Raw genomic sequence first — 54,938 nt, forward strand, 5'->3', positions numbered from 1 at the left:
ACAGCAGATCTTCTTCAACGAGGCATCCCGGGCCGATGTCCCGCTGCCGCTGGTCACTCTGCTGACCGTCGGTCCGACGCTGCAGCAGTTCGGCACGCGGGAGCAGAAGGAGAAGTTCCTGCCCGGCATCCTCGCCGGGGATATCCATTTCGCCATCGGATACTCCGAACCGGAGGCCGGTACCGATCTCGCGGCATTGCGCACCAGCGCCTCCCGCGACGAGGCGGGCGACTGGATCGTCAACGGTCAGAAGATCTTCACCACCGGCGCGCACGAGGCCGACTACATCTGGCTGGCCTGCCGCACCGGCCCGGTGGCCGACCGGCACCGCGCGATCACCATCCTGATCGCGGATACGAAGGATCCGGGCTATTCCTGGACCCCGATCATCACCGCCGATGGTGCCCATCACACCAACGCCACCTACTTCGACGGCGTCAAGGTTCCGGCGAACATGCTGGTCGGCGAGGAGAACAAGGGCTGGCGCCTGATCACCACCCAGCTCAATCACGAGCGGGTGAGTCTGGGGCCGTCGGGCAAGATCGAGCAGCTCTACGACCGGGTCCGCGATTGGGCGCGGCCGCGCGGCGTACTCGACGATCCCGACGCGCGCGCGTCGCTCGGGCGCATCCACGCCATGACCCGGCTCAACGAGCTGCTGAACTGGCAGGTCGCGGCCACCGCCGACGATCCGAACATCGATCCGTCGCAGGTCATCGCGGACGCGTCGGCGACCAAGATCTTCTCGACCGAATCGCTGCAGGAGGCGGGTCGGCTGGCCGAGGAGCTCATCGGCCGGTTCGGCGACCCGGCCGACCCCGCGACCGCCGAGCTGATGAACTGGCTCGACCGGCGGACGAAGCAGAACCTGGTGGTGACCTTCGGCGGCGGCGTCAACGAGGTGATGCGCGAACTCGTCGCCTCCGCCGGCCTGAAACTGCCGCGCGTACCCCGCTGATTCGATGAGCCCGGCCGCGGCCGGCCGGCGGAGGCACCCTCTCGAACCACCCGACCCTAAGGAGCAGCGTGCCGGACACAAGTACTCCGGAAGCGATCATCGCCGCCGCGGAGCGGATCAAGGCGGCCGGGGCCAGCGCGCCGCGGCCCGGCCGCGACCCGGTGAACCAGCCGATGATCAACAACTGGGTGGAGGCGCTGGGCGACAGCAACCCCGTCTATGTCGACGAGGCGGCCGCGAAGGCCGCCGGTTTCGACGGGATCGTGGCCCCGCCCGCCATGGCCCAGGTCTGGACCATGCTGGGGCTGGGTGGTCGCCGCCCGTCCGATGATCCGATGGAGGCAACCAACGCGCTGCTCGACTCCGCCGGGTACACCTCGGTGGTCGGTACCAACTGTGAGCAGATCTACCACCGCTACCTGCGGCCCGGCGAAGAGGTGAGCATCACCAGCGCGCTGGACAGCATCAAGGGCCCGAAACGTACCGGGCTGGGCGAGGGGTTCTTCCTGACCTACCGCACCGGCTGGTATGTCGGGGACGAACTCGTCACCGAGATGCTGTTCCGCATCCTGAAGTTCGCCCCGGGTGCGGCCGCCGCCCCGGAACCGGCGCCGGCCGAACGGGTGCGGCCGCTGGTCTCCCACGACACCGAATTCTTCTGGGAGGGTACGAAGGCCGGCGAGCTGCGGATCCAGAAGCTTCCCGACGGGAGCCTGCGGCACCCTCCGATCCCGGCCATCTGGCAGGACAAGACCGAACCGGTCGATTACGTGGTGTCCTCCGGTAAGGGCACGGTGTTCAGCTACGTCGTACATCACGCGCCCAAGGTGCCGGGGCGGGAGCTGCCGTTCGTGGTCGCGCTGGTGGAACTCGACGAGGGGGTGCGGATGCTGGGTGAACTGCGCGGTGTCGAACCCGATCAGGTCGAGGTCGGGCTGGCGGTCGTGGCCGGTTTCGAGAAGCTCGACGACGATACGGTGCTGCCGTTCTGGAAGGTGACCGCATGACCGCCACATTCGATCCGGCCACGGTCCGGGTCGGCACCGAACTGCCCGAACTGTCGATCCACGCCGATCCGACCTTCGTCATCAGCACCGCGCTGGCCACCCGCGACTTCCAGGACGTGCACCACGATCGGGACAAGGCGATCGAACGCGGCTCGAAGGATATCTTCGTCAATATCCTCACCGATACCGGCCTGGTGCAGCGGTTCGTGACCGACTGGTCGGGGCCGAGCACGGTCGTGAAATCCATCGCGCTGCGGCTCGGGGTGCCGCTGTACGCGTACGACACCCTGACCCTCACCGGCAAGGTCGTCGAACTCGACGGCGAGGACGTCCGGCTGGAGGTCGTCGGCAAGGACAGTCTGGGCGATCACATCGTCGCGACGGTGGTCGCGACCGTACCGGGTGCCGGAGGCGGGGCGTGAGCGCAGCCACCACGCACAGTCCCATCCAGCCCGCGGAATGAGGAACGCATGAGTACTTCGCAACACCCCCTGTCCGGCCGGGCCGCCATCGCCGGGATCGGCGCCACCGATTTCTCCAAGGAATCCGGCCGCAGCGAACTGCGGCTGGCCGCCGAGGCGGTGACCGCGGCCCTGGCCGACGCCGGGCTCACCCCGGCCGACGTCGACGGTCTGACCACCTTCACGATGGATACCAACCTGCAGGTCGCGGTCGCGCGGGCGGTCGGCATTCCGCAGTTGACGTTCTTCAGCCATATCGGGTACGGCGGCGGCGCGGCCTGTGCGACCGTTCAGCAGGCGGCGATGGCCGTGGCGACCGGAGTCGCCGATGTGGTCGTGGCGTACCGGGCGTTCAACGAACGGTCGGTGTCCCGGTTCGGGCAGTTCTCCACCTCGCTGGCGGCGGCGCCCACCTCCTCCGGTATCGACGCCGGCTGGTCCTATCCGCACGGTCTCGGCACGCCCGCCGCGCAGGTGGCGATGGTCGCCCGGCGGTACATGCACGTCTACGGCGCGACCTCGGCCGATTTCGGCCGGGTCGCGGTAGCCGACCGCAGACACGCGGCGGTGAACCCGAACGCGTTCTTCTACAACAAGCCGATAACCCTGGAAGATCACCAGAATTCGCGCTGGATCGCCGAACCGCTGCATCTGCTGGACTGCTGTCAGGAATCCGACGGCGGCGTGGCGATCGTGGTGACCAGTGTGGAGCGGGCGCGGGACCTGCCGAATCCGGCCGCCGTGATCACCGCCGCGGCGCAGGGCAGCGGCGCCGACCAGTACGTGATGACGAGCTACTACCGCGACGCCTTGACCGGGCTACCGGAGATGGGCCTGGTCGGCGACCAGTTGTGGGAGCAGAGCGGTTTGCGGCCCGCCGATATGCAGGCCGCAATTCTGTACGACCACTTCACCCCGTTCGTCCTCATGCAGTTGGAGGAACTCGGTTTCTGCCCGCGCGGTGAAGCCAAGGATTTCATTGCCGACGGGGCTATCGAAATCGGCGGAAAACTCCCGATCAATACCCACGGTGGGCAGTTGGGGGAGGCGTATATCCACGGCATGAACGGCATCGCCGAGGGCGTGCGCCAGTTGCGGGGGACCTCGGTGAATCAGGTCGACGAGGTGGAGAACGTCTTGGTCACCGCGGGGACCGGGGTGCCGACCTCGGGTTTGGTGCTGAGCGCGGACCGGGCTGCCTGACCGGCCCGGCGCCGGTTTGCGCTGTCTACCGCGATAGACAACCACCGCGCCGTGTCCGGTACGCCGGGCGCGGCGCGGCGTCCGTTCGACGTTCGAGCTCGGCGGCGGATTCGGACATCGGAATCGGCCACCGAGCCTTTGCCGAGGTTGTGAGTATTCACAGCGGGGAACAAGATATAACTGTCGATCCCGCAATGGGCAGTACGTTTGCCGGCAAGGGGCTGATAAACGTGAAAAACTCGTCATTTCATATTGTCGATTCGCTCCCGGGCCGGCCCCCCGGCATGTAAGCATGTGGCTGTTCTTGGCAGTAAGCAGGTTCGAGGTATCGGGTTGGCCGGGTCGCGAGCGCTGATCGCGCGCATTGTGGCGGTGTTCGCGCTGTTGTTCTGCGCTGTCATCGCGCTGCGCGGTCATATCCCGGGCATCCCGGACAGCAGCGGTTCGGCGGGCGGCCCGCCCTCGGCTCTCACCGTGGCGCTGATGCCGGTACTACTCACCGTCTCGATCGTGGTGCTGCTGGCCGGGGTGATCGCCTCCCAGCATCGGCTTCCGCTGGCTCTGCCCGACTTCGATTCCGATACCGAGTCGCACTGGCGGCTGGGCCGCGTCGGCCTGGCCGTGCTGTTCCTATTGGCCCTCGTCGGTGTCCTCGCGGCGATCGTGTTCGCCGTCTACTTCATCGGGTTCCAGCGCGTCGCCGAACCGGTTCCGGCCGCCCCGCCGGGTGCCCCCGCCCCGCAGCATCCCGCGACGCCGCCCGGGACCGAGGCGGACCAGCCGATCCTGACCGGCACCGGATTGTTCCTGGCCACGGCGGCCGCGAGCACCCTGGTGGCGGTGGCCGTGACCGGTCTGGTCGTCGTCACCGTGAACACCCAGCGGCCCGAACATGCCGACGAACCCGACGACGAGTCGCCGGCCGCCGGGGACCTGCCCACCACCGATACCGAGACCCTGGTCAAAGCCGCCGAGATGGGGTTGGCCGCCATGAACGCGGCCGGTCAGGACCCGCGCGCCGCGATCATCGCCTGCTATCTGGCGATGGAACGCGGCCTGGTCTACGCGCGCGGTCTTACCCCGCTGGCCTCCGACACACCCATGGAAGTGCTGGCGCGCGCATTCGAGCACGGGGCCCTGCACGAGGCATCGGCCCGGGAACTGGTCGCGCTGTTCGAAGAGGCACGGTTCAGCCCCCATTCCATGCTGTCCTGGCAGCGGATGCGGGCCGAACAGCTGTTGCGCGTAGCGCTCTCCGACCTGCAGAGCACCCCGGATCCGGCCGTATCGGCCGCCCCGGATCCCGGCGGCTATCCGCCCGCCCTACCACCGCATACCGGTGTGCCGAGCGGGGTGGGACCGAGATGAGCAGACCCTGGATCGTGACAGCCGCGATCGTCGCGGTCGTGGGTCTCGAGGTGGCCGTGTGCCTGCGGGCCCGGGAATTCGTACTGATCGCGGCCGGGGTGCCGGTCGCGATCGCGCTGTGCTGCTTCGTCTGGGTGCTGCTGCGCCCGGAGAAGAAGGAAAAGGAACTGGCCGACGAGATGGAGAACGGGCCCGCCGAAATGCTGCGCCACTGGCATGCCCGCGCCGAAATGCTCGTCGACCGCGCCGACGGCAGCCGCGCCGACTGGGATCGGCATCTGCGGCCGCTGCTGGCCAAGGAGTTCCAACTGTCCGCCGGTCTGCGGGTCAGCAAGAACCGGCGGGCGCTGGAAAGTGCCGGGATCCATCTCTTCGGCGCCGAACTGTGGCGCTGGGTGGACCCGGCCGATTCGGCGCTGCGTGACCAGAACACGCCCGCGCCGGGCCGCGCGGCTCTGGACGAGATCCTGAGCCGCCTTCAGAGAATGTGAAACGGGTCGACCCATTGCGAGAAAACACATGACGATGCCCTTGGACGCGACCGTCCAACGCACCGAGGCCGTGCTCCGGGAGGTTTCCCGGGTGGTGGTCGGCAAACGCGAGGAGCTCCAGCTCATCATGATCGCGATCCTGTCCGGCGGGCATGTGCTCATCGAGGATCTGCCCGGACTGGGCAAAACACTGATCGCGCGATCGTTCGCGGCCGCCCTCGGCCTGGACTTCACCCGGGTGCAGTTCACCCCCGACCTGCTGCCCGCGGACCTGCTCGGCTCCACGATCTACGACATGTCCACCGGCCGTTTCACGTTCCGCCGCGGCCCGGTGTTCACGCATATGCTGCTCGCCGACGAGGTGAACCGCACCCCGCCGAAAACCCAGGCGGCGCTGCTGGAGGCGATGGCCGAGGGACAGGTCAGCATCGACGGGGAGACCTTCCCGCTGCCCCAACCGTTCATCGTGCTCGCCACCGACAACCCCATCGAATACGAGGGCACCTACCCGCTACCCGAAGCACAGCTGGACCGGTTCGCCATCCAGTTGCGTCTGGGCTACCTGTCCGAGCAGGACGAGACCCAGATGATCCGCCGCCGGCTCGAACGCGGCGCGGTGCCGCCGCAGGTGGGCCAGGTGGTCGACGCCAAAGGCCTGCTGGAGATGCGGCACTCGGTGGAGTTCGTCTCGGTGCACCCGGACGTGGTGGGCTATGTGGTCGCGCTGGCGAGCGCTACCCGGGCCCACGCGCAGGTCGAGGTCGGCGCGAGTCCGCGCTCGGAACTGGATCTCGTGCAGATGGCCCGCGCCCGGGCCTTGCTGAACGGTCGTGACTTCGTGGTCCCCGAAGATGTGAAGGCCCTGGCGATCCCGGCCATGGCGCACCGGATCACCCTGCGGCCGGAGATGTGGGTGCGGCGCATCCGAGGCGAGGATGTGATCAGCGAACTGTTGCGCCGCCTGCCCGTTCCTCGCGCCGCCACGCCATGAGACATCGCGACGCCGGTGCCACGGTGGAGGCCCGCCTGCGCTGGCGTCCCGCCCCGCTCACCTACCTGCTCGCCATCGCCTCGGCCGTCGCGCTGCTGGTCGCGGTAGTGGCGGGCAGCTGGCAGCTGGTGGTGTTCGCCTCGCCCATGCTCGGTGTGCTGGCCAGTGCGCCCTGGCAGGTGTCGCGTACCCGGATCCAGGTGGACGGCGGCGGTACCCAACGATGTTTCGAGAACGAGGAGGTCACGGTCACCATCGCCGCCTTCGTCGATCAGGGGCAGGCGTTGCTGCGCTGTAAACCGGTCTCGGTCGACGGGATGACGGTGACGGTCGAGGAGTCCGCGGATTCCGGGGTGGCGCCGGCCGGGCTCCGGTTGACCGTATCGGCGTCGCGCTGGGGTCGGTATCCGATAAAAGTACGGGTCAAGGCGTTGAGCCCGGCCGGGATGGCATTGGCCACGGCGACTCTGCCGGCCGGGGAGATCTACGTCTACCCGATCACCGATCCGCAGCGGATGCGATTGCCGCGTACCGAACTCCCCGAACGGCTCGGTGTTCACCTCACCCGCCGGCACGGTCCGGGCGTGGAATACGCCGATATCCGCGCCTACGCCCCCGGTGACCAATTGCGCATCGTGAACTGGGCGGTGAGCGCCCGCCGCGGCCGTCTGTACGTGACCGAACGCCTGACCAACCGTTCCGCCGATGTGGTCGTCCTGGTGGACACCTCCCAGCAGGCACCCGGGCCCGCCAGCGACGCGCTGGAACTGTCGGTACGCGGGGCGGCACAGGTGGTGCAGTCCACACTGCAGGCCGGCGACCGCACCGCTGTGGTCTGCCTGGGGCAGTCGCCGCGCTGGCTGCGTCCCGATATCGGCCGCCGGCAGTTCTATCGCATCGTCGACACCGTGCTCGACGTCGGCGACGAGTACATCTCCACCACCGGCACGCTGGCGCCCTACGCCGCGGTCCCGCTCGGCGCGATCATCGTCGCCTTCACCACCCTGCTGGACACCCAGTTCGCTCTCGCGCTGATCGACCTACGCAAACGCGGGCATGTGGTGGTGGCGGTGGATGTGTTGCGCGGCAGCCCGTTCGCCGGCGATCTGGATCCCACCATGGAGAAGATGTGGCAGCTCGAACGGATGTCGATGTACCGCGATATGAGCACGGTCGGCGTGGATATCGTCCCGTGGGCCGCTGACACCCGCCTCGACCAGACCATGCGCCTGCTGCCGCGGCACCGCCGGATGACCAGGCTGCGCCGGTGATCAAATTCCTGGCGCATCTGTCCGGCACGCTGCTGGTGCTGCTGGTCGCCCTGATCCAGCCGTGGGCGGCCCCGGCCGCGATCGTGCTGGTGGTGGTCGGCTGGTGGTGGCGCTGGGCGGCGGTCGGCGCGGTCCTGCTGGTGATCGGGGTGCTCGCATTTTCCGATACCGGCCTGGTCGCGGCGGCCGCGGCCGGGCTGGTGGCGACCGCCTATCTGCTGAACATCGCGACCGTCACCGCACCGCGCGGTGTCGTCCCGACCACCCTCCCGTCGGTGATGGGCGCGGTCCTGTGGACCGCGGCGGCGGGCGGAGCGGCCCTGCTGCCGGTCGAACTGGAATGGGCGCCGGTGGTCGCTCCCGTGCTGGTGATCCTGCTGTCGTCGATCCTCACGTACAGCATCACCGCGACGCGTCGGCGGCCGCCGACGGCGCAGCCCGGGGCGAACGCCAAGAATACGTCGACTACGCACGCGGATTCGTGAAGTGGACTCGACCCCCGCTCCTTTCAAGATATAGCCGACCCGGGGGCTTGCGGCAAGGCCCGGGTGGTGCCGCATACTCGCTGGCCGAGCCCACAAGCGTGGGACAGGAAGGGTTTGCGAGGTGCGAGTGCAGTCGTCGGCGAACGGGCACGGGGAGCCAACCACGGGGCGGCGGCCGGAGGTGGAGGCCGAGGTCGGCATCGTGGGCGCGGGCCCGACCGGCCTGCTGCTGGCCGCCGAACTGAGTCTGGCGGGGGTGCGGCCGCTGCTCCTGGAGAAGTACCCACAGCCCCGGACCACGCAGAAGGCCCAGGGCCTGGGTGGGCAGATCCTGCAGATGCTGCACTATCGCGGGCTGCTGGAGCGGGTCGAAGCGGCCGTGACCGCCCCCGCCCCGCCGCCGCGCTACCCCTTCGGGGGTGTGCACGTGGATCTCACCGGCATGGCGGATCCGCCGTTGCGGGGGCTGCCCCTGCCGCAAACGCGGCTGGAGGAATTGCTCACCGAGCGGGTGGGCGAGCTCGGTGCGGATATCCGCCGCGGCCACGAGGTGGTCGGGGTGCGTCAGGACGACACCTCGGTGACGGCGGAGGTGTCCGGGCCGGATGGTCCGTACCGGATCACCGCGCGCTACCTCGTCGGCTGCGACGGCGGGCGCAGCCGTATCCGGGAGATGGCCGGTATCGCTTTCACCGGCACCACCTACCCCGAGGTGAACCGAGTGTGCCAGGTCACCGTGCCGGATTCGGTGACCCGCCTCGACAACGGCGACCTCGACGTTCCGGGCATGGGCCGGATCACCACCGGTTTCACCCGCACCGCACATGGTGCCTTCGGATACGGGTCACCGACCCCGGACATGCTGATGTTCTCGACCACCGAGGACGAGTCCACCGATATCACCGACGACGAGCCGATGACCCTCGCCGAATTCCGGGACAGTGTGCGCCGGGTGCTCGGCACGGAGATCCCATTGGGCGAACCGCTGCGGTTGGCGCGCTTCACCTTCAAGGATCGCCACGCCGAGATCTACCGCGCCGGCCGGATCCTGGTGGCGGGCGACGCCGCCCACCTGCTGCCCGCGACCGGGTCGGGGCTCAACACCGGCCTGCTCGACGCGGTGAACCTCGGCTGGAAACTCGCCGCCGATATCCACGGCTGGGCCCCACCCGGACTGATCGACAGCTACCACGCGGAACGTCATTACGCGGGGGCTCGTGCCCTGCGGCAGACCCGCGCCCAGGTGGCGTTGCGGCGCGGACTCGATCCGGCTGCGGACGCGCTGCGGGAAGTGGTCCAGGAACTGCTCGGTGACGAGCAGTCCGCCCGACGGATCGCCGGTTTCATCGCGGGTACCGATGTGCGTTACGACCTACCCAACCCGAACAACCATCCGTTGACCGGAACGTTCGCCCCGGACCTCGCCTTGTCCAGTGATACCGGGGAGACCACCGTCGCCGCCCTCCTGCACTCCGCACGACCGCTCCTGCTGGATCTCGCCGACCGAGCCGAGATACGCGAAGTCGCCCGGCAGTGGCAGAACCGCGTCGATATCCGGACAGTCACCACCGACGAGCGTCCGGCCGACGCGCTACTGGTCCGCCCGGACGCCCACATCGCCTGGGCCGCGGCCGTCGGCGAACCGGCCGATATCGCGGCGGACGGGCTTCATGCGGCGCTGACCGGCTGGTTCGGTGCGCCGAGTCGGTCGCCCGCACTCGCCGCGGAGCACGGCGCCTGATAGGTAGGGGGTCTACCGCCCACCGATCGCATACCGGCGGGCGGAGAAAGTGACCCACCACTCGATATCACTCCACCGAGTGCGGTTTCGGGCCAGGAGAACGTCGATGTCGGATCACTGGCTTCCGGGGTCGATGGTGAGGATCTTGACGACGGGGTGCGGATCACCCCGGTCGCCTTCCATGGCCACCCATCGGTCGGCCGGCGCGCTGTGCTTCCAGTCCAACAGGCCGGCAGTGATTCACCTCCCTGGGGCCTGGTCACCGCATGGTGGCATGTCAGGCGGCGAATACCGCGGATCGACCGGTACCTGTCGGACCTCTGCTGTTCAATGCGTGGTGTGGACACTGTGGACTTCGCGCGGGTCGTAGCGGAATTCGGTGCCGGCTCCGCGCTGCTCGTCGAACCGGGGACCACCGCCGCCGCGCACGTCCCCGCCCATTGGGCCCAGATCGCCGGCGCCCGCGACCCGCGCGTCCGGAGCGCCGCGGCAGTGGCACTGTGGAATCTCGACATGTTCGAGCTGGTGCCCCGGTTCGGAGCCGTGCTGGCCGAATGCCTCGACGATGTGCGGGTCTGTCTGCTGCGTGGCGACTGGGTGTTGCTGTACGCGCTGCGGAAACCGTTCCAGCCGCACGAGTTCCGTATCGGCTGGGATCCGGCGACTTTCGGCGCCGATGTGCCGCGTTACTGGGACGTGCTGCCGGAACCGCTGCGGGTTTTCCTCGGTATGGTCCATGCCGGATTCACCGACCTCGACGGCATCTCCTTCGGCCCCACCCGCCCGCGCGATATGCAGACCTATGACGAGCTCGGCCTGGCCGAATCGGTGCGGAACTGGGATACCGGCGAACGGATCCCGGGCGATCGGGCGATGTTGATCGCCGGAGGTCTGGGCGATACCAAATACTTCGCCTCCCCGGATCTGCCCGGTGACACGGTCGGCTGGGAGTACGGCGGCGATATGGAACGGCCCATGGACTTCGGCCGCACCCTCGACGACCTGATGGGCTACGGTTTCGACCTGGAACGCGACCTCCCACCCGAACCTGCCGAGCCCGTCACTCCGGACGAACTGCGGCAGCGGGTCGCCGCCCTGTCGACCGTGCGAGCGGCACGAGCGGTCGTTTGGAACCGCGAACTCACCGAGGACGCCGCCCGCGCCCGCATCCGCGCGATCCTCGCGGAACTGCTCGACGCGCTCGGCGGCGAGCTCGGCGCCCGCCCCCAGGACGGCCCGGACGGGGAGACGATCCTGCCGTGCGACGACGACGCCGGAAACGTCTATCAGCTCGATCGGCTCGAAGCCCGCTATTTCCTCGATCCGCCGCCACCGGACCGGCCGCAGGCCTATCTGCCGTTGATCCTGCGGATCTGGGAGCGGCTGGGCTGGGAGGTCACCACCTCCGCGGGGGTCGACGGTATCTCCGGCGAGGCGCGGACTCCGGACCGGTATGAGCTCACGCTTTCCTGTCGCGACGACGACACGCTACGTCTGGCGGTGGCGTCGCCGGGCTTCCACCGGCCTTTCTGACCTAGGGAACCAGGCGTTGTCGGCTGCCCGCCTGTAGCGTCTGCGGGTTCACCGTCGCACGATGACGTACTCGCGGAAATTGTCTTGGACCCGATCGCGGCAGTGATGGCCATATCGTCGAGATCCGCGCTTTCCGGCGGGACGACCACCGGTCGGTCCCGTCGCGCCTCCCGAAACCTCCGCGACTACCGCACTAGCATCCTGGCGTCGGTCGACGCTGTGCGCGATCACGGCGCAGCGGCCCTTCAGCCTCCGGAAAGCAGGTTCATGAAAACTGTGCTCGCTGCCTTCGCTCGATTCGCTGTCGTATCGCTGGGTTGCGTTGCGGCGGCGCTGCCGCTCGGCTTCGCCCGTGCCGAGCCCGCGCCGGCGAATCCTGTCCTGGTCATCGGCGGTTTCGATGCCGACCGCGGCATTCTGGAGAACTTGCGCGCGGAACTGGCCGACCGCGGTTACCGGGCCTACTCCATGGTGCTGCCCGCGGCGCCCGCCGGATCGTCGGGGACCGAGGGGATCGCGGATTCGGCGGTGGCGGTGGCCGACAAGGTCGCCGATATCCGGCGGACCACGGGCGCCCGGCGGGTGGATCTGGTCGGGCACTCCATGGGCGGGCTGGCGCAGCGGCACTATGTGAAGTTCCTCGGCGGAATCGACTCGGTGGGAACCTATCTCGACTTCGGCACCCCGAACTACGGCGAACCGCTCGGATTTCTCTGCGCGCCGCTCTTTCCCGGATGCCGTGATATCGCCCCGGCCTCGGAGTTCCTACAGCAGCTCAACACGCCGCCGGCGCTGCCGCCGGGCATCCCGGCCTATCACCTCTACTCGGAGAACGAGGGTCCTGAGCGCCTGCATCTGCCGGGGGCGGTCAACTCGAGTGTCCAGCAGATCTGTTCCGGCCGTCATGTCACGCACCGCGACGAACCGCAGGACGTCGCCTTCCAGGATCTGATCGATGCGGCGCTGCGCGGGGTTCCGTTGGCCTCGGACTGCCCGCGACAGTTCTTCCTCAGTTAGCCGCAGTCGCTCGCGGCGGTGGACCGTCCTCGCACTGCGGCGTCGGTGGCCGGTGCCCAGGTGGAGGGTCTCGCCGTATCGTCGGCTGCACGAAAAGTTTCGATAGGCCCGGTAGATACGACTGTGTCCGGCAGACCCGCCGATGGATCTGCCGGACACTATGTTCGTCGCCCTCGAGCACGGGCCCGGTCACCGGGCCCGCGCGATCCCACCTGGAGGTCACTCGGCGTAGGTGAGGACCACATCTCCCAGGACCGGTGCGCCGTCACGTTCCACGGCGGTGGCGCTGATGATCAGTTGGCCCGTCTCCCGCCAGATCCGCGACCGCAGCGTCTCCCCGGGGAACAGCACTCCGGCGAACCGTGCCTTGAACCCGGTCACCCGGCCGGCGACGGAGTCCAGCACGGTATCGGTGGCGGTTTTGCAGATGATCCCGTAGGTGCACAGACCGTGCAGGATCGGCGCCGGAAACCCGGCCCCCTTCGCGAATTCGGGGTCGGAGTGCAGCGGGTTGCGGTCGCCGCAGAGGCGGTAGAGCAGTGCCTGCTGCGGCAGGGTCGCGGTGGTGACATCGAAATCCGGCTCGCGGTCGGGGAGTTCGGCCTTACTGCTCGGGCCGCGCTCACCGCCGAATCCGCCTTCGCCGCGGGCGAAGATGGAGGACCGTTCGGTCCACAGCGCTTCGCCGTCGGAACCGGTGACGGTGAACTCCTGCACGATCACCGCGTTGGCGCCCTTGTCCCACAGTTCGCTGATCCGGCCGGTGCGGGTCGCCTTACCCGCGGCGGGTAGCGGCCGGTGCACCTGTACTTCTTGCGAGCCGTGCACCACTTTGGCCAGGTCGATATCGACTCCGGGGAACTTCACCTTCGGCGGGTCGGTATCGCGCAAGGTGTGCGCGACAGTGGCGAAAGTGGGCAGCACCTGCGGTTCCCGGTCGTCGAGATAGCGCAATTCGGCCGGCTCGGTCCAGCGGTGACCGGCGCCGATACCCAGGTGGTAGAGCTGGACATCGGAGGCGGTCCAGGAGAATTCCTTGCTCGGCAGTTCCGCTCCGAGCGCGACTTTCGGATCGATGGGCATACAGATTCTCCTCGCCGGCGGCTCAGGCCGCGGTCTTCTTGCGGTCGATGATGTCGTGGACCGCCAGGTAGCCGAAGGCGATCGCCGGTCCGATGGTGGCGCCGGGGCCCGCGTAGGTGTGGCCCATCACCGGGGTCGATACATTGCCGGAGGCGTACAGACCCTCGATCGGGGTACCGTCCTCACGCAGCACTCGTGCCGCGGTATCGGCGACCAGGCCGCCCTTGGTGCCGAGATCACCGGGCACCATCTTGGCCGCGTAGAACGGACCCTGGACCAGCGCCGCGAGGCACGGGTTGGGTTTCACGGTCGGGTCGCCGTAGTACCGGTCGTACTGGCTGTCGCCGCGGCCGTAGTCCTCGTCCTTACCGGTTTCGGCGAACTTGTTGAACCGCTCCACCGTGGCCGCCAGTTTGTCGGCGGGCACCCCGATCTTCTGGGCCAGTTCCGGCAGGGTCGCGGCCTTGACGATGAGGTCGTTCTCCATCCAGCGCGACGGGAACTTCAGGCCCGGCTGCAGGCTGGCGAACATATAGCGGTTGCGGTAGCGCTGGTCGAAGACGAGCCAAGTCGGGATGTTCTCACCGGGGCCCTCGCCCTGCCCGTATTCACCGCCGTACATGGTGTGCACGGCTTCGACGTAGGGCGCGGACTCGTTGCCGAACCGTTCACCCTTCGGGTTGATCATGATCGAACCGGGCAGGTTGCGCTCGGACAGCGCGAACCAGGGCTTGCCGCCCTTGAAGATGGTCGGACCCCACCAGGCGTCCTCCATGAAGCCGATAGCGGCGCCCGCGTCCATACCGGCGACGATGCCATCACCGGTGTTGGTGGCGGCACCGGTTGTCCACTCAGTGGTAATCGGTTCGCGCTGGTATTTGGCCCGCATCTCGGCATTGTGCTCGAACCCGCCGCTGCCGAGCACCACGCCGTGGCGCGCGGTGAAGGTGACCGTCTCGCCCTTGTGGGTGGCCTCGACGCCGGTGACCTTGCCGTTCTCGACGACCAGTTTGGTCATGGGGGTGTCGAGCAGCAGGGGCACGTTCGCGTCCATCAGACCCTTGCGCATACCGGCGATGACGGCCTGCCCCATCACCATCAGATGCTTGTTGGTGAATTTGGCCCAATAGGTGCGCGCCCCGACGCGCAGGGCCCGCAGCATGCCCTTCGGGTGGCGGCGGATCAGGTTCAGCCGGACGAAGTCGGCCTGGGTGACCGCCACATTCAGTGGTGCCTTGGAATAGGGCGGATGGATATTGAACCGCTCGTCGCCGAGGGCTTTGGCGTTGAACGGCTTCGGCTCGCAGGACCGCCCGCCCGCCCGGCCGCCGGGGGCCTCCGGGTAGTAGTCGGAGTAGCCCTTGACCCAGGTCATCTTCAGCGGCGAGTGCGCGAGGACGAAATCCATGGCTTCGGCGCCGCGGTCGATATAGGTATCGATCCGCTCGGCGGGCACCACGTCGCCGATGATGCTGTGCAGGTACCTGCGCGCTTCCTCGCGGTCGTCGGGACCGCCCGATTCGCGCAGGGCCTTGTTACCGGGGATCCAGACCCCGCCGCCCGAGCGCGCGGTAGATCCGCCGTAGTACGGCGCCTTCTCCAGGATCACCACATTCAGGCCGTTGTGCGCGGCGGTGAGGGCGGCGGTCATCCCGGCGGCGCCGCTGCCGACCACCACCACATCGTATTCCCGATCGTTCATGTAGAACACGTTATAGAATGATGGCGCTGTTGGTCTATGTTGTCTGGCAGAAGACTTGTTCTGCGGCGTAAACAGCAGGGAAACTCGTTTCAGTTTGTGGTGGAGTTGGTAGATGGCGCACGAATGGGACCTGACCGCGGACGTGGTGGTCGTCGGTTACGGGGCGGCGGGTGCGGCCACGGCGCTGCAGGCCACCGAGGACGGCGCGCAGGTCCTCGTGCTGGACCGTTTCACCGGCGGCGGCGCGACCGCGCTGTCCGGCGGCATAATCTACGCCGGTGGGGGCACCTGGGTGCAGCGCGCCGGTGGTGTCGAGGACACCCCGGAACTGATGCTGGCCTACCTCGAACGCGAGGTCGGTGACGCGGTCTCCCCGGCGACGCTGCGGCGTTTCGTCGACGACAGTCCCGCCATGATCGACTGGCTCACCGCGCACGGGGTGCCGTTCGAGGCGTCGCTGTGCCCGTACAAGACCTCGTACCCGAACAACGACTACTACCTCTACTACTCCGGCAGCGAGATCTCCGGCGCTTTCGCCGATATCACCCCAGCTCAACGCGGCCACCGTGTCAAAGGCTGGGGGACCTCCGGCAAGAAGCTGTTCGCGCCGCTGGCCCGGTCGGTGCAGCGGCGGGGCGTGCGGGTGGAAACGCTGACCACCGCGACCGCCCTGGTCACCGACGACACCGGCGCGGTCGTCGGAGTCGAATGCCGGAGCCTGCGTGACGCGCCCGCGCGTATCAAGGCCCGTTACGCGCGGCTGGCCGCGATCGCCGCCAAACCCGGTATCTACTACCCGCCGCTGCGCCGGGCACTGGAGAAACGGCTGGCCCGGCTCGACCGCAGGTACGCGACCACACTCCGGGTCCTGGCCCGGCGCGGCGTGGTGCTGACCGCGGGCGGTTTCATCGCCAATCGGGAGATGCTGCACACCCACGCGCCCGCCTACAAGAACGGCCTGGCCCTGGGCAGCTCCGGCGACGACGGCAGCGGCATCGAACTGGGCCGCAGCGTGGGCGCCGCGACCGATCGGATGGGCAATGTCTCGGCCTGGCGGTTCCTGCTGCCACCGAGTTCGTTCACCGGCGCGCTGCTGGTCGACGGGAAAGGGCAGCGGGTCATCGACGAGACCCGCTACGGCGCGGCCGTCGGCGACGCCCTGATCAACCGGCACGGAGGTATCGGCCGGCTGCTCGCCGACGACGCGCTCATGCGTACCGCCATCTCCCAGATCGGGCCACAGGCCGCCTGGTTCCAGCGGATGCAGTTCGAGGTGATGCGCCGGAAGGCGAAGCGCGGCAAAACCCTCGACGAGGTCGCCGCCGCCGCGGGTGTCGATCCGGCGGGATTACGGGAGACGGTTGCCGAGCACAATAGCGCCTACGCGACCGGACTCCCCGACCCGGTGGGCAAACCGGCCGAATACGTGCGCCCGGTGGGGGCGGGCCCGTACTGGATGCTGAACGTCTCCATCGAACCGAGCCTGACCAATCCGTGCCCGATGTTCACCGTCGGTGGGCTGGCGGTCGACGAGGAGACCGGGGCGGTCCGCGATGCTCACGGCGCGGAGATCCGGGGCCTGTACGCGGCGGGCCGGACGGCCGCGGGCATCTGTGTGAACTCCTACGTCAGCGGGCTTTCGCTGTCCGACTGCATCTTCTCCGGCCGGCGGGCCGGGCGGAGTGTGGCGGGTGCGGTGCCGGTAGTGGAAGGCGACGGTGAGAAAGGTGTCCGCGCTGGTTAGTGCGAGTCCCGGCGCCAGTGCACGGTGGTCACGAATGCGAGGGCGGGGCGATCTTTCACGGCTGCCCTGTGACGTCTGTACCCGCAGCGTTGAGAACCCCGGCACCGGTCAGGGCAGCAAAGCGGTCGAGATCCGCCGCGGTCCACCGGTCCAGTCCCGGAGCCGGCATTGCCATCGGACCACCTCCAGCCTGATCGAGACCGCATATATTGCAGTGTTGTCATGATTCCAACCTGCGGAGTCGCCCGGAGGAAGAGATGAGCTCCGCGTGACTGTCCGCCTATCCGACCGGGTGGGGCCGGCGATCGAGCTGGTCTGTCCGACCCGAGCCGGACATCCCGGGCCTCCGCCGTGACCCATGTGCCGGTGATGTGCGGATCGCGCCGTGAAAGTGGTTGCCCTGCGATATCTTCGATCGCAGCGCACCCGGATTCCCGGACGTTCTCTGCCGCCGTGCAGCCAGGCGGCAGAGATCCCCGACCTCTCACCAGATGAAGCCGGGGTTCTCTGCATCCGGTCAGGGGCGATCGAACTCGCCGTCTTTCGCGCCGGCCAGGAAGGCGTCCCACTCGCCGGGGGCGAAGATCAGGGCCGGGCCGGTGGGGTTCTTGGAGTCCCGCACGCCGACATGGCCGTTGTCCAGGTGGGCGGTCTCGACGCAGTCGCTTCCCCCTTGGCTTCGGCTGCTCTTGAACCATTCAGCCCGAGACAAGTCGGTCATTCTCGCTCCTTCGTAATCCGCAGCATCAGATCCTGGGATGCCGACGGAGACAACGCTACATGCCGGATACGCTCGGCCTCGCGAGAAAATCTGGCGACCTCGAGGTCGCGCTCGATGTACAGGTCACCGGTGAGACCCTCCATGAAGGCAACTGGAGGCTCTTGGAGCTTGGAGGAAGGCAACGGGGGGAAGCTGAACAGGACGAATGAGCGCGACATCAAGCCAACGGCGCTGGTCTCGGTGTTGGGCAGGATCCGGACCTCAACACTCGGCATCTCGGACTGCCCGAGCAAGTGTTTCACCTGAGCGACCATGACAGTTGGGCTGCCGACGGTGTACCGAAGTACCGCCTCGCTCAGCAGCGCCTCGAAGCGGAAGTTCGGACGGGCCAACAAGCCTTGTCGTCGCTGTGCAATATCCAGTGTTCGAGCGACTTCCTCGGGCGACCACTCCGGGTTTGTGGCCCAGGTGAGTGCCTGCCGATAATGGAAGCCTCCATGTGGAAGCCGAGTCCTGGAAAACGCAATGCTGCAATGGTTGTGCAGGAATTCCAGAACTTCCCCTCGTATTTGCCGGTGTACGGCTTTTCGATTCCGCTGCGGCAGAGTTCTACTGAGGGGGCACCCGGTGCAGGCCACTCCCAGAGCCACCTGGGAGACACCAGTTCGACGCCAGGAGTTGCCGAAGGCTGGTGGTCAATTCGATTGGGTAGAGGGCGCACCGACACCATAACCCCTCAGCGGACCCTGCGCCGGGTGCATACCAGAAATTGATCCAGGAGCGGGGAATCATGTGTGCGACAACGCTGCCGACCAGAGTTCGCGGTGAGACCGATATTCCGGATGGGCCGGTATGGGCGGTACCGACGCTCGTTCATTTGGAGCATCTACTGAAGGTGATGCGGCGGTGGGCGGAGGTAGCCGAGGAGTGCCGTGTCTGACCGGGGCCCGCTGCCGTCGGCAGTCGCCCTGATCCGGCTGAACCTCCCGATGAGCGATATCGATCTGCACGAACTCGCCGACCGGCACGGATACCGGCTCGCGTACACGGTCAGGACGGATACGGTCGCCCGGCTCGCCATACACGCGCTGGCCCGGCATGCGGCCGAGGCCGGGGCCGAGGCGGTCGTGGTGCCGAACTTCGAGCACGCCGACGACCTCCGCCGCCTCATCACCGAGAACGCCGCGCTCATCACGCCTGTACGGCTCTACCCTCGCGGGTATCGTTGGCCCGGCACGGATCCCGAACGGGGGCGAGCCTGATGTGGGCCGATGCGGTGCTGGTACTGCTGGTGGCCGGCCTGGTCGGTCTCACGATCGCGCTGTGTCGACCGTTGAAGGACCCGTAAGCGATACCGTTCCGGCGGTGGCCACCGAATACAGCGGTATCGGGATCCGGGGTCGGTGGCTCGTGCGCGACTGTCCGATCGTGACCGACTCGCGCCGCCTCGTAGGCAAACTGTGGTCCTACTGCCACGTCCGAGATCATCGCCCGCGAGATCGTCGAAGACCTGACCGCCGCGCCGGCGGAGTTCGAAGCGGTGGCGGCAGTGTTGGAGCAGGCCGCGGCGCCCGACGCTACGAACTGAGCAGCGTCGATAAGATTGTTGCCTTGTGGCCGCCGGGTGGAGCGGAGTCTGGCTGTGGCGCTATTCCTCGTGATGTCCGCCGCCGCATCAGGAGCGGCCAGCGACCCGGGTACGGAGCAGTCGGTCCGTTTCGAACCGAGAACTGAGTAGGTCGCGGCGGGTCAGCCTTCTTCCCAAGGATTGACGAAAGTGATCCCCATCGGCCGGAAGTCGTCCGCGTTGCGCGTTGCGCGGGTCAGGCCGTAGGCGGTGGCCGTAGCGGCGATCAAGGCGTCGTGAGCCGGCCGTCGGTGGGGGATATGCAGGCGGGTCGCGATCTCGGCGACTTTCTGGTCGATGTCGAGGATCCTGCCCGCGTAGGTCGGTAGCACGCCATCGTTCAGCCAGCGGTCGAGCGTTCGAGCCTGCGCAGGGTCGCAGCGTCGCTTGTTCTCGATCCCGGCCCGGAGTTCGAGCAGCGTGATAACCGAGAGGTACGTGTCGGAGGGTGACAGGTTTTGTGCCCATCGATCGACGTTCCGGTCTCTGCGGTCTTCGCTTCTTCGCAGCTCCGATACGATATTCGTGTCCAGGAGAAAACTCACAGATCGACCTCACGGAGCGAGTCCGTCGGCCGTACCGGCTCGAAGTCGATGTTCTCGGGCATCGTGAAGGCATCGGCCAGCGAAATTCCGGACCGAGTGAGCTCCTGATAATCGGCAAAGGTCAGAAGCACATGAGACGGCCGACCGTGATCTGTGATGATCACCGGTCCGCGGCCGGCCGCACGCTTGGCCGCGCTTACATCGTGATTGAAATCGCGAGAAGTCACAATACTCATTGATCACCTCCATGCCTACATTACTGCGGGTGATGCCGAAGGCCACCTGTTCGATGTGGCTGCTACCCGGACACTGCCGCGGGTGCGGGTCACCGGCGCGGCCGGCGACCCAGGTAACGCAGCAGCTGGTCCGCGCTGGAACCCTCGCCCTCGACGATCGGGCCGTAGGCGCCCCAATCGCGCAGCGGTTCGATCCGGCCCTGGGCGGCGGCGAGGATCGGCGCCGAGAGTTCGTCGGTCAGCGGCGATTCCTGTCCGGTGGCGACCGCGATATCCCAGGCGTGCACCGCCGCGTCCAAGGCGCACAGTACGGCGGCCACCGGGGTCGGCAGCGGGCCGAAGGGGAGTGGGGTGGGGACGCTTTCGGTGTCGTCGGTGACAGTGGACCACGCGGTCGCTGTCTCCTCGAGGGCGGCGGTTACCAGGGCGACGGGTCCGTCGGCGATCGTGCCGGTGGGGGAGAAGGGGTCGTAGGACGGGCCGGCGCCCACGCCGAGCGCGGCGGCGAAGGCCCGCTGGTCCGCGGCGGCGTGCTCGGCGACCTGTGCGGCATTCCAGTCCGCGCACGGAGTCGCCAGCTGCCACTGGCCGGCCTCGACTCGCGCGGTCACTCGGCGCAGCGCTTCGTGGGCGGCGGTCAGTACATCGCGCCAGACCGGCGCGAGCTGAGCGGTGATGTCCTGCGCGGTGGTGGTTTCCATGGTTCTGCCTCTCGGTCGTTTTCGACGTTGAACTCAGGCTATGGCCCTATTAGGCTCATTTCCTTCCTGATAAAGACTTCCGTGGAAACGATTATTTTGTGACCTCCACCACAATCCGGGTGCTCCGGCTGCTGGCGCTGCTCCAGGACCGCGGATACACCGGACCCGAACTGGCACGGCGCCTCGGCATCACCGATCGCACCCTGCGCCAGGACATCGCCCGCCTGCGCGAACTCGGCTACCCGGTGCACGCCGGCCGGGGCCCGGTCGGCGGCTACCGCCTCGGTCAGGGCGCCACCATGCCGCCGCTGCTGCTCGACGACGACGAAGCGGTGGCGGTCGCGATCGCGATGGGTTTGGCAGAGGACGGTTCCACCGGAATCGCCGGTATCGACCACAGCGTCAAACGGGCCCTCGCCAAATTGGAAAGAATTCTGCCGAAACGTTTGCAGCGCACTGTCAACGCACTGCGCGAGACCACCGCGGTCGGCCCGACGGTCGGCTCCCGGGAACCGGACGCGCCCGTTCCCGCGGAGACCCTCGCCACGATCGCGGCGGCGATCCGGGCGGCCCGGGAACTCGAACTCGACGACCAGCGGGTCGAGCCGTACCGGCTGGTCAGCTGGCAGCGGCGCTGGTATCTGGTCGGATACGACCTCGACGCGCACACCTGGCGTGCGTTTCCGGTCGCGAACCGGCGCCGGGTGGTATCGGGCACCCGCCGCTTCGCCGCCCGGACTCCGCCCGACAGCGATCTGGTCGCCTTCGTACTCCGGGAGGTCGCCTCCGCCGGCTACGCGGTGCACGCCCGGGTCACGGTGCTGGCACCCGCGGAAACCGTGATCGCCCGGATCAATCCGGCGGTCGGGGTCGTGGTACCGGTCGACGAGAACTCGTGCCTGCTGCTCACCGGCGCGGACGCGCTGGAGACGATCGCCATCTACCTGAGCATGCTCATGATGGATTTCCGTATCGACGGCCCACCGGAGCTGGTCGAGCACATCCGCACCCTGGGGCGGCGGTACCGGGAGGCGGTCGCGCACCTTTGATGGGCCGGGGCGTGTAGCGAGCTGGTACTCCGCGGCCTGGACGAGCACGGTGTGCGTTTGTTGGGAGCAGTGCGCGGACTTGGACGGCAGCTCCACCTGTACGGCGAGTAGGCAACTCCCGCGGACTGCGTATCGCCGGTGCTACGTGGTCCGGCGCGAGGCGATACCGGGTGCTCAGGCGGTCGCTGTGAGGGTCGGGTAATCCGTGTAACCCTCGGCCCCGCCGACATACATCAGGTGCGTATCGCGGATCGGATTGAGCGGCGCGCCGGTACGTAGACGTTCGACCAGGTCGGGGTTGGCGAGGAAGGCGCGACCCAGGGCGATGTGGTCTGCTCCGGCAGCGAGCAGGCGCTCGGCCCGGTCGATGATGACGCCGGGGTCGCGGGCATCACCCGCGGGGTTGGCGACGAGACTGCCGGGCCACAGTGCACGGAGCTGCCGCAGCAGCGGGTCGTCCGCGTCGACCCGGACGATGTGCAGGTAGGCGAGACCCAGCCCGGCGACCGCGGTGACCAGCGCCGGATAGATGGCCGCGGTATCGCCCTCCGCGATGCCGTTGACAGGATTGGCCGGTGAGATGCGCAGCCCCACCCGCTCCGGGCCGATGGCCGCCGCCACCGCCTCGACGACCTCGACCGTGAACCGGATGCGATTCTCTACCGGTCCGCCGTAGGCGTCGGTGCGGTGGTTGGTGTTGCGGGCCAGGAACTGGTGCAACAAATAGCCGTTGGCGCTGTGGACTTCGACCCCGGCGAAACCGGCCTCGACGGCATTGCGTGCGGCGGTGACGAAATCGGCGATGGTCGCGTGGATGTCGTCGACCGTGAGTTCGCGCGGCGTCACGGCCGGCTGATGGCCCGACGGAGTGTGCACGGTATCGGGCAGCGGTATCGGCGAGGGCGCGACCGGCACCAGGCCGCTGTTGTCGGGATGGCCGACCCGGCCGCCGTGCTGGAGTTGCAGGAACATATGGCCCCCGGCCGCCCGGACGGCCTCGGTGACGCGGCGCCAACCGGCGATGTGCTCGGCGCGGTGGATACCGGGGATATTGGCGTAGGTTTGCCCCACCTGGTTCGGGGTGGCGGCCTCGGCGATGATCAGGCCCGCGCCGGCCCGCTGAGCGTAGTAGGTCGTCATCAGATCCGACGGGGTGCCGTCCGCGCCCGCGCGGTTACGCGTCAAGGGGGCCATCACCAGGCGGTGCGGTAGTTGCAGACCGGCGAGGCGAGCGGGGGCGAATAGATCACGGGGCGCTGCGGTTGTCATGTCTGGACGGTAAGACCTGACATTGATGTGAAGTTCAAGCCCGAACAGGAAAATACGAGGTGAGCATGCGAATCGGAGAACTGGCGCAGCGGACCGGGGTCAGCGAACGATCACTGCGCTACTACGAGGAGCAGCGGTTGCTCACCGCCGACCGCGCCCCGGGCGGACACCGCGACTATCCGGAGCACGCGGTGGACCGGGTCGTGCACATCCAAGAGCTGTTCGCGGCCGGACTGTGCAGCAAGAAGATCGTGGAGATTCTGCCCTGCATACGGGACACCGACGGCGATGCCAATGAATTCGCCACGCCCGCGCTGGTGAACGAGTTGCAGGTGGAACGGGAACGGATCGACCGCATGATCGCCGATCTGCTCCGCTCCCGCGAAGTACTCGACGAGGTCATCGAACGTGCGGGAGCGAGTTTCACGACGACGGCCGCATGAGCGTCGCCGAGTAGGCCGTCCCGCGTTCGGAACGTCTCCGACGCCGGACCGGGCGCTGCGCCGGTGGGTTTCCGACTTCAGGCCCGCGCCGGGTGACATGCGAGGGTGCCGGGAAACTCGAAAGCGACCGGTCCCATCGCATCCCGGCGAGAAATTCACACACCCGATCCGGCCGTCTTCGCGTCCGTCCCGGCTACACTCGGGCCCACTATTCCCAACCAGGTGGTGACTCATGGCGTTCGCGGTATGGGTACGGTCGGTTCCGGTCTTCACGTCGCTGCTGGTGGTAGCGCTGAGCGGCTGCGCGTCGCCGAGCGGCGGCGACCCCGGCCCGGTGGTCTCGTCGGCCACGCCGCCGGGGCCCGCGCAATCGTCCACGGCCGCGGCGACCGAGGAGCAGCCGCCCACCACGGTGGTTTCCGTGGTCGCCGTCGACGCAACCGGCCTGCCGGCCGACGGTTTCGACGTATCCGGTACCGCGCCCGCGGGCCGGCTCGACTGCACCCACGCCACATCCAGTCGTTCCGCCTCCAGCCCGGGGATCTACCACTGCGGTGCCTCCGCCGACGCCGCCGATATCTGCTGGGCCAGGGCAGGCGGGGCGGAACTGATGTGCGCCGACGATCCGTGGAACCGGGAACTGCGCTGGTACAGCGTCGAACCGCGGCTCGAACCGATCGGGAAAACCGCCGATCCCGAACCGTGGGCGCTCGAATTGGCCGACGGCCGCCGATGCCGCATCCGGGTGGGCGGGGCCTGGGGTGGACGGGCCGACGGCCTGGTGGGCGCCTACTCGTGTACCGGCGGCGCCGAAGTCGTCCTGCAGCCGTCGGACGCCCGGACCGCCATCGACACATCGGCCCCCACCTGGCATATCCGGTTGGGCGAGCTCGGCGCGGGCTCTCCCGAACTACCCCCGCCGACAATCGTGGACGTACGGACGGCCTACTTCGCGGCCGCGTCCTGACACGGTTTCGTCGCCGCCTCCGGACCGGGCCGGCCGGCAGGCGAGGGGTCGGTGGTCGGGCCCGCCCGTCTACTCGGCGGCACCCTGCTGACGAAATGAGCTGCCACCGGGCACCGCCGGTGCCGCGGCCGGTTGCGGATGGACACGTGCGGCGCCGACTCGCGCGATGCGGTCCCGCCCCCACGCGCCGAGCGGTTCGAGCGCGGCGTTGAGGGAGCGGCCGAGGTCGGTGAGACGGTATTCCACCCGAGGCGGAACCTCCGGGTAGATCTTCCGGTCGATCAACCCGTCTTCCTCGAGCTCCCGCAGCTGTTGGATGAGCATCTTCTCGGACACGCCGGGGAGCCCGCGGCGTAGCTCACCGAACCGCCGTACGCCGTAGTTGTCCAGTTCCCAGAGGATCAGCCCTTTCCATTTACCGCTGATCACATCCATGGCGGCATCGATCCCGCAGAAATACGGTCCGAACCTTTTCTCGCCCATTTCGACCTCGCTACCTGTTCACATACTTTTTGGTAGGTACCTCACCGAATAGTAGGTACTTGTCCCGACAGTCCGTGTTGGCGATCGTTGGTCCCGGCGCGCCGAGCAATATGACCATTCGCCTCAGCAAGGAGTCGGCAGAAATGACCGCAAACGAGCAGACAACCGTGGCCGTGCTCGGTCTCGGACCTATGGGCCGGGCCATTGCCGCGACTCTGGTGAAGGGCGGGAATCCCACCACCGTGTGGAACCGCACGCCGGGGAAGGACGCGGAACTGGTGGGCCTCGGCGCCGTGAGCGCCCCCGATACCGCGTCGGCGATCGATTCCGCCGCCGTGGTTGTCGCCGTTCTCGGTGATCACGCGTCCGTGCACGAGGTGCTCGACCCGGTGGCCGACCGGCTGCGCGGTAAGGCGCTGATCAACCTGACCAGCACCGCTCCGGAAGATTCCCGGGAACTCGCCCGCTGGGCGGCCGGACACGGTATCGACTTCCTCGACGGCGGCATCATGGCGGTACCGCCGATGATCGGCGGGCCCGGTGCCTCGATCCTCTACAGCGGATCGGAGCAGATCTTCGATCGCTTCCGTCCCGATCTCGAAAAGCTCGGTGCGGCGGACTACTTCGGCGATGACCCCGGAACCGCCGCGCTCTACGATTTCGCGCTGCTGGCCGGTATGTACGCCATGTTCGCGGGGTTCTTCCACGGCGCCGCCATGGTGCGCTCGGCCGGGGTCACGGCCACGTTCTTCGCGCCCCGCGCGGTCGCGTTCCTCACCGCCATGACTGGATCGTTCCAGTCGTATGCCGAGATGATCGACAGCGGTGACTACACCCAGGAGGTGCAGCCCGCGCGTTTCCACAAACCCGCCTTGGACGCGATCGTGCGAGCCAGCCGGGACGCCGGGGTCGCCCTGGACATCGTCGGCCCGATCAAGAACCTCATCGACCGGCAGATCGCCGACGGACGGGCGGGTGAGGGACTGGGGAGGGTCACCGAGGAGCTGGCCGGTCACCGCGAGTAGCGGCAGCACCGGCGCCCGCCTATCGGTGGCGACCGGCACCATCCGATTCGGCCACCCTACAACCAGGTGTCCAGGGTCGTGGTGGTGAGGAAGTGGTCGAGATCGGCGCGCCAAGGGGCCGGGGTGGTCTTCTCCGGTTCGATGGCGGTGTACTGGCCCCGGTAGAACAGCAGCGGGCGGCCGTTGGTGGCGGCGGGAGTCTCCGACATGGCCAGGACGCGGCCGATGACGATGAAATGGTCGCCACCGTCGACCACGCTGTCCACCCGGCATTCTATGGTGGCCAAAGAGTTGTCGAGCCGGGGCAGGCCGAGATCGGAGGTGTGCCATTCGGTTCCGGCGAACTTGTCCGGTTCGCGGGAGCCGAATTTCGCGCAGACCGGCTGCTGTTCCTCGGCGAGTACGTTCACACAGAACCGGCCGTTGGCCTCGATGGCGGCCCAGGACCGCGAACCCTTGGTCGGGCAGAACAGCACCAGGGGTGGTTCGAGGGAGAGGGCGGCGAAGGACTGGCAGGCGAAACCGATGGGGGTTTCGTCGTCGGTGAGCGTGGTGATGACCGTGATACCGGTGCAGAACTGCCCGAGGATATTGCGGAACTGCCGGGGGTCGATGGTGGCCTGCTCCGCGGCCGCGTCGCCCGCGCCGTCGGCCGGATCCGCTGGTGCCGTCACGTTCATACCGTCCTCGCCTCGTTCATGGAGCTGCCGGCGGACGGACCGCCGGATTCAGCCGGACCCGATGCGAGTATCGCACCGGGTCCGGCCGGAGATCACTTGAAACCCACGGAGAAATCGTGGCCCCACAGGCTCACCGCGGTGGATTCCCGGGCGATCCAGCTGTGGTCGTCGACTTCCAGCCCCTCGCAGCCGAATTCGACGTCGAACCCGCCGGGAGTCTTCATATAGAACGACAGCATCTTGTCGTTGATGTGCCGGCCCAGGGTGGCCGACATCTTCACCTTCTTGCGCATGGCCCGGTCCAGGCACAGGCCGACATCGTCGGAGTTCTCCACCTCGACCATGAGGTGGACGATGCCGGTCGGGTTGGGTAGCGGCAGGAACGCGAGCGCGTGGTGGCGTGGATTGCAGCCGTAGAACCGCAGCCACGCCGGGTCGCCGTCCTCGGGCCGACCCACCAGTTGCGGCGGCAGGCGCATCGAATCGCGCAGCCGGAAGCCGAGTACGTCCTGGTAGAACGCCTGTGCCGCGGCATCGTCGTGGCAGGTCAGGACGACATGGCCCAGGCCCTGTTCGGCGGTGACGAATTTGTGGCCGTACGGGCTGACGAACCGCCGACCGAGGTACTGAGCGCCGTAGAACGCCTCCAGGGTGTTGTCGGAAGGATCCCGGAAGCGGATCATCCCTTCTACCCGGCGCTCGGCGAGTTCCTCCTTGGTGCCTTCCTCGAAGTCGACGCCGTTCTTCTCCAGCGTCTCCCGGAGGCGTTGTAGCGCGGGCCCGTCGGTGACCTCCCAGCCCGAGACCAGCAACCGGTCCTTCTCACCCGGCACGATCACCAAGCGGGCGGCGAAATCATCCATCCGGAGATAGAGCGCGTCGGGGTTGTTCCCGTCGCCTTCCATCATGCCGAGCACTTTCAGCCCGTACTCGCGCCAGGCCGCCATATCGGTGGCCTCGATACGCATGTAGCCGAGGGCCTTGATACTCATCGTCATTTCTCCTTGACGCCGAGCAGGAAATCGGTGGCCAGCCGGTTGAATTCGGCGAACTTCTCCAGCTGTGCCCAGTGCCCGCACCCGCCGAATACGTGTAATTGTGCGCGCGGGATGCTCTTGAGTGCCACCAGAGCGCCGTCGAGCGGATTCACCCGGTCCTCGCGACCCCAGATCAGCAGGACCGGCTGGCGCAATTTGTACGCGTCCCGCCAGAGCATGCCCTTCTCGAAATCGGCGCTCGCGAAGGATTTGCCCATGGCCCGGGTGGCCGCGAGCGCCTCGGGGGTGCTCGCGGAGGCGAAACGCTCTTCGATCAGTTCGTCGGTGACCAGGGACTGGTCGAACACCATGATCCGTAGGAACGCCTCGAGATTCTCCCTGGTGGGTTCGTAGTTGAACTTGCCCAGCAGTTTGACGCCTTCGGTGGGATCGGGGGCGAACAGGTTGGTACTCATCCCGCCCGGACCCATCAGGATCAGTTTCCCGGCGCGATCGGGATGGTCGAGCGCGAAACGCACCGCCGCGCCGCCGCCGAGCGAATTGCCCAGCAGATGGACCCGGTCGGTGATCTCCAGGGTGTCGAGCAGATCCTTCAGTGCCGAGGAGCTGTGTACGAAGTACTGCGGGTGCTCGATCGGCTTGTCGGACTTTCCGTACCCGGGCTGATCGACCGCGATCACGTGGAAATCGCGGGCGAGTACCGGGATGTTGCGGGAGAAGTTCGACCACGAGGACGCGCCCGGGCCGCCGCCGTGCAGCAGCACGATAGTGGGGCCGTTGCCCACGCCGGCCTCGTGGTAGTGCAGTTTCAGATCCGGACGAACCTGGGCGAATCGCGAGGTGGATTCGTAGGTGAGTTCGGCGGTCGAGGTCATCACACCATCCCGTCGGAAACCGGCAGCCCGAATTCGTGCGTGCCGTACATGACGTAGGCGCGCTCGGGATCGTTGGAGGCGTGCACGCGCCCGGCGTGGGCATCGCGCCAGAACCGCTGCAGCGGGGTGCCGTTCACCAGGGCGGTGGCACCCGAGCTCTCGAACAATTTATCGATCGAGGCGATGGCCCGGCCGGTCGCGCGGACCTGGTCACGCCGGGCGCGTACGCGCAGGTCGAACGGAATTTCCTTGCCCTCGAGCAGCAGTGCGTATTCGTCGGCCACATTGCCCGACAGCTGACGCCAGGCGGCATCGATATCGCTGGAGGCCTCGGCGATCCGGACCTTGGTGAACGGATCCTCTTTCGCCTTCTCCCCGGCGTACGCCGCGCGCAGCCGCTTGCCCTGGTGCTCGACGTGAGCTTCGTAGGCGCCGTATGCCATACCGACGATCGGCGCGGAGATGGTGGTGGGGTGGATGGTGCCCCACGGCATCTTGTACACGGGATCGGTATTGCGCTCCAGGCCCGGCGATTTCAGATCGTTCATGGTCTTGTAGCTGAGGAACCGGTGCGTGGGTACGAAAACGTCCTGCACCACGAGCGTGTTCGAACCGGTGCCGCGCAGGCCGACCACGTTCCAGACGTCGTCGATGTCGTATTCGGAGCGGGGGATCAGGAAGCTGCCGAAATCGACCGGTTTGCCGTTCTTGATCACCGGTCCGCCGACGAAGGTCCAGTCCGCGTGCCCGGAGCCCGAGGACCAGGCCCACGAGCCGCTGACCCGGTAGCCGCCGTCGACGACGGTGCCGGCCCCCATGGGCGCGTAGGACGAGGAGATCCGCACATCGGTGTTCTCGCCCCACACTTCTTGCTGGGCCTCTTGGCCGAACAGCGCCAGGTGCCAGTTGTGTACGCCGATGATCCCGGCGACCCAGCCGGTGGAGCCGCAGGCGCTGGCGATCTTGCGGACCGTGTCGTAGAAGACGACCGGGTCCGCAGCGTGTCCGCCCCACTGTTTCGGCTGCAGCAACCGGAAGAAACCGGCTTCCTGCAGGTCCTTGATCGATTCCTCGGGAATCTGCCGAAGGTCTTCGGCCTCCTGTGCGCGGGCGCGCAGCGTGGGCAATAGCGCCTCGACCCGTTCGGTCACTTCTCGCGTCATCTCCGGCCCCTGCTCCTGCCTGGTCGTCTACTAACCGGTGGTCATCTGCTCGGCGCAGAATTTACCTCTGAGACTAGAACAGGTTCTTGTTCATGTCGAGAACCGGTGTCGATAGGCTGCATATATGCGACATGTGCTGGATGTGGCGTGAATCGCTGGCGTTCGGGGCGTCAGTTTTGTAACGTGTTCTAGTACAGCAGGAGGAGGAATTGCGATGGCAGCAACCACGCCGGGCGGTGCGAAGGTCCGGGAGCTCGACGTCGGGTCGGTTCCCACCCGGTACGCGCGCGGATGGCATTGCCTGGGGTTGGCGCAGAATTTCCGGGACGGCAAACCGCATTCGGTGCAAGCGTTCGGAACCAAACTGGTGATCTGGGCCGACAGTGCCGGCGAATTGCACGTACTCGACGCCTACTGCCGGCATATGGGCGGTGATCTCAGCATGGGTGAGATCAAGGGCGACGACGTCGCCTGCCCGTTCCACGACTGGCGCTGGGGTGCGAACGGCAAATGCACGTCCATCCCCTACGCGCGGCGGGTCCCGCCGCTGGCGCGCACCCGCCGCTGGACCACCCTCGAGCGCAACGGTCAGCTCTTCGTCTGGCACGACCACGAACGCAACGAACCGCCGCCCGAGGTCACCATCCCTTATATCGAGGGCCCCTATACCGATGCCGACGGCAACCCGGTGGAGGAACTCGACAGTGGCTGGACGGAGTGGACCTGGAACTCGTTGCTGATCGAGGGCGCGAACTGCCGTGAGATCATCGACAACGTCGTGGATATGGCCCACTTCTTCTATATCCACTACGCCTTCCCCACCTTCTTCAAGAACGTTTTCGAAGGGCATGTCGCCACTCAGTTCCTGGAGACCAAGGGTCGGCCCGATATCGGGATGGGCGCCAAGTACGCCGGCGATCAGCTCCTGAAATCGGAGGCCTCGTACTTCGGGCCCTCATACATGATCAACCCCCTGGTCAACAGCTACGGCGGTTACGAGATCACGGTCAACCTGATCAACTGCCACTACCCGGTGACGCAGGATTCGTTCATGTTGCAGTGGGGCCTGACCGTCGAGAAGCCGAAGGGCCTCGACGACGAGACCGCGCAGAACCTCGCGAAGACCATGGCCGATTTCTTCGGCGACGGCTTCCTGCAGGACGTGGAGATCTGGAAGCACAAGTCCAAGGTCGAGAATCCGCTGCTCTGCGAGGAAGACGGCCCGGTCTACCAGCTGCGGCGCTGGTACGACCAGTTCTACGTCGACGTCGCCGAGGTGACCGAGAAGATGACCCAGCGGTTCGAATTCGAGGTCGACACCGCCAAGGCGAACGAAGCGTGGGAAGCCGAGGTCGAAGAGAACCTGCGGCGCAAGCGTGAACAAGAGGCGGCCGCGGCGGACGCCGACCAAGCGGAGGCAGGAGTCTGATATGACCCGCTGGGCCAAGGCACCCGACTTCGCCGACCAGCCCGCCCGGCAGGCCGCGGTGCGGGCCCAGACGGTCGTGGACCAGCAGCGATACCTGGAGGACGGCCTGACACCGCTGCGGTGTCAGGCTTGCGACGCCGCGGTGCGGGTCCGTAAGAGCAGCTCCCGGCAGACCTCGGTGCAGTGGGCCGAGAACCCGGCCGTCCGCTGCCCGGTTTTCGCTGAACTCAGCAGCAAGGGGTACGGGCCCGGGCGGCCGGATACCTGTGAGCGTTTGCAGAAGACCATCAAATGGGCTGTCGACGAAGGGTTGCTCGAGGTGCCGGAGTAGCCGTCCGGAACCAGGCGGCCTGGAACGGCCGAGGTGTCTCACCGGCGACATCCCTTCTGTGGAGTCGCACGGACGCTGTGCTGGGACACCTCAGTGGGCTAACCTGTTAGCTAAGGAGGTGTCCATGGCAAGCAGCGCGGCAGAGCAGTTCAATATCCACGAGGCGAAGACAAACCTGTCCCGCATCGTAGAGCGGGTGGAACGCGGCGAGGAGATCGTGATCAGCCGGGCCGGGCATCCGGTAGCCAAGGTGGTGCCGCTGGTCCGGCGAGCGGACCGTACCGGTCGTGGGTCGCTCCGTGGAACCCTTGTGCTGGAATCGGATTGGGATTCCGATGAGACGAACGAGGCGATAGCCGACGAGTTCGGTATCTCGCGATGAGCCTGTTGCTCGATACCCATGTGGTTCTGTGGTGGCTCGCGGACGATCCCACGCTCAGCGGCGAAATGAAGGATCGGCTCGATCACGACCCGGATGTTTTCGTAAGTGCTGCATCCGTCTGGGAGGTGGCGATAAAGCAGGCAGGTGGCAAGCTGGGCGGACCGGCCGACCTTCCGGAGCGAGTGCGTGACAGTGGATTCAATGTGTTGCGCATCGATGCAGAACACGCCATCGCCGCCGGTCGGATGCCACTGATCCACCGCGACCCGTTCGACCGCATCCTGTTGGCGCAAGCCAGTTCGGAAGGCTTGGTGCTGGCCACCCGCGACCCGTGGTGTCAGAAATACGAGGTACCGACACTGGCGGTCTGACGGGCTACAGTCCGCGCCAGGGCGCAGCGTGAAAGAGCGTCGGTTGCATGGCTACGACCGCTTCCAGAAATCTGGAAGCGGTCGTATTTCATTTGTGGATCGGACCGTATCGGCTGTGTGGTCAGCGCCGGGAGCCGCGCTCGCGATACATGCGCCGCTGTTCCTTGGCGATACCCCGCCACACCTTCTCGCGCTCGGCCTGGAGCCGTTTGTCCGACCGCGCTTCCATCCAGGCGTTCTCCTTGCCCAGTTTGCGATAGCTGCGCACCCGCCGTTCCGGTATCCCGCCGGATTCGACGGCCGCGCGGACGGCGCAACCCGGTTCGGCGTCGTGGGCGCAGTCGGCGAACCGGCAGTCGGTGGCGAGTTCCTCGATATCGCTGAAGGTCCGGCTGATGCCTTCGGCCGCGTCCCACAGTCCGACACCCCGCAGTCCGGGGGTGTCGATGAGGGTGCCGCCGGTGGGCAGCGGACGCAGTTCGCGGTGCACTGTGGTGTGCCGGCCCTTCTTGTCGGCCGCGCGCACCGTGTCGGTGGCGAAGACCTCCGCGCCGAGCAGTGCGTTGGCGAGTGTGGACTTACCCGCACCGGACGGTCCCAATAGAACCACCGTGCCGCTCAGTACCGCGACCAGTACATCGAGGCCGAGTTCGGCGGTCGCGCTGACCGCCAGCACCGGGGCACCCGGTGCCACGGCACGGACCTCGTCGAGCGGTAGATGCTCGGTGGTATCCGCCTTGGTGAGTACGACCACTGGCTGGGCGCCGCTTTCCCAGACCAGGGCGAGCATCCGTTCGACGCGCCCCAGATCCACGTCGCCGTCGGCGGGCGCGCAGATCAGCACGGTATCGACATTGGCGGCCAGTACCTGGCTCTCCGATCGCCCGGACGCGGTGGAACGGGTGATGGCGGTCCGGCGGGGCAGCCGGGCCCGGATGTGTGAGCGAGCATCCAGGCTCACCCAGTCGCCGGTGCACAGACCGCTCACCGAAGAGTCCGCGCGCGGGCAGGTAGCCCTCGCGGGCCCGGTGGGGGTCACCACATCGCATTCGCCACGATCCATCCGGATGATGCGGGCGGGGACGCATTCGCCATCGAGGAGCGGGAGGTACTGCTCGGCTATGTTTTCTGTCCAGCCGAAAGGGACGAGTGGGTCGAAGTCGACCATGAGGGAGGAAGTCCTTCGTCGGGCGCCGAGCCCGACCGGGCTCAGCGAGTGGAGTTCGAGAGGGAGAACGACGGGGCGGTACGAACCGGTGCGGTTCGCCGCGCCACGGCAATCCGGGCGACCGTCACGTTCTCCACCTCCTTCACGACTCGCTGTTGCCGGTTACTTTTACACGGCGCAAGCGCCCACGCAATTCCTTTTTCCACACCGCATGCCACCGCTGCCCACGAAGACGCGGTGGCCGCCTCCGATCGCGTAATCGCCGAGCCGGGTTCGCGCAGCTCGACGATCCATGCGGCTTCGTCCCGGCCGTGCGGCCCGCGAGTGCTCAGCTGTTGACCAGCGGGCGCCGCGGCACGCCGAAGAGTTCGGCATCGCCATGGGCGCGTTTGAAGTACAGCTGCGCGTCGTGTTCCCAGGTGATGGCGATACCGCCGTGCAACTGGATGGTTTCCGCGGCGATGGTGGAGAACGATTCGGAGCACTGCCGGCGGGCGACCCAGACGTCCTCGGCGGCCGACGGAGTGTTCTCGGCCACCGCGAAGCCGGCGGCGAGGGCGGCCGATCTCGCCGACTCCGCGAGTACGTACATATCGGCCATCCGGTGTTTGAGGGCCTGGAAACTGCCGATGGCCCGGCCGAACTGCACCCGCGATTTGGTGTACTCGACCGTGGCCTGCAGGCAGTATTCGGCCGCGCCGACCTGTTCGGCGGCGACCGCGGCCCACGCGACCCGGTGCAGCCGCTCGATGATCGGGGCGGGATCCGCGTCGCCCAGCCGGCGCGCAGGCGTCGCGGTGAACGAGATCTCCGACAGGGCGCGGGAGGGGTCCATGGCGGCGACCCGGTTCCGTTCGACACCGTCGGCCGTCGGGTCCACCTCGAAGAGGCCGGATTCGGTGACCACGATCAGGGTGTCGGCGATGGTGCCGTCGAGCACGTAGTGGGCCGTACCGTCGAGGGTTTCCCCCTCGGCCCGCACCCCGAAGTCGTCCCAGCCATGGGCCGAGGCCCAGCAGACGGCGAGGGTGCGGCGGCCCTCGGCGACCTCGGGCAGCAGCCGCGCGCAGGCCTCGTGGTCACCGGAGAGCAGCACCGCCTGCGCACCCAGTACCGCCGAGCCCAGCATCGGTACATCGGCGAGTGTCCGGCCGAGTTCGCCGACGACCAGCAGGGATTCGACCAGGCCCGCGCCGAACCCGCCGAACTCCTCGGGCACGGACAGCGCGGCCACGCCGACCTGTTCGCACAACTGCGCCCACAGTTGCGGGTCGTAGCCCAGATCGGTGTCCATGGCCTTGCGGATACCGGCCCGCGCGTCCCGTTTGGCCAGCAGTCCCCGGACCGCCGCCACCAGCTCCTGCTGTTCCTCGCTGATCATCTTTTCTCCCGTGATTTCGGACGGATACCGGCAGCGCAACCCGCAGGTTCTCCGGTCAGGTGAGCGTGCCGGCCGGATCCGCGGCGGGCCCGGTGCGCAGCGCCTCGGCGATCCGGCCGCGGTGCAGGTCCGGGGTGCCCCAGGCGGTGCGCAGGGCGGTGACCCGGGTCAGCCACAGCGACAGGTCGTATTCGGCGGTGTAGCCGATGGCGCCGTGTACCTGCAGGGCGGCGCGGGCCGCCCGGTAGGCGGCGTCGGCGCAGGCGACGGCCGCGGCGGAGGTGTCGCGGGCCCGGTTGGCCGTCGCGGTGGTCAACGCGGCCCGGTACAGCAACGGTTCGGCGAGGTCGAGACCGATGAGGACATCGGCCAGTTTCTGTTTGACCGCCTGGAATTCACCGATCGGGCGACCGAACTGTTTGCGCTGTTTGACGTAGTCGGTCGACGCGTCGAGCAACGCCTTGCCCGCGCCCAGCAGTTGGGCCGCGTTGGCCAGGGCGCCGGCGTCGAAGGCGGCAGCGACGGCCTCGGTGGCGCCCGGCCCCTCGGCGAGGAGTTCGTCTGTCTCGACCGTGCACAGCCGGCGTGCGGGATCCACCGAGCGCACCGATTCGCCGACCCGTCCCGTGCCGATCCGGTCACCGTCGGCCACGAGTACGAGATCGGCCCGGTCGGCGTCCACGGCGATCGCCCGGCCGTCCGTACCGGTGAAGGCGACGGTGGCCGACACCGTGCCCTCGGAGATCCCCGGCAACCAGCGCCGGGCGGGTTCGGGGTCCGTGGCGGCGAGCGTCTGGAGCAGCGCGGGGACGGCGGCCGCCGACTCCACCAGCGGCCCGGGTGCCGCGGCGCGGCCGATCTCGACGAAGGCCACCACCTGATCCAGCGGTTCGGCGTCGAGACCGCCGAACTCCTCGGTGATGGTCAGTCCGAACGCTCCCGCTGCGGCCAGCTGTTCGATCAGTGCCCGGCCGGGCGCCGGATCGCCGGCGCTCCACGCCCGTACCGCGGCGGTCGTGGAACCGGACTCGAACAGTTTGCGGATACTGGCACCGAAGTCCTGCTGCTCCGGGCTGAGCGCGAATCTCATCGATTACTTCCCCTCGGTAGGCCGAGGAGCCGCTCGGCGATGATGTTGCGTTGGATCTCGTTGGTGCCGGCGTAGATCGGGCCCGACAGCGAGAACAGGTAGCCGTCGGTCCAGCGGCTCGCCTGCTCGGCTTCGGATCCGAGCAGGTCCAGTGCGGTTTCGTGCATGGCGATATCGAGCTCGGACCAGAACACCTTGGTGATCGACGATTCGGCGCCGAGCTTGCCGCCCTGGTCGAGCCGCGTGACCGTCCCGAAGGTGTGCAGCCGGTAGGCCTCGCTGCCGAGCCAGGCGTCCACCACGGCGTCCCGGGCCGCGGTGCCGGTATCGCCGCGTTCGGTCCACAGGTCGATCAGCCGCTGCGCGGTCGCGCTGAACCGGCCGGGGCTGCGCAGCGAGAGACCGCGCTCATTACTGGAGGTGCTCATGGCGACCCGCCAGCCCTCGTTGGGCGCGCCGATCACATCGCTGTCGGGAACGAAGACATCGTCGAGGAAGATCTCCGCGAAACCGGGCTCGCCGTCGAGCTGGGGGATCGGGCGTACCGTGACGCCGTCGGCGTCGAGCGGGAACATCAGGTAGGTGAGGCCGCGGTGTCGTTCGGCGGCGGGGTCGCTGCGGAACAGGCCGAACGCCCGGTCGGCGAACGCCGCCCGGGAACTCCAGGTCTTCTGGCCGCTGAGCACCCAGCCGCCTTCGGTACGCCGGGCGGTGGAGCGGATACCGGCCAGATCGCTACCGGCCTCCGGCTCCGACCAGGCCTGGGCCCAGATATCGTCGCCGCGGGCCATCCGTGGCATGATCCGCTCCAGCTGTTCGGGGGTGCCGTGCTCGAACAGGGTGGGGGCCAGCAGGAAGATACCGTTCTGACTCACCCGGCCCGGGGCGCCCGCCGCGTAGTACTCCTGCTCGAAGAGCACCCATTCCAGCAGCGACGCGTCCCGCCCACCGAACTCGCGCGGCCACGACACCACCGACAGCCGGGCCTCGGCCAGGGTGCGTTCCCAGGCGCGATGGGCTTCGAAACCGGCCTCGGTGTCCATGGACGGTAGCGGTTCCGCGGGCACGTTCGCGGCCAGGAATTCGCGGACCTCCCGCTGGAATTCCCGGGTACCTTCGTCGAGATCGAGATCCATTCAGTCTTTCCCGTCCGTGCTCTTCGCGTCGGCCGAAGCCGCCTGCGCTTTCATGGTTCTGGCGTTCATACCGCCCAGGGAATCCGCCCCGACCTCGGCATTGTGCGCGTGCGCGAAATGGTGGAGTCCGAACACCGAATCCATTCCGGCGCGCATCCCCATGAGATCTTCGGACTGGTTGACCGCTTTCTTCGTCAACGCCAGCCCGAACTGCGGCATGGCGGAGATCTTCTCGGCCAGCGCCATGGTCTCCGATTCCAGGTCGGCGCGCGGCACGACCCGGTTGACCATGCCCCACTCCTTGGCCTGCGCGGCATCGAACCGGTCACCGGTGTACAGGAATTCCTTGGCGGCCCGGGGGCCCATCACCCATGGGTGGGCGAAGTATTCGACACCCGGAATCCCCATGCGCACCACAGGGTCGGAGAAGAACGCGTCGTCGGCGGCGATGATCAGATCGCAGACCCAGGCCAGCATGAGCCCGCCCGCGATACAGGCGCCCTGCACCATCGCGATGGTCGGCTTGGGGATCTCCCGCCAGCGGCGGCACATCCCCAGATACACCTCCATCTCACGGGCGAAACGCTGGTCACCGCCGGGGCGATCGATATGATCCCACCACAGCGCGGCTTTGTTCTGGTACTTCACATGGTGGTCGCGTCCCGGGGTGCCCAGGTCGTGACCGGCGCTGAAGTGCTTCCCGTTCCCGGCCAGCACGATGACCTTGACGTCGGGGTCCTCGACCGCCCGCTCGAACGCGGCGTCGATCGCATAGGTCATCACCGAGTTCTGGGCATTGCGGTAGTCGGGCCGGTTCAAGGTGACGACCGCGATCGCGCCGCGGCGTTCGTAGGTCACCACATCGGGTTCGAAGGGAATGCTCCCGGCGGGTTTGGCGGCTGGGCTGTCCGGCATTACGAATTCTCCTCACGTAGCTGGCGTTTGAGCACCTTGCCGCTGGCGTTGTAGGGCAATTCGTCGCGGAATTCGACGAATCGCGGCACCTTGAAATTGGCCAGTACCTTGGTGGCATAGGAGAACACCTGGTCCTCGCTGAGCGCGGTATCCGGTTTCCGGACGATATAGGCCTTGCCCACCTCACCCATCCGGGTATCGGGTACGCCGATCACCGCGACGACGGCGACACCGTCCAATCCGGCCAGCGACTGTTCGATCTCGGCCGGATACACATTGAAGCCACCGCTGACGTACATGTCCTTGAGCCGGTCGGTGATCTTCAGATAGCCGCGGTCGTCGACCACGCCGATATCACCGGTGTGTAACCAGCCGTCCGCGTCGATCGTCTTCGCGGTGCTTTCCGGATCGTCCAGATAACCGAGCATGACATTGGGTCCGCGCAGCAGCACCTCACCCGCGTCACTGAGTTTCAGCTCGAATCCGGCCATGGGGCGGCCGCTGGTGGCGGAGATGGTCTCGGCGTCGTCGTCGACCCGGCACATGGTGCCGAACCCGGTGGATTCCGAGAGCCCGTAGGCGGTGAGCACCACATCGAAGTCCAGTTCCCGGCGCATCCGTTCGACCAGGACGACCGGTACCGGCGCCGCGCCGGTGACGGCCACACGCAGGCTCGCCAGCCGGTACTCGCCGCGGTCCGGGAAATCCAGGATGGACTGGTAGATGGTGGGCGGGCCGGGCAGGACGGTGATCTGCTCCTGATCGATGAGCCGCATGGTGGTCGGTACATCGAAAACGATCTGCGGGATGATGGTCGCCCCGGTGAGCAGGCAGGCGATGATTCCGGCCTTGTAGCCGAAGCTGTGGAAGAACGGGTTGACGATCAGATAGTTGTCGTCGCTGTTCAGCGTCGAACATTCGGTCCAGCCGCGAACCGCGGACAGCGTCTGCCGGTGCGCGATCAGCACGCCTTTGCTGCGACCGGTGGTGCCGGAGGTGAACAGGATGTCGGACAGGTCCTCGGGGCTGATGGATTCCGCGTGCTCTCGCGCCTGTTCGCGGCTCACTCCGGCACCGGCGGCCGCCAGCTCCGACCAGTTCAGCGCGTCCTCGACCGGCTCTTCGGCGCCTTCGACCGGGAGCACCACGACGGTATCGATCCGCAGGTCCGGCGCGGCCGCGCGCAACTCGGCGAGCCGGTCGCGTTTGAGGAAGGTGCCCGCGATGAACAGGCCCTTGGCGTCGACGCGCCGCAGCACGTCGGCGACCTCGTCGGCGACGTAGCGGGTGTTGAGCGGGACCAGTGTCGCGCCGGCGTAGTGGGCGCCGAGCGCCGCGAGCACCCAGTGATGGGTATTGGGCGACCAGATGGCCACACGGTCACCGGTCCGGATGCCGCGGGCGAGCAGGGCGCGGGCCACGTCCTGGACCTGTTCGAGCAGTTGGGTCCAGTCGAGCCGGATCGGCCCGTCGGCCAGTGCGGGCGCGGCGCCGTAGTTCTGGGCGGCGGCGTGCAGGGCCAGCGGAGTGGTCCGGTCCGTCGGGATGTGCGCAGGGGGTGTCACGGGTGTCCTCGATGTCGTGCGGCCGTGGGCGGTGCGCGGTCTGCGAGTTGCGGTCTACAAAGCAAGTGCTTGGTAGGTTATCCTACCGGCGTGGGTGCATTCCAGACCTCAGAATCCGGTACCGGTCGCGATGGCGGACGGCAATCGGCCGAACACGCCGCCGGGACGCGGCCGACGGCCGAACGGACCAGCGTGGCTGCCCTGAGCGACGGCGAATTCGCCGCGCAGGTGCGGGACTGGCTCGACGAGCAGCTCAGCGGTGAATTCCGGGAACTGCGCGGGCTCGGCGGACCCGGCCGCGAACACGAGGCATTCGACGAACGCCTGGACTGGGACCGCGCGCTGGCGGCCGCGGGCTGGACCTGCCTGGGTTGGCCGGTGGAGTACGGCGGTCGCGACGCGAGTGTCGCGCAGCAGATCATCTTCCACGAGGAGTACGCGAAGGCGAACGCGCCCGCGCGGGTCTCCCATGTGGGTGAGGAACTGCTCGGCCCGACCCTGCTGGCCTTCGGGACCGGCGCTCAGCGTGATCGTTTCCTGCCGGGGATCCGCACCGTCACCGAACTGTGGTGCCAGGGCTACTCGGAACCGGGCGCCGGCTCCGATCTCGCCGCCGTCTCCACCTCCGCACGCCTGGACGGTGACCAGTGGTCGATCAACGGGCAGAAGATCTGGACCTCGCTGGCACATGTGGCCGACTGGTGCTTCGCGGTCTGCCGCACCGAACCGGGCTCGAAACGCCACAAAGGACTTTCGTACCTGCTGGTGCCGATGGATCAGCCCGGTATCGAGGTCCGGCCGATCGTGCAGCTCACCGGCACCTCCGAGTTCAACGAGGTGTTCTTCGACAACGCCCGCACCGATGCCGACCTGGTGGTGGGCGAACCGGGCGACGGCTGGCGGGTCGCGATGGGCACGCTGAACGTCGAACGCGGTATCTCCACGCTCGGGCAGCAGATCCGTTTCGCCCGGGAACTCGCGGCGGTCGAGAACCTCGCCCGCGAATCCGGCGCCCTCGACGATCCGCTGCTCGCGGACAAGATAGATCGTGCCTGGGTGGGGCTGCGGGTGCTGCGCGCCCACGCGCTGCGCACCATGGCCGAGACCGCCGACGACGGCGGCCAGGCCTCGGTGGGCAAACTGCTCTGGGCCAATTGGCATCGCGGGCTCGGCGAACTCGCCATGGCGGTGCGCGGCGCCGCCGGACTCGTCGCCGCGGACGGTGATCTCGACGAATGGCAGCGGCTGTATCTGTTCACCCGCGCCGACACGATCTACGGAGGTTCGAACGAAGTGCAGCGCAACATCATCTCCGAGCGGGTGCTCGGTCTGCCCCGCGAGGCCCGGCAGTGAGCGGGCCGCTGTCGGTCGCGCCCCCGCAGACTGCGGCGCACAATCTGCTCACCGGCCGCCGGGCCGTGGTCACCGCGGCAGCCGGTACCGGGATCGGGTCCGCGACGGCGCGCCGGCTGCTCGCCGAAGGCGCCGATGTGGTGGTCTCGGATTGGCACGAACGCCGGCTGGAGGCCACGCGTGCCGAACTGTCCGCGGAATTCACCGACCGTCAGGTCGCCGCGATCGCCTGTGATGTCACCAGCACCGAACAGGTCGACGAACTGGTCCGCGGCGCGGCCGTGGCGCTGGGCGGCGTCGATATCTTCGTCAACAACGCCGGCCTCGGCGGTGAGACGCCGGTGGTCGATATGACCGACGAACAGTGGGATCGCGTCCTCGACATCACCCTCAACGGCACCTTCCGCTGCACCCGGGCCGCGCTGAACTATTTCCGCGACGCGAAACACGGCGGGGTGATCGTCAACAACGCGAGCGTGCTCGGTTGGCGGGCCCAGTACGGTCAGGCGCACTACGCCGCCGCGAAGGCCGGTGTGATGGCACTGACCAGGTGCAGCGCGGTCGAGGCGGCCGAGCTGGGGGTCCGGATCAACGCGGTGTCGCCGAGTATCGCCCGGCACGCCTTCCTGGACAAGACCAGCTCCAGTGAACTGCTCGACCGGCTCTCCGAGCGTGAGGCCTTCGGCCGGGCGGCCGAACCCTGGGAGGTCGCGGCCACCATCGCGATGCTCGCCAGCGACTACACCACCTACCTCACCGGCGAGGTGGTCTCGATCAGCAGTCAGCGCGCCTGAGCGCCCGACCCGGCCGGTTACCTCGGCCGGAGCCGATCCGCGGCGGCGCGGGTGGGCACCCGGCCGGCACCGCGTTCATCGGCCGCGCGGTCATGTCGGCGGACCGGAGCTGTGCCGCGGCACGCACCGATCTCTGTGTGTTCGAGCCGGTTCGGCGAGTTCCGTGCGTCCGGTGCTGCCGGACGTGGTGCGGCGCCGGGACGCGGGCGCCGACGGCGTGCCGCGAGAGCGATTCAGACGCGGGACAGCGCGAAGATGCGCAGATCGCGGTCGGTGCGCTTGCGGTAGGCGGCATAGGCGCCGGTGACTTCGACGAATCGCTCGAAGATCGATTCCGCGGCCGCGCCCTCTACCCGGGTGGCGATGACCGGTATGCGTTCACCGGCGATGGAAACGGTCGCTCTGGGCTCGGCGAGGAGGTTGGCCGTCCAGGCCGGGTGGCGGGCACCGCCGAAGTTGCTGCCGATGATGTAGAGAGTCGCGCCGTCGTGTACGCACAGCAGCGGCTGGGTGCGCGGCTGTCCCGACCGGCGACCCGTTGTGGTCAGCAGGATCACCGGTGCGCCGATCGGCCCGAGCACGGTGTAGCGGGCATCGGTGCGTTCGAGTACCCGGCGGTCCAGCGGGGTGAGGGCCCGGACCACCCGGGAGCCGAACCTCGTGCCGGCGAACCTGTCTGCCGCACGGGCCAGGGGACTTTCCGGGGAGCCCCACTGTCGCTGTGGGAACGGCGTCGTCATCCGGCGAATATACCGACGGGACGGGCGTGCCTCCGGTTTACGCCGGGCCGGCGGCCGCTCGGCTCGTCCCGAAGCGGTCGGCGGCCCGCCGATCCGGTTCCGGGAATTCGGTATGCGGTGGAACCGGTCCGGGATATCGGCCGTCCAAATTATCGGAAGCAGTGCGGATTTCGTACCACTTCCGCGACGCGGGCCCGAGGGGTCCGGCTCCGACAGGGAGGGGGGAGCCGGAAACCTCGGGCCCGCCGGTTACGCACCATCCATGGACCAAGCAAATGCTTGGTTGTATCATGGCGGGGTGACCGCACCCGACCCCTCGAAATCGGCCCGGCGAACCGAACTACTCGATATGGCGGCAGAGCTGTTCGCCGAACGGGGCGTGCGCGCCACGACGGTGCGTGATATCGCCGATGCGGCGGGCATTCTCTCCGGCAGCCTTTACCACCACTTCTCCTCGAAAGAGGGGATGGTGGACGAGATCCTGCGCGGATTCCTCGACGAACTGTTCGGACGCTACCGCGAGATCGTCGACGCCGGGCTGGATTCGCGTGCCACACTGGAAGCCTTGGTCCTCGCCTCCTACGAGGCCTTCGACCGCTCCCACGCGGCGGTCGCGATCTACCAGTCCGAGGCCAAACGCCTGCGGGCCGCCGAACGTTTCGCCTATATCGACGACTACAACCGCGAATTCCGGGAGCTCTGGCACCGCGTCCTCACCAGCGGAGTCGCCGACGGTAGCTTCCGCGCCGAACTCGATATCGACCTGGCCTATCGCTTCCTGCGCGACACGGTCTGGGTCGCGGTCCGCTGGTACCAACCCGGCGGCGGGTCGATCACCGTCGACACGCTCGCCAAGCAGTACCTCACCATCGTGCTCGACGGGCTCACCGTGCCGGGCCACACCGATTAGGAGAAATTCCATGGCAACAGCTGCCCGCCGCCCCTACGCGCCGTTGCGTGAGGCGTATGTGATCGATGCGGTGCGCACCCCGGTCGGGAAGCGCGGTGGTGCGCTGGCGGAGGTCCATCCGGCCGATCTCGGCGCGGCCGCATTGCAGGGCCTGCTCGGCCGCAATTCGATCGACCCCGCCCGGGTGGACGATGTGATCGTCGGCTGCGTGGACAATGTGGGCCCACAGGCCGGCAATATCGGCCGGACGATGTGGCTGACCGCCGGATATCCGGAAGAGGTCCCCGGCGTCACCGTGGACCGGCAGTGCGGGTCCAGTCAGCAGGCCATCAATTTCGGCGCCCAGGCGATCATGAGCGGTACCGCCGAGGTCATCGTGGCCGGCGGGGTGCAGAACATGAGCGCTATCCCGATCTCCGCGGCCATGATCGCCGGCAAGGAGTACGGCTTCGATTCGCCGTTCGTCGGCGCCAAGGGCTGGGATCACCGCTACGGCACCGGCGAGGTGTCGCAGTTCCGCGGCGCTCAGTTGATCGCCGAGAAATGGGGGATCACCCGCGAAGACATGGAGCAGTGGGCGCTGCGCAGCCACGAGCGCGCCCGTGCCGCGATCAAAGCGGGCCGGTTCGACAAAGAGATCGTGCCGGTGGGCGATTTCTGGATCGACCAGGGCCCGCGCGAGACCAGCCTGGAGAAGATGGCTTCGCTGCCCGCGCTGGAAGAGGGTAGTCCGCTGACCGCCGCCGTCGCCTCCCAGATCTCCGACGGCGCCAGCGCCACCCTGCTCGCCTCGGAGTGGGCGGTCGAGGAATACGGCCTCACCCCGCGCGCCCGCATCACCCATGTCAGCGCCCGCGGCGCCGATCCGCTGTACATGCTCACCGCGCCCATCCCCGCCACCCGCTGGGCGCTGGAGAAGACCGGTCTGACCATCGAGGATATCGACGTGGTCGAGATCAACGAGGCCTTCGCCCCCGTGGTGCTGGCCTGGTTGAAGGAGACCGGCGCCGACCCGGAGAAGGTGAACGTGAACGGCGGCGCGATCGCACTGGGCCACCCACTGGGGGCGACCGGCGCGAAACTCTTCGCCACCCTGCTGAACGAACTGGAGCGGATCAACGGCCGCTACGGCCTGCTCACCATCTGTGAGGGCGGCGGCACCGCCAACGCCACCATCATCGAAAGGCTCGATCGCTGATCGAGTGGTGGCGGCAATGCCGCCACCACATCGGTTCCGTCGGTGGACCCGGACGGGCATATCGGCCCTACCCGGCGACATCGGTCACCGTCGCCCGGCGCAGACCTGCCCGGTCGACGGTGTACTCGGCATGTGGTGGGTATCCCGCGGGCAGTCTAGAAATAGATAGTTAGCCTATGTAATAATATCTGGGTGCAGGCGACCCCGGTGACCGATGTGGACGACACCGTCGTCGATCTACTGGTCACCGCGGGCCGGCTCACGCGCGCGGCGGGAACGCTCAGCGTCGACGAACTGCCGCGCGCCACCGTGCGCGCACTGGCAGTGCTCGAGGAACACGGTTCGCTGCGGGTCAGCGAATTCGCTCATATCGATCGCACATCGCAACCCACGGCCACTGCGCTCATCGCCCGCCTGGTGGGGGAGGGATACGCCTCCCGGCACCGCGATCCGGACGATTCGCGCGCGGTCGTCGTCCAACTCACACCGGCCGGGCGCGCCCGGCTCGCCGCCACCCGCGCCTCCATGCGTGCGGCGCTGTCCGGCCCGCTACCCGGCTTCGACGCCGAACGCCTGACCGGACTCGCAGCCGACCTACGGGACCTGCTGGCGGCGATCCGGGAATCGGCCGGGCACCACACGCAATCGAGGAAAGACCGATGAGCACCACGAACGGGGCCGCCGCCGAGCCGGACAGTACCAACGCGTCAGGCCCGGCGGCGGGAGCGCAGCGTAACCACGCAGGGCCCGCGCTCGTAGTCAATTCACACAGCCCATCGACCGGGCAGCCGAAGGCGGTGTGGGCCGTCGCCTTCGCCAGCGTTATCGCGTTCATGGGTATCGGCCTGGTCGATCCGATTCTCAAACCCATCGGTGAACAGCTCAACGCGTCGCCGTCGCAGGTATCGCTGCTGTTCACCAGCTATATGCTCGTCACCGGCTTCGCGATGCTGGTCACCGGCGTGATCTCCAGCCGGGTCGGCGCGAAGAAGACTCTGCTCGTCGGGCTCGCGCTGATCATCGTCTTCGCGGCCCTGGCCGGTATGTCGGGGACGGTCGGCCAGATCGTCGGCTTCCGCGCGGGCTGGGGACTCGGCAATGCCCTGTTCATCGCGACCGCGCTGGCCACCATTGTCGGGGCCGCCAGCGGCGGGGTCGCGCGCGCGATCATCCTCTACGAGGCGGCGCTGGGTATCGGTATCGCCACCGGGCCGTTACTGGGCGGCCTGCTCGGCGGGATCAGCTGGCGCGGGCCGTTCTTCGGGGTTTCCGTGCTCATGGCCGTCGCCTTCATCGCGATCGTCGTGCTGCTCCCCGAGGGGCCGAAAGCCGCGAAGCCGACCTCGCTGGCCGCGCCGTTCAAAGCGCTACGCCACCGCGGCCTGCTCATCGTGAGCATCACGGCCCTGCTGTACAACTTCGGTTTTTTCACCCTGCTCGCCTACACCCCCTTTCCGCTGGACATGGGCACCTACGCGATCGGCTTCATCTTCTGCGGCTGGGGCATCCTGCTGGCCGTGGCCTCGGTGTTCTTCGCACCGAAACTGCAGCACCGTTTCGGCACGCTGCCGATGATCGCCGTCGCGGTCGGGCTGTTCGCCGCGGATCTGGCGGTGATGGCGTTGTTCGCCGAGCACAAGCCCGTGCTGATCGCCGGTGTCGTTCTCGCGGGCCTGTTCCTCGGTGTGAACAACACACTGATCACCGAGGCCGTCATGATCTCCGCTCCGGTGGAACGCTCGACCGCGTCGGCGGCCTACAGCTTCGTCCGCTTCGTGGGCGGCGCCGCCGCACCGTGGCTGGCGGGCAAACTCGGTGAGACCAGTGTTTCGCTGCCGTTCTGGGTGGGCGCGGTCTGCACCGCCGCCGGTGTGGTGGTGCTGCTGGCCGGCCGCTCGGCGCTGGCCCATATCGACGACCACGACCCCGCTCCCCACAGTGTGGAGGAAGCGCAGGCGGTCACGGTCGGTGACTGACCTCCACAAGAGGTCTTCCGCGGGTCCCGCCGACAGGCGGGGCCCGCTCTTTTCGTGACGATCCGGACAACCTGCCCGGCGTAGGGTCGGGGAGTATGACCGAAGCACAGCGAGACGAGGTCCGGGTCGAGACGATCCAGAAGCGGGTGCGGGTCTACCTCGGCGGCCATCTGGTCGCCGATACCGTGCGGCCCGCGCTGGTCTGGGAGAACCCCTATTACCCGGCCTACTACATCCCGGCCGCCGATCTGCGCGCGAAACTCGAGTTCGACGGCAGCACGCGCACCTCGCCGCTCCTCGGGGAGGGGACCGAATACAACGTCGTGGTGGACGGCACCACGGCTGCCGGCGCCGCCCTGCGCTACGCGGATGAGCCGTTGCACGACCTGGTGCGGCTGGAGTGGGACGCGATGGACGAATGGTTCGAGGAGGACGAGCCCATCTACGTCCACCCCCGCAACCCGTACTCGCGGGTGGACATCCTGGCGAGCTCCCGGCATGTACGGGTGGAACTCGACGGTGTGACCGTGGCCGATTCACGGTCCCCCCGGATCCTGTTCGAGACCGGGCTCCCGGCCCGTTTCTACCTGCCGCTCACCGATATCAGGATGGATCTGCTGCGGCCGTCGGACACCCACACCAGCTGCCCGTACAAGGGCAACGCCGACTACTGGGACATCCGCATCGGCGAGGACGAGTATCCGGATCTGGTGTGGATCTACCGGACCCCGACCCCGGAGAGCCAGAAGATCGCCGGGCTGGCCTGCTTCTACAACGAGAAGGTCGATCTTTATATCGACGGCGAGTTGCGGGATCGGCCGCGAAGTCCGTTCAGCTGAGCGCGGCCGCGGGCAGTCGTCGCCGCGGCGCGCTGCGCGAAATGCCCGCCGCGGCCGCGGTTGCCCGACCGGAGGACAGCGACTCCGCTACGACAAGGGCCCGCCCACCACAGTGGACGGGCCCGGGTGCCGCATACCTCAGCTCTTCGATTCGGTGCTCTGGGGCAGTGCGGCGAGGGCGCCGATCCGGGCGACCGCGTCCGTGACGATCCGATCGATCAACTCCTGGCAGGTGGGAAGATCCTCCAGGATGCCGCTCACCTGGCCCGCCGCCAGCACCCCGGCTTCGGTATTGCCCTCGACCAGCCCGGCGCGCAGCAGCATCGGGGTGTTGGCCGCCATGATCACCTGGGACCAGGTGAGGTCCTTGGCCTTGCGCATGGCCAGACCGTCGCGGACCAGCGTGGACCATTTCATCCCGGTCATGCTCTTGAACCGGGCCGCATTGCCGACTGCGGCCGCGAGGCCGCGGGTTCGCCCCGAGTTCTCCAGCTTCTGCACGAGTTCGGTGTTGAGCACCCGATGCGGCATACCGTCGACCTTGGTGGACACCACTGTTTCGCCCAGTTGGCGGCGCAGGTATTCCTGTTTCACCGAATCCGGGACGCTGCTCTCCTGCGTGAGCAGGAAACGGGTGCCCATCGCGACCCCGGCCGCACCGTAGGCGAGGGCGGCGGCGAGGCCGCGTCCGTCGAAGAAGCCGCCGGCCGCGACCACCGGGATATCGACCGCGTCCAGGACCGACGGCATCAGCAGCGTCGTGGCCACCGGGCCGGTGTGCCCGCCGCCCTCGCCGCCCTGGACGACCACGGCGTCCGCGCCCCAGGAGGCGACCTTCACCGCGTGCTTGGCCGCGCCGATCGACGGAACCACCACCACACCCGCGTCTTTCAGCTTGGCGATGAGGTCCTTCTTCGGTGCCAGGGCGAAGGAGGCGACCTTGACGTTCTCGCGGATGAGCAGATCGATCCGCTCGGGTGCGTCCGAGGCGTCGGCGCGGATGTTCACGCCGAACGGTTTATCGGTCTGCGCCTTGGTTTTGGCGATGGCCGTTGCCAGCTCGTCGTAGGTCATGGTGGCCGAGGCCAGAATGCCCAGCCCACCGGCATTGGAGGTGGCCGAGACCAGGCTCGGGCCCGCCACCCAGCCCATACCGGTCTGCACGACGGGATGCTCGATCCCGACGAGTTCGGTCAGCGGGGTCCGCAGCCGGGCAGTCACTGCGGGACCTCCCGATCGCGGATCTTCTTCGGATCCAGGACCTCGCGGATGATCCGCAGCTCCTCGTCACTGGGCAGCCGGGACTCCTCGGCCGTGCCCAGGTCGGCGATCTCGAAGGCGGTGTTCTCCGCGACCTCACCGGCGGTGACCCCTGGGTGCAGGCTCAGCGCGCGCATCGTGTGGTCCGGGCCGTTGAAATCGAAAACGCCCAGATTGCTGACCACCCGGTGGATGTGGTGGAAGCGGAAGGCCGGGTTGTCCGGGTCGACCTTGTCGTAACCGACGCCCGCGACGATATCCACCTTCTCGCCGAACACTCGCTTGGTGTGCCGTCCGACCCAGTAGCTGGTGGGGTGGTTGATGGTGTTGCCAGGTGCGCCGCGGACGCCGAACATCTGCCGGGTCGGTTGCTGGAGCGGGCCGAAGGCCGAGAGGTTCTGATTACCGTAGCGATCGATCTGGTTGGCGCCCATGACCACATGGCGGCGGCCCGAGGCCAGCACATCGAACACCTTGCGGAACGGGATCCAACCCTCCACCGGCGCCTTACCGCCGAGCGGCGGGGTCTCGGCGAGGAAGAACGCTTCGCCGTCGGAGATCAGCAGGTCGGGTTCGAAGGTGAGTTTGGCCAGCCGCGCGCCCAGCTGCGCCATCGGCGACATGGGACTGGCGAAGATCTCTCCGGCGCCGCGGAAGATCTCGGCGCAGGCGACCGCGCACACTTCGGCGCGGGTGATGGTTTCGGTGCTGGTCACCGCTCCTCCTCGAATCGCGCGACGGCGGCCTGGTAGTCGGCTTCGGAGCCGCTGAGATAGGTGTCGACGAAGGTCTGCCAGGTCTCCGGCGACCCGGCGGCTTCGACGTAGTGCCGCTGGAATTTCTCGTCCCGGCCGTAGCTCTCACCACCGAGGGTGAAATGCGCGCCGTTCGGGGCCTCGGCCACCGCGTCCACCATCATGCGGTTGAGCAGCAGCGCTTGCTGGGGAACGGTTTTCACCAGTTCCTCGGTCTCCACGAGACGTTCCACCGAGAGGTAGCGTTTCTCGGCGGCCAGGCAGAACAGATCGTCCATGTAGGGGTCCACGCCCTGGTAGGCGGCATTACCGTGCGCGTCACCGATGTTCAGATGCACCAGCGCGGCGTCGAGGTTCAAGGCCGGCATGGCGATCAGGGTCTCCGAACGGCCGTCCGGGCCCGGGTACGGCGAGGTCACGGTCTGCAGTTCGCCGTCCCAGAAGTTGGGCACATCCGACCCCAGGCCGGCACGGATCGGCAGGAACGGCAGGCGCGCCGCGCCCGCCTCGAGCCCGCATTTGAGCATGCCCTCATCCATTTCCCGGGCGACGAGCTGCCCGGAAATGCGGGCCTTCGCGAACCAGGGGTCGTAGAACGGCGCCGAGTCGAGGGAGACGAACCCGTAGTAGGCCTTGCGGACCTTCCCGGCCGAGAGCAGCAACCCCAGGTCCGGGCCCCCGTAGGTGACCACCGTCAGATCAGTGACATCGGACCGCAGCAGGGCCCGCACCAGGGCCATCGGCTTCCGCCGGGAACCCCAGCCGCCGATGCCGATGGTCATCCCGCTGCGCAGTTCGCCGACGATCTCGTCCAGCGTTTTCCGCTTGTCTCGCATGGTCTTCCGTTCCACGTCAGTTCTTTTCCTTCTGCGCCGCCAGGTCTTGGTCGAAGCGTTCGCGGATCTCGTCGGAGGCTCCAGAGAGGTTCAGTTCGAAGGTGAATCCCTGCTCGAAGCGGTAGCTGCGGTGCACGTCCTGCAGGTCGATGCCGTTGAGGGCGCGTTTGGCGGCCCGGATGACCCGGCCGTCCTTGGCCGCGATGTCCTTGGCGACCTCGAGCGCGGCGGCATCGAGTTCCTCCCGGGGGACCACCTTCAGTACGGAGCCGTAATGATGCAACTGCTGGGCGGTGGCGGTGCTCGCGGTGAAGAAGAGCGCGCGCATGAGGTGCTGGGGGACCAGCCGGGCTAGGTGGGTGGCGGCGCCGAGCGCACCGCGGTCGACCTCGGGCAGGCCGAAGGTCGCGTCCTCGGAGGCGATGATGATATCGGAGTTGCCGACCAGACCGATCCCGCCGCCGAGGCAGAAGCCTTGGACCGCGGTGACGACCGGGACCGGGCAGTCGTAGACCGCGCCGAATGCCTCGAAGCATCCGTGGTTGGCGTCGATGAGCGCCTGATGGCCGGGTTTGCGCTGGATTTCCTTGATATCGACGCCCGCGTTGAAGCCCCGGTTCTCGGCGCGCAGCACCACCACGCGGGTCTGCGGGTCGCGCCCGGCGGCACGGATCTCGTCGGCGAGGGCGAACCAGCCGTCCGAGGGTATGGCGTTGACCGGCGGATAGTCGACCGTGACCACGGCGATTCCGGCGGATTCCGAATGGCGCTTGATCCCCATCGCGTATCCCATCTGGCATCTCGAGCATCTTGGCTAAGCAAGCAATTGCTTGGTAGGTTAACATGGTGGCACTCGAAATCGACCTGTCCGATCACGTCGTTCTGGTAACCGGCGGCGTCCGCGGCGTCGGCGCGGGGATCAGCCGCGTCCTGCTGGCCGCCGGGGCGACCGTGGTGGCATGTGCCCGCCGTCCCGGCGATACTCCCGTCGAGGTGGACGGGCGGCAGATCGACTTCCTGCCGTGCGATGTCCGCGACCCGGCGGCCGTGGCGGAGCTGATCGCCGAGATCGTCCGGCGGCACGGGCGGCTGGATCACGCGGTGAACAATGCCGGTGGCGCCCCCTACGCCCTGGCACGGGATGCCAGCCCCAAATTCCACACCAAGATCATCGAGCTGAACCTGCTCTCGGCCCTGCACGTCGCCCAGGCGGCACACGCGGTGATCAGCGAGCAGGAAGACGGCGGTTCGATCGTCAATATCTCCAGCCTCAGCGGTCACCGGCCCTCACCGGGCACCGCCGCCTACGGTGCGGCCAAGGCGGGAGTGGACGCCCTCACCGTGTCCCTCGCCGCGGAATGGGCGCCCAAGGTCCGGATCAACTCCCTGGTGGTCGGTGCGGTGGAAACCGAACTGAGCGCCCTGCACTACGGCGACGCCGACGGAGTGGCCGCCGTCGGGCAGACCATCCCGATGGGCCGGCTGGCCCGGCCCGAGGATATCGGCAACGGGGTGGCCTTCCTGCTCTCCCCGCTGGCCGGGTACATCTCCGGGGCGACCCTGCAGATCCACGGCGGCGGCGAACCCCCGGCCTTCTTGGCGGTCGCGACCGCCACCCATTCCGGTGACGCGGCGAAGGCCTGACTTCCAGCTCGAACAGATATCGACCATCGACGATAGGAACGGACATGGCAACCGAGGGCATCTGCGCCGGACGGATCGTGATCATCACCGGCGCCGGGCGGGGTATCGGCCGGGCACACGCCCTGGCCTTCGCCGCCGAGGGCGCGAAGGTCGTGGTGAACGATCTCGGCTCGACGCTCAGCGGTGAGTCGACTGCGGAAACTCCCGCCCAGCAGGTGGTCTCGGAGATCCGGGCGGCCGGTGGGGAAGCAGTGGCCAACGGTGACGACGTGGCGAGCTGGGAGGGCGCGCAGCGGCTCGTCCAACAGGCGGTGGACACCTTCGGCGGCTTGGACGTTCTGGTCAACAATGCCGGATTCGTCCGCGACCGGATGCTGGTCAACCTCGCCGAGGACGAATGGGATTCGGTGGTCCGCGTACACCTCAAGGGGCATTTCGCCACCATGCGCCACGCGGCCGCGTACTGGCGTGCGGAATCCAAGGCGGGTCGTACCGTGGATGCCCGGATCATCAACACCAGTTCCGGCGCCGGCCTGCAGGGCAGCGTCGGCCAGGGGAACTACGGGGCCGCCAAGGCGGGTATCGCCGGCCTCACCCTGACGGCCGCGGCCGAATTCGGGCGGTACGGAGTCACGGTGAACGCGATCGCCCCTTCCGCCCGCACACGAATGACCGAAACCGTTTTCGCCGACATGATGGCCGCACCCGAGGACGGGTTCGACGCCATGGCGCCGGAGAACATCTCACCGATCGTGGTGTGGCTGGGTAGTACGGAATCGACCGGTGTCACCGGCCGGATGTTCGAGGTCGAGGGCGGTCGCCTCGCCCTGGCCGAGGGCTGGCGCCACGGGGTGCCGGTCGACCGCGGCGCGCGGTGGAATCCCGCCGAACTCGGCACCGTGGTGTCGGAGCTGATCGCTAAGGGCGCGACGCCGGAACCCGTATACGGCGCCTGAGGATTCGCAGTTCGTTTCGGTATAGACCCGTTGCCGTCCAGCTACCGGACCTCGCACCGGGTGATTGTGATCTATCCCACCCCCTCTGCGGCATAGTTCGTGGTGCGCTGGCACTCGAGCAGCGGTTGGTCGGAGGCGGCCGCCGGATATCGTCACTTCCTCATGCAGCGGTGAGTTTGCTGGTTTACCATGGGCAACCATCTGTTCGTTCTACCCGGAAGACGTCATCGCCGGGCGAATCCGCAATATCGATCGAGGGGTTGACTGGCGCATGGCCGTGGGTCGCATCAAGCGATTGCTTGCAGTAGCCGGAGCGGCCGGATGCCTGGGGTTGGTCGGCGGACCGACACTCGCGCAAGCGAATCCGGGCCGGGCGCCGGCGACCGAACAGGGCCCCTCCGGTAGCGGAGGTGGCGGTGCCGCCCCACCACCACCGGGCGCGCACCCGTCCGAGGGCGGCCCACTCGCCATACCGGGTGGTGAACCGGAGTCGGGCGACGTGAGCGGAGAACGAGCTCCGGCCGAATCGGACGCACCCACCGGTCTCGGAACGGGTAGTAGTGCACCGGCGCCAGACTCCGATACCGGTAGCAGCGGTGTGGATTCCGGTGATATCGCGCAGTGGCAGCCCCTGGGCATTCCCGGCCGGATCCAGGAGCCGGAACCGGCCGATACGGCCGGGCCCGCACCGGTCGCGGCGCCGCTACCGGACCCGGCGCCGGTCGCCGAACCCGTCGGCCCGGTGGGATTGGGTACCGCTCTCGGCACCATCCTGGCCACCGGCTCGGCGGCCGTCGGCTCGGCCGCCGCGGCGCCTCTCGGTGCCACCGGCTCCGCCGCGCTGGGTACCGGATCAGCAGCCCTCGGAACAGGTTCCGCCGCAGTGGGTTCGGCCGGTCTCGGGGTGGGTGCGACCGGTTCCGCCGGACTGGGCACCGGTTCGGCTGCTCTCGGAACAGGTTCCGCCGCAGTGGGTTCGGCCGGAGTGGGTGTACTGGGTACGGGATCGGCCGCGCTGGGGTCGGCCGGAGTCGGGGTGCTCGGCACCGGTTCGGCCGCGGCCGGTTCGGCCGGTGCCGGGGTACTCGGCACCGGTTCCGCCGGTGTGGGTTCGGCTGCCGTGGGCTCGGCGGCCACCGGATCTGCTGCCGCCGGTTCGGCGGCGACCGGTTCCGCCGCGCTGGGTTCGGCCGGGGTGGGTTCCGCGGCTCCCCTTCTGCTCCTGCTGCTGCCGGTGCCACCGGTTCCGGCGCCCCCGGTCGGGCCGCCATTGGCATTACCGTCGCCCGGCGGGGCGGGGGGCGGTGCCGGTGCCCCGGCGATCGGGGTGGCCGTGCCGTTGCCCGTGGTCGCGCCGTCCGCCGTCCCCGCCGCGCCCGCTCCCGGCGGGTCCGCGCCGTCGGTCGTCGCCGCGCCGCCGAATCATGCGGTGCGCCCGACGAATGCCGAGGGCCTGCTGCCCGAACCCAAGGTCCTGTCGGTGATCGGCGGGCTGGTCGCCCTGGCCATCGCCGGCGGCGGCTCGGCCGTGATGAGTTATCACAGCGCCGCCCAGGCGCAGGCGCGCCTCGATGCCGCGCGTGCCGAATTCTTCGGAACGGGCGCGTGACCGCGATGACGCAGAGCCGAACACAGAGCGCCCGGGCCTATCGGCGGGTCGCCGCCGCGGTCGACGCGGTGTGCGCGATCGCCGCCGATGCCGACGCCACCACCCTCGAGGAGGTGGTCGACGCGGTGGCCGCCGAACGGGGCCGCCCGATCGAAATCGCCGATGCCGACCTCGGTCCCGGCGTCTGTGGCCAGCGTCGCTACTACCCGACCAAGGACATCATCGTGCTCGCCAGTGCGCTGCCGAGCCGGGACCATACGCTGGCCCACGAGCTGGGGCATATCGTCTTCGATCACGAGGGCGCCCCGGCCCCCGAGGTGACATTGGAGGTGAGCGACGAGCTCATCGCCTACATGCTCAGTCAGCGCGCCCATCAGGACGCGATCGAGGACGGCGAGGACGACCAGGCCGAATGGGAGGCCGAAACTTTCGCCGCGATGCTGATGACGCGGCTGCGCGTGTT

General features: G+C 67.9%; 57 protein-coding genes (2 of these 57 cut by a window edge). 33 read left to right on the forward strand and 24 right to left on the reverse strand.

All coding sequences use genetic code 11. The features are described from left to right. The 12 genes from ACQPYS_RS01820 to ACQPYS_RS01875 form a co-directional block, all read left to right on the forward strand. Positions 1-958, forward strand: partial view of an acyl-CoA dehydrogenase family protein gene (locus ACQPYS_RS01820; RefSeq protein WP_063035363.1) — the 3' portion only. It extends 212 nt beyond the left edge of the window; 958 of the gene's 1,170 nt are visible here — the last part of the coding sequence; its start codon lies beyond the left edge, outside the window; its stop codon occupies positions 956-958. Positions 959-1,026: 68 nt separating this feature from the next. Then, positions 1,027-1,965 carry a bifunctional MaoC family dehydratase N-terminal/OB-fold nucleic acid binding domain-containing protein gene (locus ACQPYS_RS01825; protein ID WP_433491530.1) on the forward strand — a complete coding sequence of 313 codons (939 nt, stop codon included), beginning with the start codon at positions 1,027-1,029 and terminating at the stop codon, positions 1,963-1,965. Continuing rightward, positions 1,962-2,387, forward strand: a complete 426-nt coding sequence (locus ACQPYS_RS01830) for a MaoC family dehydratase (RefSeq protein WP_433491531.1) — start codon at positions 1,962-1,964, stop codon at positions 2,385-2,387. Before ACQPYS_RS01825 ends, ACQPYS_RS01830 begins: the two co-directional genes overlap by 4 nt. A 48-nt stretch (positions 2,388-2,435) precedes the next feature. After that, the gene (locus ACQPYS_RS01835) at positions 2,436-3,629 is read left to right on the forward strand and encodes a lipid-transfer protein (protein WP_431940807.1); all 1,194 of its coding nucleotides are present in this window, start codon (positions 2,436-2,438) and stop codon (positions 3,627-3,629) included. A gap of 333 nt (positions 3,630-3,962) precedes the next feature. Next, entirely contained in the window at positions 3,963-4,997 is a 1,035-nt protein-coding gene (locus tag ACQPYS_RS01840; protein ID WP_433491532.1) for a DUF4129 domain-containing protein, read from the forward strand. Beyond that, positions 4,994-5,488, forward strand: coding sequence for a hypothetical protein (locus tag ACQPYS_RS01845; RefSeq protein WP_433491533.1), 495 nt, complete (start codon positions 4,994-4,996; stop codon positions 5,486-5,488). Before ACQPYS_RS01840 ends, ACQPYS_RS01845 begins: the two co-directional genes overlap by 4 nt. Before the next feature lie 28 nt (positions 5,489-5,516). Further along, complete coding sequence (locus tag ACQPYS_RS01850; protein ID WP_063035368.1) at positions 5,517-6,479, forward strand: AAA family ATPase; 963 nt, start codon at positions 5,517-5,519, stop codon at positions 6,477-6,479. Continuing rightward, positions 6,476-7,750 carry a DUF58 domain-containing protein gene (locus ACQPYS_RS01855; RefSeq protein WP_433491534.1) on the forward strand — a complete coding sequence of 425 codons (1,275 nt, stop codon included), beginning with the start codon at positions 6,476-6,478 and terminating at the stop codon, positions 7,748-7,750. Before ACQPYS_RS01850 ends, ACQPYS_RS01855 begins: the two co-directional genes overlap by 4 nt. Beyond that, a complete protein-coding gene (locus ACQPYS_RS01860) occupies positions 7,747-8,235 on the forward strand; it encodes a hypothetical protein (RefSeq protein WP_433491535.1) in 489 nt (162 codons plus the stop codon). Before ACQPYS_RS01855 ends, ACQPYS_RS01860 begins: the two co-directional genes overlap by 4 nt. Before the next feature lie 121 nt (positions 8,236-8,356). After that, positions 8,357-9,976 carry an FAD-dependent monooxygenase gene (locus ACQPYS_RS01865; RefSeq protein WP_433491536.1) on the forward strand — a complete coding sequence of 540 codons (1,620 nt, stop codon included), beginning with the start codon at positions 8,357-8,359 and terminating at the stop codon, positions 9,974-9,976. 339 nt (positions 9,977-10,315) lie between these two features. Beyond that, positions 10,316-11,509, forward strand: coding sequence for a hypothetical protein (locus ACQPYS_RS01870; protein WP_433491537.1), 1,194 nt, complete (start codon positions 10,316-10,318; stop codon positions 11,507-11,509). A gap of 267 nt (positions 11,510-11,776) precedes the next feature. Then, positions 11,777-12,526 carry an esterase/lipase family protein gene (locus ACQPYS_RS01875; protein WP_433491538.1) on the forward strand — a complete coding sequence of 250 codons (750 nt, stop codon included), beginning with the start codon at positions 11,777-11,779 and terminating at the stop codon, positions 12,524-12,526. A gap of 219 nt (positions 12,527-12,745) precedes the next feature. On the opposite strand, the gene ACQPYS_RS01880 is transcribed toward ACQPYS_RS01875, so the two are convergent. Both ACQPYS_RS01880 and kstD read right to left on the reverse strand, forming a co-directional pair. Beyond that, on the reverse strand, positions 12,746-13,609 hold the full coding sequence (locus ACQPYS_RS01880) for a MaoC/PaaZ C-terminal domain-containing protein (RefSeq protein WP_433491539.1): 864 nt from the start codon (positions 13,607-13,609) through the stop codon (positions 12,746-12,748). Positions 13,610-13,631: 22 nt separating this feature from the next. Continuing rightward, positions 13,632-15,320, reverse strand: a complete 1,689-nt coding sequence (kstD, locus tag ACQPYS_RS01885) for a 3-oxosteroid 1-dehydrogenase (RefSeq protein ID WP_433491540.1) — start codon at positions 15,318-15,320, stop codon at positions 13,632-13,634. Between the two features lie 103 nt (positions 15,321-15,423). On the opposite strand from kstD, the gene ACQPYS_RS01890 reads away from it, so the two are divergent. Next, a complete protein-coding gene (locus ACQPYS_RS01890) occupies positions 15,424-17,055 on the forward strand; it encodes an FAD-binding protein (RefSeq protein ID WP_433491541.1) in 1,632 nt (543 codons plus the stop codon). A gap of 517 nt (positions 17,056-17,572) precedes the next feature. On the opposite strand, the gene ACQPYS_RS01895 is transcribed toward ACQPYS_RS01890, so the two are convergent. Continuing rightward, on the reverse strand, positions 17,573-17,776 hold the full coding sequence (locus tag ACQPYS_RS01895; protein WP_433491542.1) for a DUF397 domain-containing protein: 204 nt from the start codon (positions 17,774-17,776) through the stop codon (positions 17,573-17,575). After that, positions 17,773-18,426: a DUF5753 domain-containing protein gene (locus tag ACQPYS_RS01900; RefSeq protein ID WP_433491543.1), complete on the reverse strand. Its 654-nt coding sequence runs from the start codon at positions 18,424-18,426 to the stop codon at positions 17,773-17,775. Before ACQPYS_RS01900 ends, ACQPYS_RS01895 begins: the two co-directional genes overlap by 4 nt. Positions 18,427-18,708: 282 nt before the next feature. Here ACQPYS_RS01900 and ACQPYS_RS01905 point away from each other — a divergent pair, with 282 nt between their 5' ends. Then, positions 18,709-19,038, forward strand: coding sequence for a hypothetical protein (locus ACQPYS_RS01905; protein WP_063035381.1), 330 nt, complete (start codon positions 18,709-18,711; stop codon positions 19,036-19,038). A gap of 487 nt (positions 19,039-19,525) precedes the next feature. Here the strand turns inward: ACQPYS_RS01905 and ACQPYS_RS01910 are convergent, their stop codons facing one another. The 3 genes from ACQPYS_RS01910 to ACQPYS_RS01920 form a co-directional block, all read right to left on the reverse strand. After that, positions 19,526-19,948 (reverse strand): type II toxin-antitoxin system VapC family toxin, encoded by a 423-nt coding sequence (locus tag ACQPYS_RS01910; protein WP_433491544.1) that lies wholly within the window; start codon positions 19,946-19,948, stop codon positions 19,526-19,528. Then, on the reverse strand, positions 19,945-20,184 hold the full coding sequence (locus ACQPYS_RS01915) for a type II toxin-antitoxin system Phd/YefM family antitoxin (RefSeq protein ID WP_063035383.1): 240 nt from the start codon (positions 20,182-20,184) through the stop codon (positions 19,945-19,947). Before ACQPYS_RS01915 ends, ACQPYS_RS01910 begins: the two co-directional genes overlap by 4 nt. An 89-nt stretch (positions 20,185-20,273) precedes the next feature. Beyond that, complete coding sequence (locus ACQPYS_RS01920) at positions 20,274-20,885, reverse strand: TIGR03086 family metal-binding protein (RefSeq protein WP_433491545.1); 612 nt, start codon at positions 20,883-20,885, stop codon at positions 20,274-20,276. Positions 20,886-20,983: 98 nt separating this feature from the next. Between ACQPYS_RS01920 and ACQPYS_RS01925 the strand changes: the two genes are divergently transcribed. Beyond that, positions 20,984-21,934, forward strand: coding sequence for a helix-turn-helix transcriptional regulator (locus tag ACQPYS_RS01925; protein ID WP_433491546.1), 951 nt, complete (start codon positions 20,984-20,986; stop codon positions 21,932-21,934). Between the two features lie 174 nt (positions 21,935-22,108). Here ACQPYS_RS01925 and ACQPYS_RS01930 read toward each other — a convergent pair whose 3' ends face one another. After that, the gene (locus ACQPYS_RS01930; protein ID WP_433491547.1) at positions 22,109-23,203 is read right to left on the reverse strand and encodes an alkene reductase; all 1,095 of its coding nucleotides are present in this window, start codon (positions 23,201-23,203) and stop codon (positions 22,109-22,111) included. A gap of 65 nt (positions 23,204-23,268) precedes the next feature. Here ACQPYS_RS01930 and ACQPYS_RS01935 point away from each other — a divergent pair, with 65 nt between their 5' ends. Then, entirely contained in the window at positions 23,269-23,646 is a 378-nt protein-coding gene (locus ACQPYS_RS01935; protein ID WP_433492946.1) for a MerR family transcriptional regulator, read from the forward strand. A 232-nt stretch (positions 23,647-23,878) separates the two neighbouring features. Further along, complete coding sequence (locus tag ACQPYS_RS01940; RefSeq protein WP_433491548.1) at positions 23,879-24,613, forward strand: hypothetical protein; 735 nt, start codon at positions 23,879-23,881, stop codon at positions 24,611-24,613. 69 nt (positions 24,614-24,682) lie between these two features. Here the strand turns inward: ACQPYS_RS01940 and ACQPYS_RS01945 are convergent, their stop codons facing one another. After that, positions 24,683-25,096: a winged helix-turn-helix transcriptional regulator gene (locus ACQPYS_RS01945; protein WP_433491549.1), complete on the reverse strand. Its 414-nt coding sequence runs from the start codon at positions 25,094-25,096 to the stop codon at positions 24,683-24,685. Positions 25,097-25,239: 143 nt separating this feature from the next. Between ACQPYS_RS01945 and ACQPYS_RS01950 the strand changes: the two genes are divergently transcribed. Next, positions 25,240-26,121: an NAD(P)-dependent oxidoreductase gene (locus ACQPYS_RS01950; protein ID WP_433491550.1), complete on the forward strand. Its 882-nt coding sequence runs from the start codon at positions 25,240-25,242 to the stop codon at positions 26,119-26,121. Between the two features lie 56 nt (positions 26,122-26,177). Here the strand turns inward: ACQPYS_RS01950 and hsaB are convergent, their stop codons facing one another. The 4 genes from hsaB to hsaA form a co-directional block, all read right to left on the reverse strand. After that, positions 26,178-26,801, reverse strand: coding sequence for a 3-hydroxy-9,10-secoandrosta-1,3,5(10)-triene-9,17-dione monooxygenase reductase subunit (gene hsaB / locus ACQPYS_RS01955; protein WP_433491551.1), 624 nt, complete (start codon positions 26,799-26,801; stop codon positions 26,178-26,180). Positions 26,802-26,893: 92 nt separating this feature from the next. Next, a complete protein-coding gene (gene hsaC / locus ACQPYS_RS01960) occupies positions 26,894-27,793 on the reverse strand; it encodes an iron-dependent extradiol dioxygenase HsaC (RefSeq protein WP_063035393.1) in 900 nt (299 codons plus the stop codon). 2 nt (positions 27,794-27,795) lie between these two features. Further along, positions 27,796-28,674, reverse strand: a complete 879-nt coding sequence (hsaD, locus tag ACQPYS_RS01965) for a 4,5:9,10-diseco-3-hydroxy-5,9,17-trioxoandrosta-1(10),2-diene-4-oate hydrolase (protein ID WP_433491552.1) — start codon at positions 28,672-28,674, stop codon at positions 27,796-27,798. Next, on the reverse strand, positions 28,674-29,837 hold the full coding sequence (hsaA, locus tag ACQPYS_RS01970) for a 3-hydroxy-9,10-secoandrosta-1,3,5(10)-triene-9,17-dione monooxygenase oxygenase subunit (RefSeq protein ID WP_433491553.1): 1,164 nt from the start codon (positions 29,835-29,837) through the stop codon (positions 28,674-28,676). The genes hsaD and hsaA overlap by 1 nt, the downstream gene beginning before the upstream one ends. A 214-nt stretch (positions 29,838-30,051) precedes the next feature. Here hsaA and ACQPYS_RS01975 point away from each other — a divergent pair, with 214 nt between their 5' ends. From ACQPYS_RS01975 to ACQPYS_RS01990, 4 genes are all read left to right on the forward strand, one after another. After that, a complete protein-coding gene (locus ACQPYS_RS01975; protein WP_063035396.1) occupies positions 30,052-31,266 on the forward strand; it encodes a Rieske 2Fe-2S domain-containing protein in 1,215 nt (404 codons plus the stop codon). Between the two features lies 1 nt (position 31,267). After that, positions 31,268-31,597: a hypothetical protein gene (locus ACQPYS_RS01980; protein WP_063035397.1), complete on the forward strand. Its 330-nt coding sequence runs from the start codon at positions 31,268-31,270 to the stop codon at positions 31,595-31,597. 124 nt (positions 31,598-31,721) lie between these two features. Further along, positions 31,722-31,979: a type II toxin-antitoxin system Phd/YefM family antitoxin gene (locus ACQPYS_RS01985; protein WP_431940780.1), complete on the forward strand. Its 258-nt coding sequence runs from the start codon at positions 31,722-31,724 to the stop codon at positions 31,977-31,979. Beyond that, positions 31,976-32,350 carry a type II toxin-antitoxin system VapC family toxin gene (locus ACQPYS_RS01990; protein WP_433491554.1) on the forward strand — a complete coding sequence of 125 codons (375 nt, stop codon included), beginning with the start codon at positions 31,976-31,978 and terminating at the stop codon, positions 32,348-32,350. The genes ACQPYS_RS01985 and ACQPYS_RS01990 overlap by 4 nt, the downstream gene beginning before the upstream one ends. A 121-nt stretch (positions 32,351-32,471) precedes the next feature. Here the strand turns inward: ACQPYS_RS01990 and rsgA are convergent, their stop codons facing one another. The 6 genes from rsgA to ACQPYS_RS02020 form a co-directional block, all read right to left on the reverse strand. Then, the gene (gene rsgA / locus ACQPYS_RS01995) at positions 32,472-33,518 is read right to left on the reverse strand and encodes a ribosome small subunit-dependent GTPase A (RefSeq protein ID WP_433491555.1); all 1,047 of its coding nucleotides are present in this window, start codon (positions 33,516-33,518) and stop codon (positions 32,472-32,474) included. Positions 33,519-33,846: 328 nt separating this feature from the next. Then, entirely contained in the window at positions 33,847-34,899 is a 1,053-nt protein-coding gene (locus ACQPYS_RS02000; protein ID WP_433491556.1) for an acyl-CoA dehydrogenase family protein, read from the reverse strand. A 55-nt stretch (positions 34,900-34,954) separates the two neighbouring features. Further along, a complete protein-coding gene (locus ACQPYS_RS02005) occupies positions 34,955-35,989 on the reverse strand; it encodes an acyl-CoA dehydrogenase family protein (RefSeq protein ID WP_431940777.1) in 1,035 nt (344 codons plus the stop codon). After that, positions 35,986-37,125 (reverse strand): acyl-CoA dehydrogenase family protein, encoded by a 1,140-nt coding sequence (locus ACQPYS_RS02010; protein WP_063035403.1) that lies wholly within the window; start codon positions 37,123-37,125, stop codon positions 35,986-35,988. The genes ACQPYS_RS02005 and ACQPYS_RS02010 overlap by 4 nt, the downstream gene beginning before the upstream one ends. Beyond that, a complete protein-coding gene (locus ACQPYS_RS02015) occupies positions 37,126-38,040 on the reverse strand; it encodes an enoyl-CoA hydratase (RefSeq protein WP_433491557.1) in 915 nt (304 codons plus the stop codon). It abuts the gene before it with no gap. Further along, the gene (locus ACQPYS_RS02020; RefSeq protein WP_431940775.1) at positions 38,040-39,605 is read right to left on the reverse strand and encodes a FadD3 family acyl-CoA ligase; all 1,566 of its coding nucleotides are present in this window, start codon (positions 39,603-39,605) and stop codon (positions 38,040-38,042) included. The genes ACQPYS_RS02015 and ACQPYS_RS02020 overlap by 1 nt, the downstream gene beginning before the upstream one ends. Positions 39,606-39,797: 192 nt before the next feature. Between ACQPYS_RS02020 and ACQPYS_RS02025 the strand changes: the two genes are divergently transcribed. Continuing rightward, positions 39,798-40,958: an acyl-CoA dehydrogenase family protein gene (locus ACQPYS_RS02025; protein ID WP_433492947.1), complete on the forward strand. Its 1,161-nt coding sequence runs from the start codon at positions 39,798-39,800 to the stop codon at positions 40,956-40,958. Then, complete coding sequence (locus ACQPYS_RS02030; protein ID WP_431940774.1) at positions 40,955-41,752, forward strand: SDR family oxidoreductase; 798 nt, start codon at positions 40,955-40,957, stop codon at positions 41,750-41,752. The genes ACQPYS_RS02025 and ACQPYS_RS02030 overlap by 4 nt, the downstream gene beginning before the upstream one ends. Positions 41,753-41,985: 233 nt before the next feature. Here ACQPYS_RS02030 and ACQPYS_RS02035 read toward each other — a convergent pair whose 3' ends face one another. Continuing rightward, positions 41,986-42,492 carry a nitroreductase/quinone reductase family protein gene (locus tag ACQPYS_RS02035; protein ID WP_433491558.1) on the reverse strand — a complete coding sequence of 169 codons (507 nt, stop codon included), beginning with the start codon at positions 42,490-42,492 and terminating at the stop codon, positions 41,986-41,988. A gap of 262 nt (positions 42,493-42,754) precedes the next feature. Between ACQPYS_RS02035 and ACQPYS_RS02040 the strand changes: the two genes are divergently transcribed. The 5 genes from ACQPYS_RS02040 to ACQPYS_RS02060 all read left to right on the forward strand — a co-directional run bounded on the left by ACQPYS_RS02040 (position 42,755) and on the right by ACQPYS_RS02060 (position 47,415). Beyond that, a complete protein-coding gene (locus tag ACQPYS_RS02040; RefSeq protein WP_431940772.1) occupies positions 42,755-43,402 on the forward strand; it encodes a TetR/AcrR family transcriptional regulator in 648 nt (215 codons plus the stop codon). Positions 43,403-43,445: 43 nt separating this feature from the next. Then, positions 43,446-44,600, forward strand: coding sequence for an acetyl-CoA C-acetyltransferase (locus ACQPYS_RS02045; RefSeq protein ID WP_433492948.1), 1,155 nt, complete (start codon positions 43,446-43,448; stop codon positions 44,598-44,600). A gap of 192 nt (positions 44,601-44,792) precedes the next feature. Next, positions 44,793-45,263, forward strand: a complete 471-nt coding sequence (locus tag ACQPYS_RS02050) for a MarR family winged helix-turn-helix transcriptional regulator (protein WP_063035409.1) — start codon at positions 44,793-44,795, stop codon at positions 45,261-45,263. Continuing rightward, the gene (locus ACQPYS_RS02055; protein WP_431940771.1) at positions 45,260-46,576 is read left to right on the forward strand and encodes an MFS transporter; all 1,317 of its coding nucleotides are present in this window, start codon (positions 45,260-45,262) and stop codon (positions 46,574-46,576) included. Before ACQPYS_RS02050 ends, ACQPYS_RS02055 begins: the two co-directional genes overlap by 4 nt. A gap of 95 nt (positions 46,577-46,671) precedes the next feature. Beyond that, the gene (locus ACQPYS_RS02060; RefSeq protein WP_433491559.1) at positions 46,672-47,415 is read left to right on the forward strand and encodes a DUF427 domain-containing protein; all 744 of its coding nucleotides are present in this window, start codon (positions 46,672-46,674) and stop codon (positions 47,413-47,415) included. A gap of 138 nt (positions 47,416-47,553) precedes the next feature. Here ACQPYS_RS02060 and ACQPYS_RS02065 read toward each other — a convergent pair whose 3' ends face one another. The 4 genes from ACQPYS_RS02065 to ACQPYS_RS02080 are packed head-to-tail and all read right to left on the reverse strand — an operon-like array spanning position 47,554 to position 51,047. Then, the gene (locus ACQPYS_RS02065; protein WP_433491560.1) at positions 47,554-48,636 is read right to left on the reverse strand and encodes an NAD(P)H-dependent flavin oxidoreductase; all 1,083 of its coding nucleotides are present in this window, start codon (positions 48,634-48,636) and stop codon (positions 47,554-47,556) included. After that, positions 48,633-49,391 carry a CoA-transferase subunit beta gene (locus ACQPYS_RS02070; RefSeq protein WP_431940768.1) on the reverse strand — a complete coding sequence of 253 codons (759 nt, stop codon included), beginning with the start codon at positions 49,389-49,391 and terminating at the stop codon, positions 48,633-48,635. Before ACQPYS_RS02070 ends, ACQPYS_RS02065 begins: the two co-directional genes overlap by 4 nt. Continuing rightward, positions 49,388-50,266, reverse strand: coding sequence for a CoA transferase subunit A (locus ACQPYS_RS02075; protein ID WP_433492949.1), 879 nt, complete (start codon positions 50,264-50,266; stop codon positions 49,388-49,390). Before ACQPYS_RS02075 ends, ACQPYS_RS02070 begins: the two co-directional genes overlap by 4 nt. A 16-nt stretch (positions 50,267-50,282) precedes the next feature. Continuing rightward, entirely contained in the window at positions 50,283-51,047 is a 765-nt protein-coding gene (locus ACQPYS_RS02080) for an enoyl-CoA hydratase family protein (RefSeq protein ID WP_063035672.1), read from the reverse strand. Between the two features lie 62 nt (positions 51,048-51,109). Between ACQPYS_RS02080 and ACQPYS_RS02085 the strand changes: the two genes are divergently transcribed. The 4 genes from ACQPYS_RS02085 to ACQPYS_RS02100 form a co-directional block, all read left to right on the forward strand. Beyond that, a complete protein-coding gene (locus tag ACQPYS_RS02085) occupies positions 51,110-51,910 on the forward strand; it encodes an SDR family oxidoreductase (protein ID WP_433491561.1) in 801 nt (266 codons plus the stop codon). Between the two features lie 44 nt (positions 51,911-51,954). Continuing rightward, positions 51,955-52,866 carry an SDR family oxidoreductase gene (locus ACQPYS_RS02090; RefSeq protein ID WP_433491562.1) on the forward strand — a complete coding sequence of 304 codons (912 nt, stop codon included), beginning with the start codon at positions 51,955-51,957 and terminating at the stop codon, positions 52,864-52,866. Positions 52,867-53,464: 598 nt separating this feature from the next. After that, positions 53,465-54,475 carry a hypothetical protein gene (locus ACQPYS_RS02095; RefSeq protein WP_433491563.1) on the forward strand — a complete coding sequence of 337 codons (1,011 nt, stop codon included), beginning with the start codon at positions 53,465-53,467 and terminating at the stop codon, positions 54,473-54,475. Between the two features lie 5 nt (positions 54,476-54,480). Next, positions 54,481-54,938, forward strand: the 5' portion of a protein-coding gene (locus ACQPYS_RS02100; protein WP_063035673.1) for an ImmA/IrrE family metallo-endopeptidase. The gene runs 55 nt beyond the window's last position; 458 of the gene's 513 nt are visible here — the first part of the coding sequence; the start codon lies at positions 54,481-54,483; its stop codon lies beyond the right edge, outside the window.

Source organism: Nocardia grenadensis (genome assembly GCF_050942415.1).
GTDB classification, from domain to species: domain Bacteria; phylum Actinomycetota; class Actinomycetes; order Mycobacteriales; family Mycobacteriaceae; genus Nocardia; species Nocardia grenadensis.

Excerpts from the sequence above, each read along its gene's own strand:
- ACQPYS_RS01830 (WP_433491531.1), top strand. The coding sequence starts at position 1,962 with ATGACCGCCACATTCGATCCGGCCACGGTCCGGGTCGGCACCGAACTG.
- ACQPYS_RS01835 (WP_431940807.1), top strand. The coding sequence starts at position 2,436 with ATGAGTACTTCGCAACACCCCCTGTCCGGCCGGGCCGCCATCGCCGGG.
- ACQPYS_RS01845 (WP_433491533.1), top strand. The coding sequence starts at position 4,994 with ATGAGCAGACCCTGGATCGTGACAGCCGCGATCGTCGCGGTCGTGGGT.
- ACQPYS_RS01850 (WP_063035368.1), top strand. The coding sequence starts at position 5,517 with ATGACGATGCCCTTGGACGCGACCGTCCAACGCACCGAGGCCGTGCTC.
- ACQPYS_RS01855 (WP_433491534.1), top strand. The coding sequence starts at position 6,476 with ATGAGACATCGCGACGCCGGTGCCACGGTGGAGGCCCGCCTGCGCTGG.
- ACQPYS_RS01875 (WP_433491538.1), top strand. The coding sequence starts at position 11,777 with ATGAAAACTGTGCTCGCTGCCTTCGCTCGATTCGCTGTCGTATCGCTG.
- ACQPYS_RS01880 (WP_433491539.1), bottom strand. The coding sequence starts at position 13,609 with ATGCCCATCGATCCGAAAGTCGCGCTCGGAGCGGAACTGCCGAGCAAG.
- ACQPYS_RS01890 (WP_433491541.1), top strand. The coding sequence starts at position 15,424 with ATGGCGCACGAATGGGACCTGACCGCGGACGTGGTGGTCGTCGGTTAC.
- ACQPYS_RS01895 (WP_433491542.1), bottom strand. The coding sequence starts at position 17,776 with ATGACCGACTTGTCTCGGGCTGAATGGTTCAAGAGCAGCCGAAGCCAA.
- ACQPYS_RS01915 (WP_063035383.1), bottom strand. The coding sequence starts at position 20,184 with ATGAGTATTGTGACTTCTCGCGATTTCAATCACGATGTAAGCGCGGCC.
- ACQPYS_RS01920 (WP_433491545.1), bottom strand. The coding sequence starts at position 20,885 with ATGGAAACCACCACCGCGCAGGACATCACCGCTCAGCTCGCGCCGGTC.
- ACQPYS_RS01930 (WP_433491547.1), bottom strand. The coding sequence starts at position 23,203 with ATGACAACCGCAGCGCCCCGTGATCTATTCGCCCCCGCTCGCCTCGCC.
- ACQPYS_RS01935 (WP_433492946.1), top strand. The coding sequence starts at position 23,269 with ATGCGAATCGGAGAACTGGCGCAGCGGACCGGGGTCAGCGAACGATCA.
- ACQPYS_RS01940 (WP_433491548.1), top strand. The coding sequence starts at position 23,879 with ATGGCGTTCGCGGTATGGGTACGGTCGGTTCCGGTCTTCACGTCGCTG.
- ACQPYS_RS01945 (WP_433491549.1), bottom strand. The coding sequence starts at position 25,096 with ATGGGCGAGAAAAGGTTCGGACCGTATTTCTGCGGGATCGATGCCGCC.
- ACQPYS_RS01950 (WP_433491550.1), top strand. The coding sequence starts at position 25,240 with ATGACCGCAAACGAGCAGACAACCGTGGCCGTGCTCGGTCTCGGACCT.
- hsaB (WP_433491551.1), bottom strand. The coding sequence starts at position 26,801 with ATGAACGTGACGGCACCAGCGGATCCGGCCGACGGCGCGGGCGACGCG.
- hsaC (WP_063035393.1), bottom strand. The coding sequence starts at position 27,793 with ATGAGTATCAAGGCCCTCGGCTACATGCGTATCGAGGCCACCGATATG.
- hsaD (WP_433491552.1), bottom strand. The coding sequence starts at position 28,674 with ATGACCTCGACCGCCGAACTCACCTACGAATCCACCTCGCGATTCGCC.
- hsaA (WP_433491553.1), bottom strand. The coding sequence starts at position 29,837 with ATGACGCGAGAAGTGACCGAACGGGTCGAGGCGCTATTGCCCACGCTG.
- ACQPYS_RS01975 (WP_063035396.1), top strand. The coding sequence starts at position 30,052 with ATGGCAGCAACCACGCCGGGCGGTGCGAAGGTCCGGGAGCTCGACGTC.
- ACQPYS_RS01980 (WP_063035397.1), top strand. The coding sequence starts at position 31,268 with ATGACCCGCTGGGCCAAGGCACCCGACTTCGCCGACCAGCCCGCCCGG.
- ACQPYS_RS01985 (WP_431940780.1), top strand. The coding sequence starts at position 31,722 with ATGGCAAGCAGCGCGGCAGAGCAGTTCAATATCCACGAGGCGAAGACA.
- ACQPYS_RS01990 (WP_433491554.1), top strand. The coding sequence starts at position 31,976 with ATGAGCCTGTTGCTCGATACCCATGTGGTTCTGTGGTGGCTCGCGGAC.
- rsgA (WP_433491555.1), bottom strand. The coding sequence starts at position 33,518 with ATGGTCGACTTCGACCCACTCGTCCCTTTCGGCTGGACAGAAAACATA.
- ACQPYS_RS02000 (WP_433491556.1), bottom strand. The coding sequence starts at position 34,899 with ATGATCAGCGAGGAACAGCAGGAGCTGGTGGCGGCGGTCCGGGGACTG.
- ACQPYS_RS02005 (WP_431940777.1), bottom strand. The coding sequence starts at position 35,989 with ATGAGATTCGCGCTCAGCCCGGAGCAGCAGGACTTCGGTGCCAGTATC.
- ACQPYS_RS02010 (WP_063035403.1), bottom strand. The coding sequence starts at position 37,125 with ATGGATCTCGATCTCGACGAAGGTACCCGGGAATTCCAGCGGGAGGTC.
- ACQPYS_RS02015 (WP_433491557.1), bottom strand. The coding sequence starts at position 38,040 with ATGCCGGACAGCCCAGCCGCCAAACCCGCCGGGAGCATTCCCTTCGAA.
- ACQPYS_RS02035 (WP_433491558.1), bottom strand. The coding sequence starts at position 42,492 with ATGACGACGCCGTTCCCACAGCGACAGTGGGGCTCCCCGGAAAGTCCC.
- ACQPYS_RS02040 (WP_431940772.1), top strand. The coding sequence starts at position 42,755 with ATGGACCAAGCAAATGCTTGGTTGTATCATGGCGGGGTGACCGCACCC.
- ACQPYS_RS02055 (WP_431940771.1), top strand. The coding sequence starts at position 45,260 with ATGAGCACCACGAACGGGGCCGCCGCCGAGCCGGACAGTACCAACGCG.
- ACQPYS_RS02060 (WP_433491559.1), top strand. The coding sequence starts at position 46,672 with ATGACCGAAGCACAGCGAGACGAGGTCCGGGTCGAGACGATCCAGAAG.
- ACQPYS_RS02075 (WP_433492949.1), bottom strand. The coding sequence starts at position 50,266 with ATGCGAGACAAGCGGAAAACGCTGGACGAGATCGTCGGCGAACTGCGC.
- ACQPYS_RS02080 (WP_063035672.1), bottom strand. The coding sequence starts at position 51,047 with ATGGGGATCAAGCGCCATTCGGAATCCGCCGGAATCGCCGTGGTCACG.
- ACQPYS_RS02085 (WP_433491561.1), top strand. The coding sequence starts at position 51,110 with ATGGTGGCACTCGAAATCGACCTGTCCGATCACGTCGTTCTGGTAACC.
- ACQPYS_RS02090 (WP_433491562.1), top strand. The coding sequence starts at position 51,955 with ATGGCAACCGAGGGCATCTGCGCCGGACGGATCGTGATCATCACCGGC.